Annotated in this window: 55 protein-coding genes and 2 pseudogenes (1 of these 57 cut by a window edge); 25 read left to right on the plus strand and 32 right to left on the minus strand. The window is 60.2% G+C overall.

All coding sequences use genetic code 11. The annotated features are described in order from the left end of the window. The 3 genes from V1293_RS09475 to V1293_RS09485 all read right to left on the minus strand — a co-directional run. A protein-coding gene (locus V1293_RS09475) for a hypothetical protein (RefSeq protein WP_334508776.1) crosses the window boundary here: on the minus strand, positions 1 to 282 show its 5' portion. 255 nt of this gene lie to the left of the window's left edge; only the first 282 of its 537 coding nucleotides appear in the window; the start codon lies at positions 280 to 282; its stop codon lies beyond the left edge, outside the window. A 60-nt stretch (positions 283 to 342) separates the two neighbouring features. Next, complete coding sequence (locus V1293_RS09480) at positions 343 to 981, minus strand: acyl-homoserine-lactone synthase (protein ID WP_334508779.1); 639 nt, start codon at positions 979 to 981, stop codon at positions 343 to 345. A 206-nt stretch (positions 982 to 1187) separates the two neighbouring features. Next, the gene (locus tag V1293_RS09485; RefSeq protein WP_334508781.1) at positions 1188 to 2057 is read right to left on the minus strand and encodes an autoinducer binding domain-containing protein; all 870 of its coding nucleotides are present in this window, start codon (positions 2055 to 2057) and stop codon (positions 1188 to 1190) included. A gap of 255 nt (positions 2058 to 2312) precedes the next feature. On the opposite strand from V1293_RS09485, the gene V1293_RS09490 reads away from it, so the two are divergent. From V1293_RS09490 to V1293_RS09540, 12 genes are all read left to right on the plus strand, one after another. Continuing rightward, positions 2313 to 3575 (plus strand): VOC family protein, encoded by a 1263-nt coding sequence (locus V1293_RS09490; protein ID WP_334508784.1) that lies wholly within the window; start codon positions 2313 to 2315, stop codon positions 3573 to 3575. Between the two features lie 9 nt (positions 3576 to 3584). Beyond that, positions 3585 to 4058, plus strand: a complete 474-nt coding sequence (locus V1293_RS36115; protein WP_442894224.1) for a LysR family transcriptional regulator — start codon at positions 3585 to 3587, stop codon at positions 4056 to 4058. 529 nt (positions 4059 to 4587) lie between these two features. After that, positions 4588 to 5970, plus strand: a complete 1383-nt coding sequence (locus V1293_RS09495) for a carbohydrate porin (RefSeq protein ID WP_334508786.1) — start codon at positions 4588 to 4590, stop codon at positions 5968 to 5970. Positions 5971 to 6015: 45 nt separating this feature from the next. After that, on the plus strand, positions 6016 to 7557 hold the full coding sequence (gene istA, locus V1293_RS09500) for an IS21 family transposase (RefSeq protein WP_334507423.1): 1542 nt from the start codon (positions 6016 to 6018) through the stop codon (positions 7555 to 7557). A gap of 19 nt (positions 7558 to 7576) precedes the next feature. Beyond that, positions 7577 to 8338 (plus strand): IS21-like element helper ATPase IstB, encoded by a 762-nt coding sequence (gene istB / locus V1293_RS09505; RefSeq protein WP_334507425.1) that lies wholly within the window; start codon positions 7577 to 7579, stop codon positions 8336 to 8338. A 305-nt stretch (positions 8339 to 8643) separates the two neighbouring features. Beyond that, on the plus strand, positions 8644 to 10185 hold the full coding sequence (istA, locus tag V1293_RS09510) for an IS21 family transposase (RefSeq protein WP_334507423.1): 1542 nt from the start codon (positions 8644 to 8646) through the stop codon (positions 10183 to 10185). A 19-nt stretch (positions 10186 to 10204) separates the two neighbouring features. Beyond that, positions 10205 to 10966: an IS21-like element helper ATPase IstB gene (istB, locus tag V1293_RS09515; protein WP_334507425.1), complete on the plus strand. Its 762-nt coding sequence runs from the start codon at positions 10205 to 10207 to the stop codon at positions 10964 to 10966. 136 nt (positions 10967 to 11102) lie between these two features. Next, entirely contained in the window at positions 11103 to 11363 is a 261-nt protein-coding gene (locus tag V1293_RS09520) for a hypothetical protein (protein ID WP_334508788.1), read from the plus strand. Between the two features lie 909 nt (positions 11364 to 12272). After that, on the plus strand, positions 12273 to 13208 hold the full coding sequence (locus V1293_RS09525; RefSeq protein ID WP_334508791.1) for an alpha/beta fold hydrolase: 936 nt from the start codon (positions 12273 to 12275) through the stop codon (positions 13206 to 13208). Between the two features lie 50 nt (positions 13209 to 13258). After that, entirely contained in the window at positions 13259 to 14464 is a 1206-nt protein-coding gene (locus V1293_RS09530; protein ID WP_334508793.1) for an acyl-CoA dehydrogenase family protein, read from the plus strand. Positions 14465 to 14489: 25 nt separating this feature from the next. Beyond that, positions 14490 to 15353, plus strand: a complete 864-nt coding sequence (locus tag V1293_RS09535) for a fumarylacetoacetate hydrolase family protein (protein WP_334508795.1) — start codon at positions 14490 to 14492, stop codon at positions 15351 to 15353. After that, the gene (locus V1293_RS09540; RefSeq protein ID WP_334508797.1) at positions 15350 to 15976 is read left to right on the plus strand and encodes a nitroreductase family protein; all 627 of its coding nucleotides are present in this window, start codon (positions 15350 to 15352) and stop codon (positions 15974 to 15976) included. The genes V1293_RS09535 and V1293_RS09540 overlap by 4 nt, the downstream gene beginning before the upstream one ends. 32 nt (positions 15977 to 16008) lie before the next feature. Here V1293_RS09540 and V1293_RS09545 read toward each other — a convergent pair whose 3' ends face one another. Continuing rightward, positions 16009 to 16659 carry a TetR/AcrR family transcriptional regulator gene (locus V1293_RS09545; protein ID WP_334508799.1) on the minus strand — a complete coding sequence of 217 codons (651 nt, stop codon included), beginning with the start codon at positions 16657 to 16659 and terminating at the stop codon, positions 16009 to 16011. A 383-nt stretch (positions 16660 to 17042) separates the two neighbouring features. Here V1293_RS09545 and V1293_RS09550 point away from each other — a divergent pair, with 383 nt between their 5' ends. The 3 genes from V1293_RS09550 (at position 17043) to V1293_RS09560 (ending at position 18486) form a co-directional block, all read left to right on the plus strand. Continuing rightward, complete coding sequence (locus V1293_RS09550; RefSeq protein WP_334508801.1) at positions 17043 to 17765, plus strand: NADPH-dependent FMN reductase; 723 nt, start codon at positions 17043 to 17045, stop codon at positions 17763 to 17765. A gap of 137 nt (positions 17766 to 17902) precedes the next feature. Then, positions 17903 to 18037, plus strand: a complete 135-nt coding sequence (locus V1293_RS09555; RefSeq protein ID WP_334508803.1) for a hypothetical protein — start codon at positions 17903 to 17905, stop codon at positions 18035 to 18037. Between the two features lie 32 nt (positions 18038 to 18069). After that, on the plus strand, positions 18070 to 18486 hold the full coding sequence (locus tag V1293_RS09560) for a hypothetical protein (protein ID WP_334508805.1): 417 nt from the start codon (positions 18070 to 18072) through the stop codon (positions 18484 to 18486). A 771-nt stretch (positions 18487 to 19257) separates the two neighbouring features. Here the strand turns inward: V1293_RS09560 and V1293_RS09565 are convergent. From V1293_RS09565 to V1293_RS09580, 4 genes are all read right to left on the minus strand, one after another. Then, positions 19258 to 20244 carry a SphA family protein gene (locus tag V1293_RS09565; protein ID WP_334508806.1) on the minus strand — a complete coding sequence of 329 codons (987 nt, stop codon included), beginning with the start codon at positions 20242 to 20244 and terminating at the stop codon, positions 19258 to 19260. A 447-nt stretch (positions 20245 to 20691) separates the two neighbouring features. Next, positions 20692 to 21003, minus strand: coding sequence for a nuclear transport factor 2 family protein (locus tag V1293_RS09570; RefSeq protein WP_334508808.1), 312 nt, complete (start codon positions 21001 to 21003; stop codon positions 20692 to 20694). 27 nt (positions 21004 to 21030) lie between these two features. Then, the gene (locus V1293_RS09575) at positions 21031 to 22050 is read right to left on the minus strand and encodes a Rieske 2Fe-2S domain-containing protein (RefSeq protein ID WP_334508809.1); all 1020 of its coding nucleotides are present in this window, start codon (positions 22048 to 22050) and stop codon (positions 21031 to 21033) included. A 12-nt stretch (positions 22051 to 22062) separates the two neighbouring features. Beyond that, on the minus strand, positions 22063 to 22470 hold the full coding sequence (locus V1293_RS09580) for a GlcG/HbpS family heme-binding protein (protein ID WP_334508811.1): 408 nt from the start codon (positions 22468 to 22470) through the stop codon (positions 22063 to 22065). 181 nt (positions 22471 to 22651) lie between these two features. Here V1293_RS09580 and V1293_RS09585 point away from each other — a divergent pair, with 181 nt between their 5' ends. From V1293_RS09585 to V1293_RS09600, 4 genes and pseudogenes are all read left to right on the plus strand, one after another. Continuing rightward, a complete protein-coding gene (locus V1293_RS09585; protein ID WP_334508813.1) occupies positions 22652 to 23566 on the plus strand; it encodes an AraC family transcriptional regulator in 915 nt (304 codons plus the stop codon). A 588-nt stretch (positions 23567 to 24154) separates the two neighbouring features. Beyond that, positions 24155 to 24994, plus strand: a complete 840-nt coding sequence (locus V1293_RS09590) for a hypothetical protein (RefSeq protein WP_334508815.1) — start codon at positions 24155 to 24157, stop codon at positions 24992 to 24994. 94 nt (positions 24995 to 25088) lie between these two features. Then, a pseudogene (locus V1293_RS09595) lies at positions 25089 to 25502 on the plus strand (LysR family transcriptional regulator); the annotation flags it as partial. A gap of 164 nt (positions 25503 to 25666) precedes the next feature. Further along, positions 25667 to 26533: an ABC transporter permease gene (locus V1293_RS09600; RefSeq protein WP_334508817.1), complete on the plus strand. Its 867-nt coding sequence runs from the start codon at positions 25667 to 25669 to the stop codon at positions 26531 to 26533. A 719-nt stretch (positions 26534 to 27252) separates the two neighbouring features. Here the strand turns inward: V1293_RS09600 and V1293_RS09605 are convergent. The 10 genes from V1293_RS09605 to V1293_RS36120 all read right to left on the minus strand — a co-directional run bounded on the left by V1293_RS09605 (position 27253) and on the right by V1293_RS36120 (position 37866). After that, positions 27253 to 28260, minus strand: coding sequence for a glycosyltransferase family 4 protein (locus V1293_RS09605; protein WP_334508819.1), 1008 nt, complete (start codon positions 28258 to 28260; stop codon positions 27253 to 27255). A 23-nt stretch (positions 28261 to 28283) separates the two neighbouring features. Next, a complete protein-coding gene (locus V1293_RS09610; protein WP_334508821.1) occupies positions 28284 to 29897 on the minus strand; it encodes an alpha-amylase family glycosyl hydrolase in 1614 nt (537 codons plus the stop codon). A 1333-nt stretch (positions 29898 to 31230) separates the two neighbouring features. Then, positions 31231 to 31365 carry a hypothetical protein gene (locus tag V1293_RS09615; RefSeq protein WP_256476724.1) on the minus strand — a complete coding sequence of 45 codons (135 nt, stop codon included), beginning with the start codon at positions 31363 to 31365 and terminating at the stop codon, positions 31231 to 31233. 48 nt (positions 31366 to 31413) lie between these two features. Next, positions 31414 to 31662, minus strand: a complete 249-nt coding sequence (locus tag V1293_RS09620) for a hypothetical protein (RefSeq protein ID WP_057852780.1) — start codon at positions 31660 to 31662, stop codon at positions 31414 to 31416. 180 nt (positions 31663 to 31842) lie between these two features. After that, a complete protein-coding gene (locus V1293_RS09625; RefSeq protein WP_334508827.1) occupies positions 31843 to 32043 on the minus strand; it encodes a hypothetical protein in 201 nt (66 codons plus the stop codon). A gap of 48 nt (positions 32044 to 32091) precedes the next feature. Then, positions 32092 to 33390: a glycoside hydrolase family 130 protein gene (locus V1293_RS09630; RefSeq protein ID WP_334516676.1), complete on the minus strand. Its 1299-nt coding sequence runs from the start codon at positions 33388 to 33390 to the stop codon at positions 32092 to 32094. A gap of 33 nt (positions 33391 to 33423) precedes the next feature. Then, positions 33424 to 35709, minus strand: a complete 2286-nt coding sequence (locus V1293_RS09635; protein ID WP_334508829.1) for a glycosyltransferase family 4 protein — start codon at positions 35707 to 35709, stop codon at positions 33424 to 33426. Beyond that, positions 35706 to 36638 carry a class I mannose-6-phosphate isomerase gene (locus V1293_RS09640; RefSeq protein WP_334508831.1) on the minus strand — a complete coding sequence of 311 codons (933 nt, stop codon included), beginning with the start codon at positions 36636 to 36638 and terminating at the stop codon, positions 35706 to 35708. Before V1293_RS09640 ends, V1293_RS09635 begins: the two co-directional genes overlap by 4 nt. Before the next feature lie 173 nt (positions 36639 to 36811). Next, the gene (locus tag V1293_RS09645) at positions 36812 to 37003 is read right to left on the minus strand and encodes a hypothetical protein (protein WP_334508832.1); all 192 of its coding nucleotides are present in this window, start codon (positions 37001 to 37003) and stop codon (positions 36812 to 36814) included. Positions 37004 to 37620: 617 nt separating this feature from the next. After that, on the minus strand, positions 37621 to 37866 hold the full coding sequence (locus V1293_RS36120; protein ID WP_442894225.1) for a DUF6894 family protein: 246 nt from the start codon (positions 37864 to 37866) through the stop codon (positions 37621 to 37623). A 551-nt stretch (positions 37867 to 38417) separates the two neighbouring features. On the opposite strand from V1293_RS36120, the gene V1293_RS09650 reads away from it, so the two are divergent. Further along, positions 38418 to 38735 (plus strand): co-chaperone GroES, encoded by a 318-nt coding sequence (locus V1293_RS09650; protein ID WP_213290762.1) that lies wholly within the window; start codon positions 38418 to 38420, stop codon positions 38733 to 38735. A 138-nt stretch (positions 38736 to 38873) separates the two neighbouring features. Next, positions 38874 to 40529 carry a chaperonin GroEL gene (groL, locus tag V1293_RS09655; RefSeq protein WP_334508836.1) on the plus strand — a complete coding sequence of 552 codons (1656 nt, stop codon included), beginning with the start codon at positions 38874 to 38876 and terminating at the stop codon, positions 40527 to 40529. Between the two features lie 75 nt (positions 40530 to 40604). Here the strand turns inward: groL and V1293_RS36125 are convergent. The 8 genes and pseudogenes from V1293_RS36125 to V1293_RS09695 form a co-directional block, all read right to left on the minus strand. Then, positions 40605 to 40778 (minus strand): annotated as a pseudogene (locus tag V1293_RS36125) (tetratricopeptide repeat protein); the annotation flags it as partial. 181 nt (positions 40779 to 40959) lie between these two features. Continuing rightward, a complete protein-coding gene (locus V1293_RS09665; RefSeq protein WP_334508838.1) occupies positions 40960 to 41193 on the minus strand; it encodes a hypothetical protein in 234 nt (77 codons plus the stop codon). Next, complete coding sequence (locus V1293_RS09670; protein ID WP_334508840.1) at positions 41186 to 41413, minus strand: hypothetical protein; 228 nt, start codon at positions 41411 to 41413, stop codon at positions 41186 to 41188. Before V1293_RS09670 ends, V1293_RS09665 begins: the two co-directional genes overlap by 8 nt. A 117-nt stretch (positions 41414 to 41530) precedes the next feature. Beyond that, positions 41531 to 41902, minus strand: coding sequence for a signal transduction histidine kinase (locus V1293_RS09675; protein ID WP_334516677.1), 372 nt, complete (start codon positions 41900 to 41902; stop codon positions 41531 to 41533). 43 nt (positions 41903 to 41945) lie between these two features. After that, positions 41946 to 42446, minus strand: coding sequence for a hypothetical protein (locus tag V1293_RS09680; RefSeq protein ID WP_334508842.1), 501 nt, complete (start codon positions 42444 to 42446; stop codon positions 41946 to 41948). Between the two features lie 217 nt (positions 42447 to 42663). After that, complete coding sequence (locus tag V1293_RS09685; RefSeq protein WP_334516678.1) at positions 42664 to 43443, minus strand: sensor histidine kinase; 780 nt, start codon at positions 43441 to 43443, stop codon at positions 42664 to 42666. A gap of 104 nt (positions 43444 to 43547) precedes the next feature. Next, a complete protein-coding gene (locus V1293_RS09690) occupies positions 43548 to 43877 on the minus strand; it encodes a response regulator (protein WP_442894226.1) in 330 nt (109 codons plus the stop codon). Positions 43878 to 44094: 217 nt separating this feature from the next. Continuing rightward, a complete protein-coding gene (locus V1293_RS09695; protein WP_334508846.1) occupies positions 44095 to 44355 on the minus strand; it encodes a DUF1488 domain-containing protein in 261 nt (86 codons plus the stop codon). A gap of 420 nt (positions 44356 to 44775) precedes the next feature. On the opposite strand from V1293_RS09695, the gene V1293_RS09700 reads away from it, so the two are divergent. Next, positions 44776 to 45078 carry a hypothetical protein gene (locus tag V1293_RS09700; protein WP_334508848.1) on the plus strand — a complete coding sequence of 101 codons (303 nt, stop codon included), beginning with the start codon at positions 44776 to 44778 and terminating at the stop codon, positions 45076 to 45078. A 354-nt stretch (positions 45079 to 45432) separates the two neighbouring features. On the opposite strand, the gene V1293_RS09705 is transcribed toward V1293_RS09700, so the two are convergent. After that, on the minus strand, positions 45433 to 45750 hold the full coding sequence (locus tag V1293_RS09705; RefSeq protein WP_334508850.1) for a hypothetical protein: 318 nt from the start codon (positions 45748 to 45750) through the stop codon (positions 45433 to 45435). Between the two features lie 760 nt (positions 45751 to 46510). Between V1293_RS09705 and V1293_RS09710 the strand changes: the two genes are divergently transcribed. Further along, the gene (locus V1293_RS09710; protein WP_334508852.1) at positions 46511 to 46882 is read left to right on the plus strand and encodes a hypothetical protein; all 372 of its coding nucleotides are present in this window, start codon (positions 46511 to 46513) and stop codon (positions 46880 to 46882) included. An 811-nt stretch (positions 46883 to 47693) separates the two neighbouring features. On the opposite strand, the gene V1293_RS09715 is transcribed toward V1293_RS09710, so the two are convergent. The 5 genes from V1293_RS09715 to V1293_RS09735 are packed head-to-tail and all read right to left on the minus strand — an operon-like array spanning position 47694 to position 52980. Beyond that, positions 47694 to 47921, minus strand: coding sequence for a hypothetical protein (locus tag V1293_RS09715; protein WP_334508855.1), 228 nt, complete (start codon positions 47919 to 47921; stop codon positions 47694 to 47696). Further along, complete coding sequence (locus V1293_RS09720; RefSeq protein ID WP_334508856.1) at positions 47921 to 49108, minus strand: M24 family metallopeptidase; 1188 nt, start codon at positions 49106 to 49108, stop codon at positions 47921 to 47923. The genes V1293_RS09715 and V1293_RS09720 overlap by 1 nt, the downstream gene beginning before the upstream one ends. A gap of 21 nt (positions 49109 to 49129) precedes the next feature. Then, complete coding sequence (locus V1293_RS09725) at positions 49130 to 50542, minus strand: MFS transporter (protein WP_334508860.1); 1413 nt, start codon at positions 50540 to 50542, stop codon at positions 49130 to 49132. Positions 50543 to 50560: 18 nt separating this feature from the next. Further along, on the minus strand, positions 50561 to 51349 hold the full coding sequence (locus tag V1293_RS09730) for an alpha/beta fold hydrolase (protein WP_334508863.1): 789 nt from the start codon (positions 51347 to 51349) through the stop codon (positions 50561 to 50563). 11 nt (positions 51350 to 51360) lie between these two features. After that, the gene (locus V1293_RS09735; protein ID WP_334508865.1) at positions 51361 to 52980 is read right to left on the minus strand and encodes an FAD-dependent monooxygenase; all 1620 of its coding nucleotides are present in this window, start codon (positions 52978 to 52980) and stop codon (positions 51361 to 51363) included. A 107-nt stretch (positions 52981 to 53087) separates the two neighbouring features. Here V1293_RS09735 and V1293_RS09740 point away from each other — a divergent pair, with 107 nt between their 5' ends. Both V1293_RS09740 and V1293_RS09745 read left to right on the plus strand, forming a co-directional pair. Then, complete coding sequence (locus V1293_RS09740) at positions 53088 to 53990, plus strand: LysR family transcriptional regulator (RefSeq protein WP_334508867.1); 903 nt, start codon at positions 53088 to 53090, stop codon at positions 53988 to 53990. A 1655-nt stretch (positions 53991 to 55645) separates the two neighbouring features. Further along, complete coding sequence (locus V1293_RS09745) at positions 55646 to 56920, plus strand: IS256 family transposase (RefSeq protein WP_334508869.1); 1275 nt, start codon at positions 55646 to 55648, stop codon at positions 56918 to 56920. The last annotated feature ends 751 nt before the right edge of the window (positions 56921 to 57671 follow it).

A 57671-nucleotide genomic window follows, 5' to 3' on the forward strand; every position in this document is an offset into this window, starting at 1 on the left:
GCTGATATCTGACGCCGCCAGTGAGTCCGCAAATCGCTGGTCACGCCATAACGAAAGACCATCAACATCCAGCGGCACAATTGAATGAGCGATCTCCTCCGGCAACTGGCTCGGTTCATATTCCCCGACCGCGGTGTGAGCGACGCCGAGACTTTCACGGGAAAACGGAAGCAAGGCTAGGCTCGCGCGACGACGCGCAGCGAACTCGGCCGCCACATTGGCCGGTTCACCGCGCGCGAGATTGATTAGAACAACTCGACTATGCCTTGGGTCTGCCAGCATATCACATACTTGATATGAGCGGTTGCGCCGTGTGCGCTCAATGCAGGCACGTGACCATCATCACGCAGCGGCCCTAAACGATTCCGGTGCAACAAGGACCGGACCCTCGATACCGGCATTTCGATACATGGCCGCGAGCGCCTCATCGGAAGCATGCAGAAAGCCGGCAAGCGCCGTGGTCTGCCCGATGCGTTGTGGCGGAGCGATCCGTTCCAGCGGCCAGCCGGCGCGGCGCAGGATCCGCTCCATGCGCGTGTCCGTGACGGTGACGATTGAGTCGGCGTTGGCGGCATGCAAGCTTTCGATCATGGCAGCGAACAGGATGAAGGTTCCGCGATTCAGGCCGTTCTCAACGAGTTCAGCCGCGAGCTTGGTGTCTACGCAAAACCGCGAGCTCTCGAGGATTCGTTCGCTCCGCGGCGCGGTGTGCCCGCCGAGCAGGGAGGGAAAGGTCTCGGCAAGCATTGTCGGTCCCGTGGTCGGGAGGAGCCGAACACATCCAACAACCTCGCGCGCGCCCGACATGACCAGAAGATAGGTAGGATTGAGCGCATCGTAGACATCCAGCTCCAGATCGCCCGAGACTGACACCGACCAGTCGAGCCGATCCTTGAAGATGCGCCGGCGCAACCGATACATCGCCGCGAGCAGGTCCAGATGTTGACCAAATTGATGATGGTTGAGTGCGATGGCATGCATAACGACCTCCTTTTCGAGACAGAGAGGTCACAAGATCAGAACGCGGCAATCCCATCGCCTGTCGAATTTTGCAGGCCAAGATTGAACATGCATTGAGAGAGCAAGCATGAGCCAAAATGAGCATGCTCGCAAATCATCCGGCGCGACATCGTTGCCCGATATCGTGCCATTTAATCACTTGCTGATTTCGGTGGATGATCGTCCGATCAGGGCAACTGCCCGCGACGCAAGGCTTCCGCCACGCATTGCGCGATTGAAGCCGCGCCGAGCTTGCGGCGGGCGTTGTCGAGGTGAAAGACCACGGTGCGCGGCGCGATTTCAACCAGTACCGCTATGTCAGCTGCGGTTTTTCCGCGCGCGGCCCAGGCAAGGCATTGGCGTTCTCGTTGGGTCAACGTGGTCTCGCCAGCCGGTGGCATGGGTGGGATGTTTAGCTTGATTGTTACATGGGTGTGAAAGTACAGCGCAGACAACTGAACAATATCCTTGTACTCGACGGCGAGTCGCCCGGTCTGCAGGGTTCTTTCGTCGGTTGCTAGCGTGAATGCGGCAATTCGTCCGAAGCCACCTCTTATCGGTACGGTGATGCCCGATTTGATGCCGAATGTCATTGCCTCCTCAAAAAACCTGCGTTGCTCCTTGGTCCCTGTTGGCGCTGCCGCGTCGCCACCCCATTCGAATAGTTCATGTTCGCGCCGCGTGCGCCAAACGACGGGATCAAGATTCTGATAGCCGAGCTCAAAATACCGGCTGGTCCAGGCTTTTGGATAGGAAGAGATCAATGTCGGCTTATTTTCGGTTAACCGGAGATAAGCGAACCATCGAAAGCCGAGGTGCCTTGTAAGACGAGCCGCCACCGCCTCAAACTCGGCTGGCTCGCCGGCAGTTTGCATCGCGTCGACAAACTCCTGAAAGGTATTTTCGATTGGCTTCATGAGCAGACCTTTAACAGGAGCGACGAAGTCACCGTCGGATTGGCGAGGTTCAGGAGGCTCTCTTCGAAAAGCTGCATAGGAACTGAGATTCGTACGAAAGGTCTCGCCTGTAGAGTCGAGAGTAGAGAACGGTGTCGCCATGTTCTTTGGCCACCTAGCCGCGGCGTCGCATTCCTCAATAGCTCTTCAAAGCGACATTGACCACCAGCGCAATCATTCGGGCGCTCATATGTCTGCGACAGATTCATCGACCCGCGCAGTCGTTCGTAGGTATGCCTCAGATCAACAGTTGTTTTGACAGTTGAATATAAATCAACTTCCCAATAGCCTTGTGGCAACGCCGTCTAGATCAGACGGCTGACCCGCCAGCGCGGAAAGAAAAGCTGGGAGGAACGAATGAAACTATTCGGCAGGCCGCTGTCTGCGTCCGCTACAGCCTCGACGTTTGATGTTGGCGGTGTCCTGATGGATCGCCCTTTCAAGATCCGGCGACTTGGGCATTTCGGCCTGACATTCAGACATCTCGACGAAGCCGTTCGCTTTTATGCTGACCTGCTCGGATTCTGGGTGTCGGAGCAGTGCGATGTCGCCGAGCTCGCACCGACTCTTGTGAAGCCAATGCTCAAGGCTGTGAAGGACCGCACCATCTACATGCTGCGCCACAACAGCGACCATCATACGCTGATCCTTGTAGGTAAGACTATTAATGATATCGGAGAGCGCACGATCCGAGGGCGCAATCCTGTCAAGGGAGTGACGACTAACCAGATCACATGGCAGGTGGGAAGCCTGGCAGAGGTGGTCAACGGGTCAGCATACTTCACCGACAGGGGTTGCCGGGTTTTGAATACAGGTCGGGACATGCCGGGCTCGAACTGGCATTGCTATCTTGAGGATCCAGACCGTCACACCATAGAGATCTATTACGGAATCGAGCAGGTAGGTTGGGATGGACGGAGCAAGCCCGTAGCCCTGTATGACCGCGGATTCAGCAAGGCACCCAAGCTGCCACAGATGGGCGAATGGCAGGAGATCGACAATGCGTTACGCGAGGGGGTCGACCTTGCGGCAGGATTTCGCGCCGAAGATTCCCGCCCGACACCGTACGACGTTGACGGGATTGCAATGGCCCGGCCGTTCAAGATCACACGTATTGGTCCGGTCGCGCTCTTTGTAGAAGACGTCTCCCGCGCACTCCAGTTTTACATCGAAACGATGGGTTTTCTTGAGACGGAGAGGCGCACCCATCAGGGCGAGGAGATGGTCTTCCTGAGAAACAACACAGAGCATCATTCACTGGTTCTGATTCCCATAGGTCTCCGCAAACATCTGGGTCTAAGCGATCAAACGACGCTGGCATGGTTCGGCCTTCAGATGGCCAGCTATCGTCAGCTGCGGGCAGCAATCAGCTTTCTGCGTGAGCACGGCGTCCGGGTGGTGGATGATCTGAATCCCGGTCTTCATCCGGGCATCGACCGGGCAGCCTGGGCCTTCGATCCGGACGGACATTGTCTTCTTCTTTATTGGTCCATGGAGCAGATCGGATGGGATGGAAAACCTCGGCCCACCGACGAGCCCGCAGCTCCAGCGTGGCCTGACAATGTTGAGGAAACTTCAGCCTCCTACCGTGGCGAAGTATTTCTCGGTCCGCACGCGTAAGGTTGTGCCATGACGGTTAGCAAGTCTTCAGTTCGGGGCCGATTCGCCGGCCCCCTCGCCTTCGTGGCCGCATGTTCTCACGGGCCGCCGGCCGGGGAAGCGGAACGGAGGAGCCATATTGTTGCAGTCAACCGCCTCATTCGAAATTTTGAGGATCTCACGCGGCTGAAATCAATTGTTGAACAGGGCAGTATCAATCGCGCCGCAGATCAGCTCAACATTTCTCAGCCCGCCCTCAACAGGCGAGTTGGGCGGCTCGAACAGAGACTTGGACTCCAGTTGCTTGAAAAGAGCAGTCGTGGCACGAGACCGACGCCTCAAGGGACACTGGTGCTATTCTATGTCCAGGCGATCGAACGCCAGCTCGCACATCTGGCAACTGGTCTCCAGAAGTTGGGTGGTGAAACTGAAGTCGCCTGCAGGTGCAGCTGTTCACTTCATCATCACCAGCCCTGCCCGGTGCTTTCCTCCGAATGCATTTAAGGCCGCGGCTGGCCTCGCACTGGCTGATCATGAGCGCTGCTGCACCCGAGGCAGCAGCGCCGCCACCAGCTATCGACATGCGGGCGCCATCTTCCTGCCCAATCCCGATCCGTTACATGAAAGCTTGGCCTGGCAAACATCGGGGCTTAGCCCGACTTCCAGCGCCGAAGCTGTTGCGCTCGAAATCGTTTGCGCCTCAAGCGCTGCGATCTGCTTCCAACGACAAGCACCATCCTTGTGTGAGCTTCCCCCGTCTCGATAGTGAGCTGCCGCACCGACTATGTCTGATTGGCATATCGAAAACGGCGGTTGCATAACTCGAGCTGAGAAGCGGGTGCTACTCCCGTCACAATTCGTGCGCTTCGCTACAAGCCAGGCGCTCGCAAAAAATGGGAGGACTAAAGATATGCAACCTGCGAAGGACATTGCGTGCGCCGATTGGCCCTGCCAGTCTCCGGACGCGGAACCCTTGTCTAAGCCAGAGGCTCGATCTAGAGTCCGATCAGATATCACCCGCAAGTCGGGCGCAATGCTAAGCCTTGCCTGCTGCATATCGCTTCTGGGTCCAAACGCCGTTGCGCAGCCTGCCGGCGATAGCAGCAACATGGGGGGCGGGATCAGGGAGCAAGCTCAGCCGAAGCAGACGGTCGGCGCGGCCAGGAAGCCGAAGGGAAAGTCCGACGCCGGCGCGGCGCGATCAACTGCTCCGGCCCCTGTTGGCAATGGCGACGCTGCCGCCCCTGCTGCTTCGCCTGCGCGTTTCGACAGGCAGTACGGATTCAAGGGCTGGAACATCATGTTTCCGAGCTACGCTGACACCCTGCTGCAGGACTATGGCAGCTTCCGATCTACGCTGGCTGAATATGGTTTTGGCTTTGCAATGATTCAGGGCCCCGTTGCTGCCGGAAACATGCTGGACGCACTGAGGTCGGGTCCGGGGCCATCGAATGGCCCCGGCAAAAGCCCGAGCTCGCAGCAGTATTTTGGCCAGCAGCCCAGCCTGACCTACGGCAACTCGTTCTTTCTCACCTATGATACCAGCCGCTACGGCATTCCGGACGGTCAACTTGCGGTCGCCGGCGTAGCGAGTTGGTCCTCGTGGGATCACTTCGCGCCGAACCGCTTTGGGCTCTACAATCTGTCCTGGTACCAGACACTCCTGGACAGAAAGCTCGAGCTGAAGATCGGTTACATGTCGAATGCCCAGGAATGGATCGGGCCAAACATCGGTGGCAGCTTCGCCAGTCCCTTCGGCGCAAGTGCCTCGATTCCGTATCTGATGGGCATGAGCCCGAACGCCATCACCCAGCCGACCGCGCGGGTTACGTGGCACATCACCGACAGCCTCTACGACCAGTTTGGCGTGATGCGCAGCCTTGGAATAAACGGTCCTTCAGGTGACATCGTCTACGACGACAGTCGGTTCTACAATCCTACGGGATTCCGCTTCAGCGTCCCCAATGGTGGACTGCTTGCGGTCAATGAACTCGGATGGAAGACCGGTCCTGCCTTTGGTCCACCGCAAACATGGGTTCGGGCTGGTCTCATGTACAATACCTCTCCGTTCCAGAATTACGAGACCGGCGCTAAGGACTCTGGCGTTGGTGCCGCTTACTTCCTGGCTGACAGACAGCTCTGGCAAAATGCGCCGGGGTCGCCGCTGACAGCATATCGCGGCGTCTACGCGGGTATTTCTGCGATGTACGCACCACCTGAGTATGCAGCCTACAGCCAATATTATGAGGCACGCGTCTATTCCGTCGGCCTGTTCGATTTGCGGAATCCGAGGCAAGGCGGCCACCGATTCCGACGGAAAGCGGTCACCGATTCCGATCGAAAGCGGCCAGCCAATCCGAACGAAGGCGGCCACCCTGTTGATAGGGTGAGACGGGGCGCGTTGTCGGCAATCTGAACGGGGCAAGGTCCTCCTTTTGCGGTCCACGCAATGGGAGGTCTGATGCCCGCCGAGAGATTGCCGATGCGGAAGATTCGAGAAGTTCTGCGCCTGAAGTATGCCTGTGGGGCGAGCGATCGGGTGATCTCCCGATCGGTCGGGATCGGCCGCACGGCGATCGCGGAGTATGTCCGCCGCGCCGCGGTGATCGGCATCACCTGGCCGATACCGGAGGAGCTCGACGACACCGCGCTGGAGCGCAAGCTGTTTGCGCCGGCTGGCTATAACCCACCGCGATCGAAGCCGCTTCCGGAGTGGGGACAGATCCATGCCGAGCTGCGCCGCCGCGGCGTGACGCTGGCGCTGCTGTGGGAGGAATACCGCGGTCATCATCCCGACGGCTACGGATACAGCCGGTTCTGCGACCTCTACGTCGAATGGCGCCACGGGGTCACGGCGACCATGCGACAGACCCACGCGGCCGGCGAAAAGCTGTTCGTGGACTTCGCCGGCGATACCATGCCGGTGTTCGACGGGCTCACCGGGGAGGTGCGCGCCGCCAAGATCTTCGTCGCGGTCATGGGAGCGTCGAATTACACCTTTGCCCAAGCCCGGTTCAGCGAGACGCTGCCCGACTGGATCGGCGCCCATGTGGATGCGCTTAGCTTCCTGGGCGGGGTGCCGAAGGCGCTCGTCTGCGACAATCTGAAGGCCGGGGTGACGGTGGTGAGCCGCTACGAGCCGGGCGTCAACCGGACCTACCAGGATCTCGCCGCCCATTACGGCACCACCATTATGCCGGCCCGGCCGCGCAAGCCGCGCGATAAGGCCAAGGTCGAGGCGGCGGTTCTTATCGTCCAGCGATGGATTTTGGCCCGGCTGCGCAACCGGCGCTTCTTCTCGCTCGCCGAGTTGAACGTCGCGATCCGCATCCTGGTCGACGAACTCAACGCCCGCCTGATGCGCAAGCTCGGTGCCAGCCGCCGCGAGTTCTTCAACACCATCGATCGTCCGGCGCTGATGCCGCTGCCGGCCGAGCCCTATCAGTACGCCGAATGGCGTCGTGCCCGCGTGGCACCGGATTACCACGTCGAAGTTCAGGGACACTTCTACTCGGTGCCATCCCGCCTGATCCGCCAGGTCGTCGAGGTGCGGGCCACCGAGGCTACCATCGAGGTGTTCCATCGCGGCACCCGCATCGCCAGCCACGCCCGCTCGGGCGTGAAGCGCCGCCACACCACGATCCCCGAGCACATGCCGAGCGCGCATCGCCGATACGCCTTCTGGACGCCGGCGCGTCTGCTGGCCGCCGCCGAGCAGATCGGTCCGTCCACGATCGCGCTGTGCGAGGCGATCATGCGGACAAAGCCGCATCCCGAGCAGGGCTTCCGATCCTGTCTCGGCATCCTGCGGTTGGAAAAGACCTATGGGACGCAACGTCTCGAAGCCGCATGCCGCCGTGGGATCAGCATCGGCTCAGCGAGCTATCGGTCGATCGCCTCGATCCTCAAGACCGGCCTGGACAAGGCCTTCCTTCCCGACACCACCCCCGACGCCGATCCCATCCAGCACGGCAACATCCGTGGCCGCGGCTACTACCACTGACCAGCAACAAGGAGACCTTATGCTCAGCAACCACACCCACGAACGTCTCGCCGCTCTCGGGCTCGCCGGCATGGCCAAGGCCTTCGATGATCAGCAACGCCAACCGGACGTCACCGCGCTGACCTTCGAGCAGCGCCTCGGCCTGATGATCGATCGCGAAGCAACCGAGCGAGAGAACAAAAGGCTCATCGTGCGCCTGAAGTTCGCCTCGCTACGGCAGACCGCAATCGTCGAAGATGTCGATCTGCGCGCTCCGCGCGGCATCGACCGCGCCTTCTTTGCCAAGCTCGTCGATGGCGATTGGATCGGCCGCAAGCAAAATTTGCTCATCACCGGGCCGACCGGCGTCGGCAAGAGCTGGATCGCCTGCGCGCTCGGCCACAAGGCATGCCGCGATAATCGATCGGTCTTATACCATCGCCTGCCAAGGCTGTTCGAAGCTCTGGCCCTTGCCCGCGGCGACGGACGCTACGCGCGGCTCCTTAAGACGCTATCGAGGGTCGATTTACTCATCCTGGATGATTGGGGCCTTGCCCCGCTTACTGGCGAGCAGCGCCGCGATCTCCTCGAAGTCGTCGACGATCGCCACCAGCGTGGATCGACCATCATCACCAGCCAGGTGCCGATCGAGCATTGGCACGAGGTCATCGCCGACCCGACCATCGCCGATGCCGTCCTCGATCGCCTCGTCCACAACGCTCACCGCCTCATCCTCAAAGGAGACAGCATGCGAAAAATAGCTGCCCAACGTGCCAATCTTGACGCCGCCAAGAAAAGCTGACCCAACTCCTCACGCCGGCAACGACACCCCGGCCGCCTTCGTCGGAACAGGTGGCCGCATTCGATCGGACCGCATGGTCGCGTTCAATCGGAATCCCTGGCCGCAATCCCCGGAATCCGCAGCTGCGGAATCCGAGGCAAGGCGGCCACCGATTCCGACGGAAAGCGGTCACCGATTCCGATCGAAAGCGGCCAGCCAATCCGAACGAAGGCGGCCACCCTGTTGATAGGGTGAGACGGGGCGCGTTGTCGGCAATCTGAACGGGGCAAGGTCCTCCTTTTGCGGTCCACGCAATGGGAGGTCTGATGCCCGCCGAGAGATTGCCGATGCGGAAGATTCGAGAAGTTCTGCGCCTGAAGTATGCCTGTGGGGCGAGCGATCGGGTGATCTCCCGATCGGTCGGGATCGGCCGCACGGCGATCGCGGAGTATGTCCGCCGCGCCGCGGTGATCGGCATCACCTGGCCGATACCGGAGGAGCTCGACGACACCGCGCTGGAGCGCAAGCTGTTTGCGCCGGCTGGCTATAACCCACCGCGATCGAAGCCGCTTCCGGAGTGGGGACAGATCCATGCCGAGCTGCGCCGCCGCGGCGTGACGCTGGCGCTGCTGTGGGAGGAATACCGCGGTCATCATCCCGACGGCTACGGATACAGCCGGTTCTGCGACCTCTACGTCGAATGGCGCCACGGGGTCACGGCGACCATGCGACAGACCCACGCGGCCGGCGAAAAGCTGTTCGTGGACTTCGCCGGCGATACCATGCCGGTGTTCGACGGGCTCACCGGGGAGGTGCGCGCCGCCAAGATCTTCGTCGCGGTCATGGGAGCGTCGAATTACACCTTTGCCCAAGCCCGGTTCAGCGAGACGCTGCCCGACTGGATCGGCGCCCATGTGGATGCGCTTAGCTTCCTGGGCGGGGTGCCGAAGGCGCTCGTCTGCGACAATCTGAAGGCCGGGGTGACGGTGGTGAGCCGCTACGAGCCGGGCGTCAACCGGACCTACCAGGATCTCGCCGCCCATTACGGCACCACCATTATGCCGGCCCGGCCGCGCAAGCCGCGCGATAAGGCCAAGGTCGAGGCGGCGGTTCTTATCGTCCAGCGATGGATTTTGGCCCGGCTGCGCAACCGGCGCTTCTTCTCGCTCGCCGAGTTGAACGTCGCGATCCGCATCCTGGTCGACGAACTCAACGCCCGCCTGATGCGCAAGCTCGGTGCCAGCCGCCGCGAGTTCTTCAACACCATCGATCGTCCGGCGCTGATGCCGCTGCCGGCCGAGCCCTATCAGTACGCCGAATGGCGTCGTGCCCGCGTGGCACCGGATTACCACGTCGAAGTTCAGGGACACTTCTACTCGGTGCCATCCCGCCTGATCCGCCAGGTCGTCGAGGTGCGGGCCACCGAGGCTACCATCGAGGTGTTCCATCGCGGCACCCGCATCGCCAGCCACGCCCGCTCGGGCGTGAAGCGCCGCCACACCACGATCCCCGAGCACATGCCGAGCGCGCATCGCCGATACGCCTTCTGGACGCCGGCGCGTCTGCTGGCCGCCGCCGAGCAGATCGGTCCGTCCACGATCGCGCTGTGCGAGGCGATCATGCGGACAAAGCCGCATCCCGAGCAGGGCTTCCGATCCTGTCTCGGCATCCTGCGGTTGGAAAAGACCTATGGGACGCAACGTCTCGAAGCCGCATGCCGCCGTGGGATCAGCATCGGCTCAGCGAGCTATCGGTCGATCGCCTCGATCCTCAAGACCGGCCTGGACAAGGCCTTCCTTCCCGACACCACCCCCGACGCCGATCCCATCCAGCACGGCAACATCCGTGGCCGCGGCTACTACCACTGACCAGCAACAAGGAGACCTTATGCTCAGCAACCACACCCACGAACGTCTCGCCGCTCTCGGGCTCGCCGGCATGGCCAAGGCCTTCGATGATCAGCAACGCCAACCGGACGTCACCGCGCTGACCTTCGAGCAGCGCCTCGGCCTGATGATCGATCGCGAAGCAACCGAGCGAGAGAACAAAAGGCTCATCGTGCGCCTGAAGTTCGCCTCGCTACGGCAGACCGCAATCGTCGAAGATGTCGATCTGCGCGCTCCGCGCGGCATCGACCGCGCCTTCTTTGCCAAGCTCGTCGATGGCGATTGGATCGGCCGCAAGCAAAATTTGCTCATCACCGGGCCGACCGGCGTCGGCAAGAGCTGGATCGCCTGCGCGCTCGGCCACAAGGCATGCCGCGATAATCGATCGGTCTTATACCATCGCCTGCCAAGGCTGTTCGAAGCTCTGGCCCTTGCCCGCGGCGACGGACGCTACGCGCGGCTCCTTAAGACGCTATCGAGGGTCGATTTACTCATCCTGGATGATTGGGGCCTTGCCCCGCTTACTGGCGAGCAGCGCCGCGATCTCCTCGAAGTCGTCGACGATCGCCACCAGCGTGGATCGACCATCATCACCAGCCAGGTGCCGATCGAGCATTGGCACGAGGTCATCGCCGACCCGACCATCGCCGATGCCGTCCTCGATCGCCTCGTCCACAACGCTCACCGCCTCATCCTCAAAGGAGACAGCATGCGAAAAATAGCTGCCCAACGTGCCAATCTTGACGCCGCCAAGAAAAGCTGACCCAACTCCTCACGCCGGCAACGACACCCCGGCCGCCTTCGTCGGAACAGGTGGCCGCATTCGATCGGACCGCATGGTCGCGTTCAATCGGAATCCCTGGCCGCAATCCCCGGAATCCGCATTCGATTCTCGCCCAATGGATCTGATGGTCCTCTCCTATAACCGCAACATCTTCAGCCGTTATCTCGTATCCTCCGTAAACATGGCGGCTCCGCTGACAGGACTCTTCGCGCACAGGGATGGGAGCAATTCAGTCACGTTTGCCTATACGGCCCGTGTCCGACCGGGACTCTATGTGACGACGGGTCTGAGTTACACGGATCACCCAAGCCTTACCTACGTGAAGAACCAGGGCAGCGACCTGAATTGGCTGATCAATCTCGTCACGGTGCTCTGAAGCCAAACAGCGCGAGCGCGTTGGGTCAGGAGTCTGGCGGGTCCGGATGATCGATGATCCAGGCCAGCTCCCCGTGATGCGGCGAGCCGATCGATCTTTCAGCACGCCCTGAGCACGGTCTGCGACAGGGCGTACTACCTTGCGCGGCCCGATTCCGTGGCCCGGCCAACAAGGGAATGCCCGAATTATAGTTCGCGTGCTTCAGCCAATATTAGTCTGCATCATTTGCGATTTGCGGTCGCGGCAGCTTAGTCCCGACTCTTTCGGCGGGCCGCAGAACTGCTCACAATTCGGCATTCGAGATTGAGCCGGCCGACCCGCCCAGTTTGAGCGTCTGGTCGGCGTTACATTATCTGAACGATCGCGCGCAGGAGTTGTCCCGGCGGCTGCAGGCCGGAAGATAGCCCGCAGTGCCAGCGAAGGAAAGCGACAAGCTTGTTTTTGACTTCCTGCGAGGAATGCCGCCCGCCGGCGCGGAAAAAAGAGTAGGCACAGCCGTTGCGGGAGACAATTGAGGCTTTAGCCGGTCCCACGGGCCATGATCAGCTCATTCGCGTCTCACACCTGCGCGTTAAACGGAGTTGAGCAGGTACGGCCCCAACGATCTGCAGCAAATGTCGCGTCTGTTCGTTCGCGATCGAAGTTAACGAGCTCCCGATCTCAGGAATCCGTCCCTCAAGCAGTGCAGAGCGATCATGAGCCGGCGGGCAGCACCGCAGAGATGGGGCGCGTCCTCGGCATTCAACGGGCGCGACACGACCTCGCCTGAAAACATTATGCCCGATTGGCATATCGACGATCGTCCTTGCATACCCCTAGCCCATGCGCGGGTGATTTAGTCTGGCTCAGAATTGACGGCCTAGCTAGGCGCACAACGATGCTTCGGCACTTTTTGGGAGGACTACCAACATGAATGGCAGCGTCGCAAAGGAAGTCGTTCGGGCCGAGGAGCCGGGAACGGATTTTCGCAGCATCTGGACCGACCTTCGTCACGTCCCGTTTCAACAGGGCTGGCTTGACGTCAAGGGCTGCCGGATCCGTTACCTGCGTTCCGGACCTTCTGAGGCGCCGAAGGTGATCATGTTGGCGGGTACGGGGGGACACGCCGAGACTTTCGTCGCCAATCTCGGCGCTCTTGGTAAACGGTACGACTGTTGGGCCGTCGACATCCCGGGCTGCGGCTACAGCGACAAGCCGGAGGGCTCATATGACAGCTTCCACACCGCGAGATTTGTGAAGGATCTGGCGCAGGTCATCGACGCGACGACGATCGATCTGATCGGATGTTCTGTAGGCTCCTGGAATGCGCTGCGGTGCGCGTTCGAATATCCCGAGTTGGTCCGCCGTCTTGTTCTCGTCTCACCGGCTGGCGGGCCGCTGCCTGAGCCAACAGACTCCTGGCACAGCATGTGGACTGACCGCAACATGCTGGGCGACCTTAGAAAGCTGCGCATGGAATTCGCGCGCACGCCAACCTTGGAGGCCGCGAGGGCTGTCCTCACTGACCTCATTCCCGATCAGCGTCGGCTTCCGGAAGACATGATCGCGGCACGATTCGATGTGACCCGGCAGCCGGGCGCAGTCGATGTCGCCGACAAGGTCTACTGGTGGTGGGACTACGAGGTGCGGCAGCAGAACACATTTTCACGTGCGCAACTACGCTCGATCCGGCATCCGGTCCTGGGGATCTGCGAGGCGCAGGACCGCACGATCGCGATCGTTGAGGCAATGTTTGAAGCCCTACCAAATGGTCGACTTATCCGCTTGGATGGTGTCGGGCACTGGCCCCACTATGAAGCGCCGCACCAGTTTAACGGGTGGACGCTTGAGTTTCTGAGCGCGTGATCCAGCTGCACAGGCGTGCTCCCACCGAGGCATCTTCCGGAACAAGAAAAATGACCAGCGACGACAATTGTGCCCCCGATGATGAAACCACCACGAAGAATGCGATCGCCCTGGCAGCGGCCTTGAGACCACTACTCACCGAGCACGCTGCCAGGTGCGAGCGTGAGCGGCAGATTCCAGGTGAGGTGCTGAAAGCACTCAGGGAAAGCGGTCTGTTCAACCTTGCGAAGCCAATGCGCTGCGGCGGGCCCGGCGCCCCACTGATGACCCTGATCGAGGTCGCAGCCGAACTCGGCAAGGGCTGCGTCGGAACAGCCTGGTCATATAACATATTGTGTGCGACCACAGGAGCAGCGGCGGCATTGCCACCCTGGATCTCAAAAGCAATCTTTACCACCGGCGAAGAGCTCGTGTGTGGCGTTCTCACCCCCTCAGGCAAGGCTGTTCAGGTTGAGGGAGGCTATCGCGTAAGCGGCAGCTGGACTTTCGCGTCTGGCTGCATGCACGCCGACTGGGCTCTCTGCGGGGTGCAGGTGCTTGATGCTGAGGCGACGGTCATCGACAGTGGAATGGTGCCGATGCCCATCGGTCCGGAAGGCGTCAGCATCAGGGATAGCTGGAACGTCGCAGGAGTTTGCGGCTCGGGAAGCCATACTCTCCTGGCCAACGACGTATTCGTTCCGCAGGAATGTGCAGCACTGAAGTCACAGGCTCCGACGGAGGCGCAATTGCTCGGCATTCCGGAGCTCGAACCGAGGGACCGCTGGCCCTTTTCCGCCGTACTGCCGCTAGCGATCATAGGACCATTGCTTGGTGCTGCGGAAGCGATCCTCGATACCGTCGTCTCCAATGCCGGCCGGCGCGGACTTACCTATTGGCTGTATCCGACGCAATCCGCATCTGAGGTGGTGCTGGAGCAGATTGGCGAGGCCGCAACGGTGATCGGAGCAGCTTGGCAGCTGGTGAGACGCTCCGCGCATGACGTCGACAGCCTGGCGCAAACGCGTGTGCTGACATTCCAGGAGCGCGCCCGAATTCAGGCCGACTGCGGTTATGCTGCTCACCTGCTGCGTTCCGCGGCCGAGACCCTTATGAACATAGCTGGCGCATCCGCGTTCGCCAATGACAATGCACTTCAGCGGCTCTGGCGCGACCTGAACGTCGGTAGTCGGCACGCATTCCTGAACACACGGCCCTCAATGGAATTGCTTGGCCGGGCGCTCACTGGTCGCGAACCCAACAATCAATTCTATTGAGAATACTCGCGCCTGGAGATCGAGCATGAAGCTCGCCCGTTTTTCGACCGGTGGTGAACTTGAGCTTGGCCTGGTTGAAGGCAACGGGATCGTCTCGATCACTGCTACCTTGCCCTTTATCGGCGCTGACATGCGGCAGCTCATTCAGCGGTGGCCAGAACTGCGCGACGAAATCGCGGAACTGCCCCGCCGCAAGGAAAGCTGGATTCCTTTAAGCGACGCCAGGCTGCATGCACCAATAGCCCGCCCGGGCAAGATCTTCGCGATAGGGCTGAACTATCGGGAGCACGCCGAGGAAAGCAGCCAGAGCGCGCCACAGCAACAGATCTGGCTGCTCAAGGCTGCGACCGCCACGAACGGTCCTTTCGACAAAATTGATCTGCCGAAGATCTCGGCAGCCGTTGATTATGAGGGCGAGCTCGTGGCGGTGATGGCTCCCGCGCCTCGTTTCCTGCAAAGACAGAACGCGCGAACTGCTGTGTTTGGTTATTGCGTGGGGAATGATGTTACAGCCCGCGACTGGCAGTTCCGCTCACAACAGTGGAGCCTGTCCAAGTCCTTTGACACTCATGCGCCATTTGGCCCCTGGATCGTCACAGCAGATGAGATCGAAGACCCTCATTCCCTGAGCCTGAAAACCTATGTCAATGGTGAGCTCAGGCAGTCGGCCAATACCGGCCAGCAGATCTACAGCCTTTGGGAGCAGATCGAGCACCTCTCGCAGGCCGTGACACTTGAGCCGGGCGACCTTGTCTTCACGGGTACGCCGGCCGGCGTCGGTGCCGCCATGAAGCCTCGTACGTTCTTGAAGGCAGGCGACATCGTCAGGGTCGAGCTCGATCGGATCGGAATGATTGAGGCTCGGTGCGACCCGCTGAACGACGCATGACCGCGGAACTACCACCCATTCTGCGACCGGGGATAACGGAGCATCCAATTCACCCGCTGATCGCGGGACGTTGGAGTTCGCGGGCCATTGACCCATCGCAAGACGTTACGCATGAGGCTCTCGCAACCGTGGTCGAAGCGGCGCGATGGTCGGCCTCCAGCATGAACAATCAACCATGGGCCTACGTCGTAGTGACGCGGCGCAACGAGATTCTCCTCAAGGCGGCACAGGCGACACTATTCAGTGGAAATCACTGGGCCCGCAATGCTCCTGTCCTGCTCTTTGTCCTGGGCAGACGGTTTTACCGCGGGAAATACTGGTACATTCCCAATCGCCTGCACAAGTACGAGGTGGGAATGGCTACGGCGCAGATGGCACTTCAGGCTGCGAATGACGGATTGGTATTTCACCAGCTGCAGGGTTTCAACCCGTTGCGGGCGCGTCGCGTGCTGCGCGTCCCGGCATGCTATTCCATGCTGACCGCAATTGCGGTCGGCCATCCGGGCCCACTCTGCACAGTCCCGGAAGCCAAGAGACCTGCGGAATCGGCATTGAGATCGCGACGGTCCACTGTCGACTTTTCCGTGTTCGACCAATTCGTCAATGGCCGAAGGGATCTTTGAGGCTAGTGGTCGAACGCGAATGCCGGCGCGAGCTAGGAAACACTCAAATCCGGCATGGCGCGACGGGCTGTCGCGGACGCCTCGGAGGCACGAAGACCAAGACCTCTCAGAATCATGGTTGCAGCCTGCTCCGCATAGTCCTCGGGCCGGGGAAGCGAGATAACGGCCCGAACAGCCTCGATAGCCGCCCCCATCACAAAATCCACGGCCGTTTCGACGTCTTGCCGAGGTAGCCGGCCGCTCCCCACAGCGTTGGCAATGTCCCGCCTGGGTCCTGCGCGAAACGCAGCCTCAACCTTGTTGATCTTTGGGCGAATGTGCAGAAGGAGCAATGCCCAGCGCGGGTCGGCCTGACTGCGATGTATGATATGGCGAACACCGCACGCAAGCCGCTCCGCAGGATCCTTGATGCTCAACTTGGATATTTCGAACGAATGAACAAGGTCCTGGCGGAGCTGATCACTGATGGCTGTAAGCAATTCGTCCTTTGTCCTGAAATGATTATAGAAGGAGCCCCGGGACACTGCTGCCCTTGCGATAAAATCATCGATGACCGGAAGCTCAAGTCCTCGTTCTGAAATCACCTCGATGGCAGCTTCAAGCAGACGCGCGCGTGTCTTTAGGCGCCGCTCGCGGCCGCTACGTCGGTTGCGTTCGGTGGGGGTCGACAGGCTCACGCCCATGCAAAGAGAGCTCCCATAATGCCGGCCATGCGCCTGTGCTGGATTCAAATTAGCGTAGACGCCCAGCTTCGACCAGTGGACGCGAAATGTGGTTATGCCTGATGGGCATATCACCGATCGCGATCGCATAACGTGCCCCGGTTAGGGTGGTGTACCTGAGGCGACCACATTGTGTGGCGCCATGCGAAGTGTAGTGTCTTGACTGACGAAATTCAGAAGCAACCGGTGGCGAAATCCGAGCCTGGCCCTGAGGCTCGTGGCACGGACGGCACAGTGCACGCCAGAACGGCCGGACAATCCAGGCGATCCAGACTCGGCACCTCCAAGCACCAGGAGACCTGTCCCATTCCCTGCAAAAGCTGTCCTTGGGGAAGAAGAATTCCATGATAGCCAAGATAAGGCGCCCTTCCGATTCCGCCGGCAGCAAAAAGGCGGACGACTCGTCACGCAGTCCGCCTTCAACCAGGCGACCTTACAATGAAGCTACGGACGCTAGCCGGGATGAAGGCTTCGTCGTCGGGCGTCCCTTCCTCGTTGGGATTGGTGGCACCACCCGCGAAAACTCCGGCACTGAACGGGCCCTCTTCGACGTGCTGAACGCCGCCGAAGCACTGGGCGCCAAAACACAGGCCTTTGGCAGCGTCGATCTGATGGGACTCGGCCACTATTCGCCGGGAAATCTTCAGGCTTCGGGTATTCGACTGCTCGATGCCGTACGCGTTTGTGATGGTCTTATCATTGCCAGCCCATGCTATCACGGGTCTGTGTCCGGTCTGGTAAAAAACGCCCTTGATCATCTTGAGGAGTTGCGAACGGCCGAGAGACCATACCTCGAGGGTCGTCCGGTCGGCTGCATAGTGATTGCGGATGGGGTCCAGGCAGTGGGAACCACACTGTCATCACTCCGATCGATCGTGCATGCCCTCCGTGGCTGGCCGACCCCGTTTGGCCTGGCCATGGACAGTCGTGCACTTCAGGCGGAGCCTTCCGATCGCTCCGAGCGGGAGTCCCAAGGGGTTCGCCTTCTTGCGACCGAACTTGTACGATTCGCAACCATGCAGATCTCGATGAGATCCGCTCGCTTGGAATCGACCGCGGCAGAATAACAAAACGCGCGGCGACGTTCGCCGCCCTTAAGATCTCCCGGGAGATCAACCCCGGACGGTTCTGCTCCGCGACGGCGCTGTCTGTACCGAAAACCTTATCCGAGTTGATGGCGTGACGGAATCGCCTAGCTGGCCGAATGATCGGGCTGTTCTGTTTCGTTCTGGCCGTGCTGGCCTTGCCATTCAAGTCGAAGTTGCGGCTTGAGGCTGAGAATGCGGGCTTCACCAGCATCGCGATATCGCCTTTAGCTATTTTCTCGACGGTGGCCTGACAGACTACCAGGGCGGAGCGACCATTGGAGACATGGGGATCAATCTGGCGGGCGCGACCCACGACGCGATCGCCTATCGGCGCACGCTGGCCGCTTCGCGCCTCGAAGGACCCGTGATTTACGAGGGCCCGGGAAAAGCGGGTGCGCCGACGTTCCACTCTGGCGCGCAAGTCGCTCGCATCGTCAACGAAAATCCGGAGGTCATGCCGGACATCAACATACCGGTCGACCGGATCTCCTCGGTATCGACGAGCGTGGCTGGTGTGGCCAGGCGCCTGATCTACGATTACCAGAAGGTTGAACGTGACGGCCGTTCAGTCCAACTGCAGTTCCTTGAAGCAGCCTCACACTTCCGGATCGAAAGCAGGTTCGGAGCACTCGTGCTTGCCTGGGCTGAGGCTCCGACGACATGGGACGATCGCTCGGGGCCCGACCTCTTTAGCTTCTAGATTGACAAGAAGCTATCGGCGTTTTGACAGCAAGCGGGAGCAGATTTCTGAAAAAGGACGACGACTACCGCATACCGCGCGCCATCAACGCGCCCTTGATGCATGAGAAGTTTGCAAGGCTACGACCCCGATGCTACGGACCGAGAGCTTCATCGGCGGAATAGATTTGGAGGCGCATTCGAAGCCAAAATCCTCGGATTCGTGCCCGCGCTCATCTGGCTCTGACGAAGAACTCGAAACCTCAGGGACCGGCGCCTGCGGCCTGCGCCTCAGCGCCCGTCTCCTTATGATAGATGTTATCCTGGAGGGGAAAAAAGGGCCGCTGCTGGATCTCTGGCAGTGGCCTAGTCAATCTCGGGAGGAATAGCAGACGATCCGGCCTGCCAGCGGATCCTGGAAACTCAACAAGACTTGGCCGGACCAAAACCGCGGACTTCGTAGGAGCCCTCACGTGACTCCAATGGCGACGCAGACAAAAGATTTAAAACCTCACGGCTCGGTGCCTGCGGCCTCCGCCTCAGCGCCCGTCTCTTCATGTTAGCCGTCAAGCACTGCTTCCCGATTCGTCTTCTCGATGTCTCCTGTAGGTTGCGGTCAGAATTCGCGTTTGCATCAACCGCGAGCTGCGAAGGGCAGGATCCTTCCTACACTTACCTGCTTCGCTGGTATATTCCTTTCCCAATTGCTTGTTGCGCACACATCGAGCCGCGCACGCCAGTACTCGTTTTCCCCTACGATTTGACTGGCAGTATGTCGCGGCAACTCGGAACGCTAGAACAACTTGGCACCGATGCTTAGGACGCCAATGTTGGCGCCAACTGTGTTCTCACCCCTGACTCCGAGCAGTGTCTTCGCCTTGATATAGTAGGGGCGCCCCTCTAACGTGAAGTCATAGGACAATACCGGACCGAGTTGCAGACCGGCGGCACGCTTGCCATTGGGGTAGACCGGTTGACCGTATTGAATATCGTCGCCAACTTGCTGATAGAAGGTTCCTGCAATCCCGGCCTGGAAAGGACCGAACCTTTCGGTCAGAGCAAAGTCCACATTGATTATGTCGCCGGAACGGTAGTCTGTCGCAGGGTTCTTGAACTGAGCATTGTAAAATAGTCTGGCGCTAAGCTCCGTCGCATCGCCAATGAGACCTCTCGCCGTATAGGTAACCGCGATATTGGGCGCAACGATCCAGTGGTTTCCGCCGGGGTTCACCGCTCGGTCCATGTCGTAATTCCCGATGGGTAGAAAAAGACCCAAACCAGGGGCTATCGCCAGACCGAAGGGGATCGGAGGCCCTCGCTTCGGATCCTGTTCGGAATACGCTGCGCTCGGAAAAAATTTGCTCCAAATGAGGGCATCAACATAGGGGTCGGCGAGGCCGGATGCGCACACCTTGGTACTGCCCGTCAAGCCCGCGCAATCACGCTCGATATCGGCGAATCCTCCGGAGGCAAGTCGGCCGCCAAATAGGTCGAGATCGTAAACATGGAGCGCACCGACACCGCCGAGTAGGCCAGAACTCTTGAAATCCGGAAACTGTTGCTGGGAGCCCGGACCATAAAGCGAATACCCGTCAAGGTTGGAGCCTATAACTCCCGCGTAAAGCCCCGGTGGTGGCAGCAGCGCTGAGCGAATATCACTTCCGCCGATCGGACCACCAAGTCTAATGGAGTCGGCTGCATTTGCTTGCGGTCCGGAGACCATTGCAATGCCAAAGACGACTGCGATCGCTGTCGAGAACCCTCGTACTGCGCGCTTCATTTACTTCTCCCCCTTCCTATATTTTTGATTCTCCGGCAATGGCCGGATCATTTCTCAATTGCAGAATCTTTGGACTACGCGCACGAGTTACGTGCCTCTCGCTGTCCCAGCTTAGAGCGACGTGTCCCCCACAACCTTAGTCAGCCCAATGGAATCCCAGACGCTATCGACTTGGTCTCAAGCGGAAGTTGCCACGCGGTCATGCGGATCCGCACGACGCCGCAGTATTCTAAGACTGAGGTCGAACTGCACGGAGAACCCGCCGACTTCAGCTCAGATATCGAACAGCTGCCCGATCGACAGATGGCCATCCACATGCGACTGCCCCAAAAAAGCTCAAGCACGCACAGCCTCAACTGTCTTCTTCCCTATCGACCGAGCGGCGGCTTGATCCCGCCCTCCGCCTTGGCGCCGTCAACGGCGCTCGACGAGTTAACCCAACGCGGTTCAGCCCAACGTGACGACGATGTGCGACACCAAGTCTCCCGTGAAATGCATCGTCATCACAGACTTCGTCATCGCCGAGTCCACGCGAGCATGGATTGCGTCGCTGTCAATTTTTGGCGCAGACGGCTTGCCGCCCATCGCCGTCACCATGCTAAACATGCCACGAGTCTGGGCTTGTCCTTTCTTGGGCCCCATCGGGGTATCCATTGTGACCGTTTCGGTCACGCAGGCCATTACGCCGTCCAAGTCTTTTGCGGCGAGGGCCTCAAGCAACTTCGTAGCGATGATCAAGCGTGAATCAGAACCGGTCATGCTGATGTCCGTGTTGCGCGATAGAGGTTAGATGATCAGGTCGCCCGCGGGGTTCGCCCGCGGATATTTGCGGACGTGGTTCAGGTAGATCGATAGCCCGCGGTCGGATGCGTTCAGCACATCCTGGCTGAACCGAATGCGCTCGAAGATCGGCGTATCCTCCGTGATGAGTTGGCGGCCGAACGCCTGCCCCATTGCAATCAACTGCTCGATTGCTTCGTCCTCACCTGCTTCGCCCTTGCTCTTTGGCGTGCCTGTAACGGTGAAGTTGGCAGTACGGCCACCCGGCAACGCACAACCGAATGACATCTGCAGCAGCATGCGCCCGTTGATGTCGGCGACCAATGTGATCCCGTTGGTGCCCCACAGCGTCACGTGCTGGTTCATCGGTCCGAATCCCGGCACCACGATCGGCGCGCGATACTCGATCCGGTACGGCGTGATGATGACTTTGTCGGGATCGAAATCCACGGTCATGCCATGCACGGACCGCAGATGCTGAATATCCATCGTGTTGGAGAAGATGACAAACGGATCGACTGGCAGGACGTCCTCCCGCGAGGGCCGATATGTCAGTTCTTCCTCGGCATGCTCAGAAAAGTGAGGCACCTCGTACAACGGCTCCTCGCCGTTGAAGACCCAAACCAACCCCCACTTTTCCTCGACCGGAAACTTGAACAGCCGAGCCGATGCAGATGGCTTGTCGCCGGTTGCGGTCTTCACGCACGCGCCGGATTTGGCATAAGACCAGTGATGGTATGGACAACGGATATCGTCGCCGATCACATCACCGCCGCTGAGATCGGCGCCCAGGTGGCGGCAATACGCACTGGTAACGGCCAACGCTCCGCTCTCTCCGCGGAATGCGATGACGCGACCATTAAGGAAGTCGTACCCCTTAACGCTACCGGCCGGCACGTCCGACGAAAGGCACAGCGGATACCAATTCTGGTCGTACCCACCGACGCCCTGGGGCGGGACGCGACGGCCCCGTTGTGATACCGCGCCGTCGGAGGCTGCATGCGATGCGTTCTGGTCCATGCTCATGCTCCAAATCTCCTATTTGTGTACGCTGGCATCGGCGAGCGCGGCCTCGGCGACGGCCTGATCCTGGGCGTAGTGTCCACCGGCCACGCCAAGCGCGCCAACGCAGATACCGTCAGCGATGATCGGCAGGCCGCCGGGAAGAATATTGATGGCGGATTCCGCATGCAGCGCGGCCACGAGGGCGGGGTCGCCGGATGCAAAACTGGCGACCGCATGCGTAGGGGCACCAAATGTGGCGCTGGCGACCGCCTTGCGGATTGCCTGAAGGCCGCTCATAAAGCCCACGTCATCCATGCGCGCGGCAGCCACCACATGCCCGCCTTGATCGACGACCACGGCAGCGATCTTGACGCTATCGCGTTCCCCGGCCGCGATCGCGCGCGAGACGATGCCCCAAGCTTGCTTGAACAATAACGCCACGAATGCCCCTTCCCTCTGTATCGGCACCTACCGTAAGGCCCTCCCCCAAGAGCGCGTTAGCGCGAGCGTTCAGAAAAGTTTAGCGAGCGTCCGCTTGACAAAGCCCGACGTGCGTTGCCGGATACGGCGAAAGGCGCCCGGCCTCGTCCGAGGACGTCGGAATCAGGGGAGAGATAGCGTCATGCAAGGCGTGTCGGCGATAAGTTCGACTCACTTCTCGCGATCCCAGGTCGGCTACATCGATCTGGCCGGAAGCACCGGCGGGTTCATTCCCGATGCCGAGGCGGCCGCGATCTATGTGATCACCGCCGGAACGGCTTGGCTGCAATTGGGTGGAGCTTCGCAACCCGCCGAACTGGTGACCGGCGACGTAGCGATCGTACCCTGTGGTGACGCGCATTCGCTCTGCTCCGAACCGGGGCGGTGGGAATTCGAGCCTGTTCGCCTGATCGCCGAACAGCGCATCCGCGAGTTCAAGCGATTTCGCCACGGCGCGGGCCCGGTGCGAGTGCAATTCATGGCCGCCCGCTGCACCTGGGAGGATTTCCGTGTCCAGCGCGCGCTGCATGCCTTGCCAAGCCAAATTATTCTGCGCGGAGCGCTTGACCCCGGCGGCTCGTCGGTCGCTAGCCTGGTATCACTGATCGATGTGGAAGCGACGCTCAATCGTCCAGCATCGCCCTACGTCATCAATCGGCTATGCGATGCGCTGATGATGCAGGCCGTCGCGGGCCTACCAGATTATTGCGTGCGCCCGGCCGGCCATCCGGGCATCGCGCGGGCGCTGCGCGCCATCGACGCCGCCCTCGGCGACGAATGGACCAGCGCAGATCTGGCGCGAATCGCCGGGATGTCACGCACCGCGTTTGTGCAGCGATTTACACGTGTGATCGGTCAGGCCCCGGCGCAATACGTGACAGAGCGCAGGCTACAATATGCAGCAAAGCTGCTGCGGGTCGACGGAGTCAGCGTGGCCGAGGTCGCCGACCGTGTCGGATATGGCTCCCTCACATCCTTCGCAACTGCATTCCGAAGGCGCTTCAAGGCGCCCCCGGCACGTTGGCGGCGCAGCGCGCGCGCCCTGAATCCCGGTTAATCAGGCGCGAACAGCGGCGCCGGTAACGCCGCGATATGGACACGACAGACGGATGTTACCGCGCGTCACCCGTTCGGCATTTTTCGACTCGCGCGCCACGATGGTGGTTGCGATGGCTGCGTGACCGGCTGGCCCGCGACCCAAGTGGCCTGAGTAGGCAGCAGCCGAAATTGAAGCTCGATCAACGGCAGGCTGGAGATGCAAGGTCAGATGGTACAGCCAGGCGGATTTGTTAAGCGAACGCTTGCGAAGCTTTTACGAACGCTCGCGCTAACCCACCCTCCTAGCCGCCCCTAGCTTAGGCGCCAAACAGGGGAGGCAATTCGTGGCGGCGCGCGGTGTTGGTTGGCGCGCAACGTTCCATCGGCAGCAAGCGCTGCGTCGCCATGCGCACAGCATTGCAGCCAACGTCCGGGATGTCGACTAGCTCCGCCCCGACCAATAGCGAAATATCGATGCCGTCCGCACTGTTTGCACGACTGACTGAACTTGTGTCGCCGACTTGCGATCGGATTGACATCCCGATCGCAAGGCAAATCGAGCAGTCCGACTAATATGGTTAATATCGTCCGCCACAGGAGTTCGTCCATGAGAATAAGCCACTTCGCCACGGCGCCGCGCGTCGGCGGCAGTCCGCACCGGCCCGGAGGGATCCGTTTCGTTAACTTGCTCGAGGGGACGCCGTTCGCGCGAGACAACTACCTGTTGACGATCGTGGACATCGAGGACGAGTTCTTTACTCCGCGCCACCGCCACAATTTCGAGCAAGTACGGATCATGTTGAACGGCAGCATGAGCTTCGGCGCGGATCAGGTGCAGCAAGCCGGATCAGTCGGGTATTTCTGCGAAGGCACATATTACACGCAGAAGGGGGTGGGAGCCTCCCGCACACTGCTGCTACAGGTTGGCGGCCCCAGCGGGAGCGGCTATATGAACCGCGCTCAGATGGATGCCGGCATAGCGAACCTGCAGAACAAGGGGCACTTCGAACAGGGCGTCTTCAGCTGGATAGACGAGGCGGGACAGAAGCAGAATCGCGACGGTTACGAAGCAGCGTGGGAGCAGGTGTTCGGCCGTCCGATCAGCTACGAGCCGCCACGCTACGACGCGCCGCTGATCATGTGGCCGGACCGCTTTGCCTATGTCCCCGACCTGGGCGAGGATGGGGTCGCGAGCAAGCCGCTGGGGCGCTTCAACGAGCGGGGATTGGACATTGCGCAGCTCCGGCTCGCGGCTGACGCGCGCTATGTGGCGGCGGACGCGGGACAGCACCGGCTGTTCTTCGTGATCGACGGAAACGGCGACGCCAACGGGCAGTCCTTCGAACGTTACGCCGCGATCGAGGTACCGCGCGACGCGGCGGTGACGCTGACAGCCGCGAGCGAATTAGAGTTATACGTCATCGGGCTGCCCCGGTTCGAGACGTAAGCAAGGACGCCACCCGGATATCGATGTTTCCATCACCAACGCAGGGTTGATGGTCCTTTTCGCACGGTCCTGATGCTCCGACAAACTTCGGCACGCGGTGACCGCGGCCGACTACGGAAGCGTGCGTCGAGCCGCAGAACTCCTTCGAATTCGTCACTCGATTTTTAGTCGCTCGATTCGGGAGCTCGAACATTCGCTTGAAGTGATCATGTTTGTCCGGTCTGGAAGCGGCGTAAAGCCGACACTTGCTGGACGAAGTGTAATCCGGATGGCGAGGATAACCCTGGAACAGATCGATGCACTCGTCACAACAGCGCGATCAATAAGTCGGGGAGAACATGGCCGACTTTCCATCGGCTTCTACACCTCGATTTCGTCCGGAAACTTGCGAGCAACTCTGCTTGAGTTCAAAACACGATTTCCAGAGGTGGAGCTTGTAACATTTGAGCGGTCCCGCGCACGCCTCATGACCTCGATGCAAAACGGGGCAATTGGGTCGTCGTCATGAGCCGACGCCCGGGCCGAATCAAGTCGGTGCACAGCATTGCCTATCCCAGTTTTGGGCTGGACCGGCCGACTCCTTTTCAAGCGCGCAAGTGTCCTGAATTCAGTGGGTACTTTCAGCTAATTTGGGACGAACTCGACGTCCACCAAATGCAGTAGGAGCCCGGGATGGCCATTGAAACAATCGCGACAGCGGCCGCGCAGACGGCTCCATCACCGGCGGCTATCACGCAAAGCGCGTCCTACCGAAAATATTTGCGCGGGCTGCGCCGTCGCGCGCTTATTATTCAAGCATGGCAGATCGGCCTCGTTACACTCTTCCTTGGCGTGTGGGAGATCGCGCGCGCCGGGTGGATAAATCCGATGCTCACCAGTTATCCCTCAGCGGTGGCGAGGACGCTCTTCGTCATGCTGCAGGACGGGAGTCTTGTCCAGCATGTCTGGACGACGCTCAGCGAGATCATGATCGGATTTTGCGGTGGCATGGCGCTTGGTCTGGTGTGCGCCATCGCCCTATGGTCTTCGCCATTCCTGTATCGCGTGCTTGACCCATTCATCGTTGTGCTCAACGGCGTTCCCAAGATCGCACTGGTGCCAATCTTCTACATCTGGCTTGGCGATATGGCTTCCATCTATGCCATGGCGATCGCGGTGAGTGTTTTTGTCACCATCATCATGCTCTACACGGGCTTCAACGCCGTCGATCCGGACAAGATCAAGCTGGTTCGATTGTTCGGTGCATCGTATCGGCAGGTTTTGTGGAAGATCGTGCTTCCCGCCAGCATTCCGACCATGATTTCGACCCTTAAAGTCAATGTGGGATTGGCGCTTGTCGGCGTCATCGTTGGTGAGTTCCAAGCCGCGAAAGCAGGTCTTGGATACCTGATCACCTACGGTAGCCAGATTCTCCAGATGAACCTCGTGATGACAGCAATCGTGGTCCTCGCAGCGATTTCCTCGGTGCTGTTTATCGCGATCCAGGCACTTGAGACAATCGTACTTCGACGCAGCGGTTCACTCCGCTCGTCGAGCTGACAAGGTCACGGCCGCTCGTTTCACGACGTATCCTGCACTAGCGAACGTGAACAGATTCCGGTTTTCATTTGAGACACCGGACGATCGTCCCGTACATTTGATGGCGCGGAAGCCACCGATGGCCGCTGGACGTCCAGGCAAGTATCCCTGCATCTCGTCACAAAGTTCGCTCCGCGAGAATAGACCTTGCCGAAGGTATTAACCGCGGAGGGAGCGGGTCCCTTTCTATCGAGCTCGCTTGTCGGGTTCGAGTCACTAGAACGCCCAACATTACCATTCTTCGCTGTTACGCTGAAGAGCAGCGCCCTACCCCACCGGCGAAACCAACGCCGGTCTGCTCGCCATGCCGACAAACGAGATCAGTTTCTCGGTCGCAGGTGGCTGCACTTCCCTCGCCAATTCGATCGCGTCGAGCACTGACTGCTCAAGTTTGCCATCATTAGATTTTTCTGGATCTCCCGGTGCACACGTCGTGCACACAGCGCCTTCTAACTGATTGAAAAACTTAAACTCTCGCTCCAATCCATCATGGGGAAATTTGAGCTAGGTCCATCCAGCCAGAGACGGCCAAATCTAGCATGGGGCACGAACGAGTGGGGTTTGGCTGCGAACTGCCGACTTCCGGTCTGGCCCCGTCAACGGACATCGCCAAAGCCGTCCGGCATTTCTCAAAAAGTGCGACAAGCAGACGAAGCTAGGCAATGAAGCCGAGAAGGTCCTCAGCCAAGAAGCGATCGGTACAAGTCCAGATACCGATCAGCCATCCGGTCGACCGTAAAACGCTCAGACACCGTTGCTCGGCATACGGCGCGATCAATTTCGCCGACACGGCTGATCGCATCTACGGCTTCATCGACGTTGTTGACTAAGAAACCAGTCACGCCATCGTCGATCAACTCGGGCATCGATCCGCGGTTGCAGGCGATCACCGGCGTGCCGCAGGCGAGCGCCTCCACGACCGATAGTCCGAACGGCTCGTCGAAATTGATAAGATGGAGCAGCGCGCGGGCTGAGCCCAGGCCTTTCGTGCGGGCCGCTCCGCCCACCGGGCCGCGATAGACCACGGAACGCTCGTTTAGCGCGGGCACGACCTGCTCGTTATGATAGTCCTGATCCTGGACGATACCGGCCATGATCAGCCGCCGCCCCGCTCGACCTGCCGCCGCAATCGCCTCGGCCGCCCCCTTGTCCGGGTGGATACGGCCGAAGAAGAGCAGGTCTTCGCTGCCGTGCGGGTCGAAGGGAAAGTCCTCCAGCCGAATACCGTGGTGGATTGTTGCTGCATAGCGCAGGTCCGGATGGCGATCGGCATCGCTGATCGCGACATAATGGACGCGATCCTCGTATGCCTTGAAGGCGGGCAGGATGCGCTCCGAGGAGAAGCCGTGGATCGTCGTCACCACCGGTGTCTCCACCAACCGCGAGAATGCGAGCGGCACGAAATCGGCATGGTTGTGAATGAGGTCGAACTCACCCGCGCGCTCGAATACATGGGCGACGTGGAGCATCTCCCATACCTTGGCGTCGATGGTGGGGTGCTCAGAATAGGGCGCCGGGCAGACACCGGCCAGTTTACCCGCCGTCCGGCTATCCTTCGTGGCGAACAAGGTGACGTCGATGCCGCGCGCCACCAGCGCCTCGGTCAACAGGCTCGTCACCAACTCCCATGGACCATAATGGCGCGGCGGCGTGCGCCAGGAGATTGGAGCTAGCATGGCAATACGCACGCGGTTGTCCTTCGTTGCTTTCGTTAGTCGGCCGTCAGAATCACGCCCTCGTCCGCCCGTAGCAGCACGGCACCGTCTCCGGCCAGCGCTGCGTCGGCGACAGTGGACAACAGCACCCGGCAATCGCTCGCCCAGTCCGGCAGCTCCAGGCGATGCGAATGTTCCCCGAGATTGAGTGCTACGATCAATCGCTCGGCACCGTGCCGACGCTCATAGGCGAGTACATCGCCCTCCGCGTCCAGTAGCGCAAAGTCGCCGATCGCCAACGCTGGATGCGCGCGCCTGGCGGCCAGCAATTGGTGATAAAGCGCCAGGATCGAATGAGGCTCCTGCGCCATCCGCGCAACGTTGCGAATAGGCCAGTCGTCATTGAGCGGCAGCCAAGGCTTAGCCGTGGTGAAGCCAGCATTCACGCTCCCGTTCCACGGCATCGGCGTGCGGACCGGATCGCGGCCCAAGGCGAGCCCGGGTTCGCGCAGCCCTCGCGCATCCTGAACCTGGGCAGACGGGATTGCGACATCGCTCAAGCCCAACTCGTCTCCGTAGTAGAGGGTGGGCGTGCCGCGGAGCGTCAGCAGCAGCATCGCCGCGACGCGGGCCTGGGCCTGCCCACGCTTGGCTGCGACGCGCGGCCGGTCATGGTTGCCGAGCACCCAATTCGGCCAAGCGCCTGGCGGAAGCGCCGCCTCATAGTGGGCGATCAGCGTTGCGAGGGAGCGCGCCTCCCATGGGGCATCGATGAGCTGGAAGTTGAAGGGCAGGTGCACCTCTGCCCGTTCCCGGCCGTAATAGCGCAGCAGCCGATCGACCGGCAGGTAGATCTCGCCGATCAGTACGCGTTCGCCCCGTCCACTGGCGCCATAACTATCAGCGATGGCGCGCATGTCGGCGGCGATCTCGTGCACCTCGGGCTGGTCGGTCGAATGGAGCTGGAGCACGCGGTGCAAGTCGCCCATCGCCGGCTGATAGGCAAGGTTGGGCGGATTGTCCGGGAAGTCTGCCGCCTTGACCAGGTGCCACAGCACGTCGATGCGGAGGCCATCCGCGCCTCGGTCGAACCAGAAGCGCATCACGTCGTACATCGCCGCTTTCACAGCCGGATTACGCCAATTGAGGTCCGCCTGCTCCTTCAGGAAGGCGTGGTAGTAATATTGGCTGGTGGCCTGGTCCCACTCCCATGCCGAGCCGCCGAAATCGCTGATCCAGTTGTTGGGCGGCCCGCCATCCGGCGCGGGATCGCGCCAGATGTACCAGTCCCGTTTCGGATTGTCGCGCGAGGCGCGGCTCTCGACGAACCAGGGATGCCGGTCGGATGTGTGGTTGGGCACGAAGTCGAGCAGAATCTTGAGCCCGCGCGCATGGGCCTGTGAAAGCAGACTGTCAAAATCGGCAAGCACGCCGAAGCGCGAATCGACGTCGCAATAATCGGCGACGTCATAGCCGAAATCAGCCATCGGCGAGGGGTAGATGGGTGAGATCCAGATGGTGTCGACGCCAAGGCCGGCAAGATAGTCGAGCCGCCGCTCGATCCCCTTGAGATCGCCGATGCCGTCGGCGTTCGTATCTTGAAAGGAGCGCGGGTAGATCTGGTAGATCACACCCGTCCGCCACCAGAGTGCTCCGAACGAGGCCGCCAACTGAGGCGACCCTACTGCGGCGCTTGCAGGCCGGGCGACGAGAGCCACTCATTCACACGGCAAGCGGTTACAGCTTGGCGAGCTTTTCTGATCCTGGCGTCGCGCAACGAACCCGGCGGGAGTTCCTTCGTCTCGTCCTTGAGGCGCATGGCCTCCGGCATCAGACGGTCTTGTAACGGCGCTGTGAGTTGATTGCGTTGGATGCGGGGCATGGTGGCTCTCCGAAACGGGCGGGAGCACAACACTCTCAGTCACCGATGGAAGCCGAAGGCGGGGCGGTGATCGGACGAGTAGATTCCCTTTATGTCCGGTTGCCAACTTAAGAGATTTTAACACTCCGAACCCTTGTCCAAGACGGATCAGGACACTGCCCGCAGGGACAATTTCGGGTCAAAGTACCGAGCTACCGGTGCCGACCGAAATCGGCCTTTCGCTGGACCAAACTAGGCTACTAATGCAGACAGCGCCCCCAAGCCGAATAATGCTTGGTGGCGCTGTGTTGAATCCGGACAGTGCAATCCCCCGGCAATTATCTGTCTGCGGAGGCGCAATAAGGTTCAACGACCCGGGGCAATCAAAGCGGCCTTACTCGTCGATCTCTCGGAGCTTCTGCTCAAGTTCCGCGATCTGAGTCCTGATGCGCCTCAGGAGTTCCTCGTCCGCGGTCCGGTCCGCCAACTGGCGGTACCTCACGATCTCCATTTCGAGTTCAACACTTTGCAGCGCACGGCCGGACCATACATTCAGGTCGTAGCGGAGGGAAGCGCGGCCCGTGGCGGATCGGTAGACGTGCGCGACTCCAAATCGGGTTCTGCAAGGACTACCGGTTCGTTCCGGCAGAGGCACCAAGAAGCGTCGCTATCCGTTCAGTCCCTCGATACCGGGCCTGCTGCAACGCCCGGGCATGGCCAGGAAGCAACAATCAACAGCCGCGGCAGATACCCTTTAGCTTGGCGGTGGTTCGGGCGTCTTCGGCGATGAAGGGGTCTTTGTAGGGCGGCCGCGACGTGTCGCTTTCAACCGCCGCAGGCTTTTGAATTCTCGGCGGAGACGCCGCATCGTAGCAGGCAAGTCGCCCGCTCGTGCTTTCGATTGTGCGACATTCCGGTCCAGCGGCGAGAGCGCCTTGCGCGCAGGCGCAGAGCGTCAATACGGCGAACGTAATTTTCATCCGATTTCCTTTGCGGGTGGTATCGCCATTAGAACAGGCCGCGCCCACGAAGCAATGGGCCAATCAGCGCCACCCGATCGCGCAGCCCTGCGGGAACGCGCTTTTGCGCGCGCGCTCGAACGCGTCAGTCCAGCGCATCGCTTTACGTCGACGCTTGCGTTGCTATTTCTTCTTGCCGGACGCGAAACCCGGTTGCCATCCCGCGGCCTTTTGGCTTGGCGCCGCAGCTATTGTCTTGATCTTCTCTTTCTTGGGCTTCTTGGCTTCCCGGTTACCTTTTTGCTCGCCCTTGGCCATCTCGATCTCCTTTGGTTTGATGATGACGCCGTCATTGCACGCCGAATTTCACATTGTCGCGTAGCGCGTCGCAATTTTCATCGCGCCGTCGATCTCTTCGGCCAGTTCGACTTCCCCGATCTCATGCAGACGGGAAACCATGATCGATGCCTGGGTCGCAGCCATGGAGAACGGCTCGCCCGTTTCATAGCTGAATTTGATGCGCCAGATCCCCCTGTGGTTACGATGCGGCTCGATCAGCAACACCGGAAGATCGGGTAACCCATTCTCAAGCAGGAGTTTCGACAGCGTAGGCATCACCTCGTCCCTTCAGGTCTGGCCGACGCCTGAAAGGACATGGCGCCAAGCCTGCTTCATCGGCTGCCGTGGGATTTGGGGCTTGAACCAGGAAGTTCGTTCGGCGCAACCCGAAGACTCGCATTTAGCAACTGTGCGCCCATTGTCCGCGAATAGCCATGCATTAATTGATGCTGCGGCTCAGCCCCTTCGCGAAATGACTTCCTCTCCACTGATGGCGCGATCCAGCGCGTCGATCAGCATCTGAATCTCGATGAACTTGTTGCGTGCCCGCTCAGCCTTATCCCGGTCAAAAGGAGCGGCCAGCACCTTCGCATGCCCGTCCCTGTCCTCGATCATGCGCGCACGGGCTTTCTTCAGCGTTTCAAGTCGCTCGCTCATTCAGACTCCCTGACCTTTCAACGGGCGATGGCGCTGCACAAGCGGCGGTCAACTTTTCATCGCCTGCATCAGCGCCGAAATCTTGATGGTCGCGAAATTGGAGAAGGTATCCGACACCGCGTATGGCAGAATGATGTGGTCGTTGTGCCGCATTGCCCCGCAGGTATAGACGACGTTGGGGACGTATCCCTCGCGCTCCGACGGCTCGGGCCGCAGCAACGGCTCGCGGGAGCGGGCTAGCACCTTCGAGGGGTCGTTCTTGTCGAGCAACGCCGCCCCGATCGAGTATTTGCGCACCGGGCCGACGCCATGCGTCAGCAGCAGCCACCCTTCATCGAGCTCGATAGGCGATCCGCAATTGCCGATCTGAACGAACTCCCAGGGAAATTCCGGCTTCAGAATGGCCTGGCCGTCGCCCCAAGTGTACAGGTCGTCCGAATAGATCAGGTACAGGTTCTCATTGTCCTGTCGCGCGATCATGGCGTATTTGCCACCGATCTTGCGCGGGAACAGCGCCATGCCCTTGTTGCGTGCCGCAGGACCCCCCAAGGGCGCCAACCGGAACGACATGAAATCGCGGGTCTCGATCAGTTCGGAACGGATCGCCCGCCCGCTATAGGCGGTATAGGTGGCGTAGTAGGTTTTCCCGCCACCATCGCTGAACTCGACAAAGCGGGCGTCCTCGATGCCGTTCGATTGGGATTCGGTAACCGGAAAGATGACACGCTCGCTGAGCTCTTCCTCGGGCTTGAAGATCAGTTCGACATGATCGCCGTCCGGTCCGGATACGCGATTGCAAATCCGGGGACTCGAGGCAAGCCGCGCTGTCGGATCAACGGTCAGACTGCCGTCGGCTGCGAATGTGCCGCCCCGAAACGTCAGTGACGACACGTGCCCTTCACCGATCGCACGGAGGCTGAGAATGAAGCGCAGGCCGCCCTTCGGCGCGTCCGATTGGTCGGGGTGCGGCACGATGCTGGGGTTGAACAAAGCAGAGGCTTCGAACGAATACTCATTGAGAAAATAGGCCCCGATCAACTGGCGCTGGATTTTTGAAAAGCTTCCATGCGCTGCGAAAGCCTCCTCCATTTCGTTCGCGCGGGCCTCGAACCTCTCCAGCAGGTTCCGATGCCGACCGAGGAAATTTTCAAGAACATCCGCGAGCTGGGAGGCAACGGCTTCGGTGTCGAGGGCAAGAACCCGGTCGACGATATGATTTGCACGCGTCTTGTCGGTCGGGTTGAGATCGCGGGGTTCAGTCGCCGGCTTGAACGGGCGCACGATCACCCGCGCGGGATCGGGACGCAAATAAAGTGCCTGTCGGTTCAGGAAGATGCCCTGTGACACGGTGTCCTCGATCGCTTGAGCAGGAGGCAAGATTCAGGCGCCCATGGCGCGCAGTGCCGCGGGTTTGGTCAGGCCGGCGTTGACGCGCGCAAGCTGGCGAATCTCCGCAAGCCCAAGCAGATAGCACACCACCGACTCGCCGCCGCGATTTTCATTGGCACGATCGGGGTGCAGTCCATCGCGGCAACTGCCGGTGTGCGGATCGACCAGCGCCACCGACAGGTCGTTGCTGCCGAGAAACCAGGTGAAGGCACGGGTCGCAAGCGCTTTCCACTCGGCATCGCCATCCGCCCGCCATGCCGCAAGGCAGGCAGCGATCGTCGCCGTCGCTTCCACGGGCTGCTGATCAAATGCGCGGGGAAGTTGCCGCAATTCGCCGAAGCCGGCGGTGCCGACGGGGCGGAAATGCCCTGCCGGCGTCGTTTGTCGCGTCATCAGCCAGCGCAGAGACCTCAATCCGGCCTGCACGTATTCAGGCGTTTGCGTCGCCGCGCCTGTCATCATCAGCGCCTGCGGCAGGCGGGCGTTGTCGTAAGCCAACCCTTCCTCGAACCACACCCAGTCCGGCGTTTCGACCGAAGCCAGACAGGACATCAACCTGTCGGCAAGAGAATGCCGGATCTCCTGGGCGTGAAGATCATCGGGAGCCACGCCGCAATAGGCGCCCAAACCCAGCAGGGTGAACGCCCACGCCCGCGGAGAGCGAAAGGTCTCTACAGTCGACAGAGCCTCGGCGAACAAGGCAGCCGCCCACCGGCGCCGCGACGGAGTTGCGTCGCTGCGCGCGGTTTCGCCGAGCGCCCAAAGCGTTCGCGCGTGACTGTCTTCGGACCCGCTGGCTTCGAGCCAGGTTCGATTGAAGCCCATGAAGTTGCGAAACCGCCCGGTGTCAGGATTCCATGCATGCTGCACGAAAGCGGCGAAGCGAGCCGTCAAGACTTCCGACAGCGGCTGTTCGCCTGGACTATTGAGGGCGCAGGCCAAAAGCATCGCGCGGGCGTTGTCATCAACGCAATAGCCGTGCGAGCGATCGGGCACCGAATGCACGGCGTGCTGGAACAGGCCGGTATCGTCGCACATCGACAGGAAATAGCCGATTTGCATGTCCGGCGCCGCAGGGCCACCTGGCTCCGGAACGCCCGTGTTGGAGGGCGCAATGACCTTGAGCCAGTGACCCTGAGACGCGCTCTCGAAAACCGACATGTAGTGCTCGGCGGTGCGTTCCCACGTCATGGTTCTGCTGACCGCATAGGCGCGCCGGCACATCGCCTGCCGGCGAACGTCATCGGTGAGCAATTCCGCGATCTTGCTACCGATCGCCGTCGCATCACCAAACGGCACCAGGACGCCGCGTCCATTGGCCAACAGTTCGCGAGCATGCCAGTAAGGCGTCGAAACGACGGGCTTCCCCAGTCCGAAGCTGTAGGCCAACGTTCCCGACGTCATCTGCGCCTCGTTGAGATAGGGCGTGACATAGACGTCGCACATCGAGATGAATTCGAGCAGCGTGGGCAGATCGACGAAGCGGTCGAGGAACACAACGTGGTCCTCCACGCCAAGTTCGCGGACCCGCCTCATCAGTCTGTTGCGATACGCCTCGCCCTGGTCTCGAACTAGATTCGGATGCGTTGCGCCAAGGACGACATACAACGCATCGGCGCGACGCTTCAGAATCGACGGCATGGCGTCGATCATGACTTCGATGCCCTTGTTGGGGGACAGCAGGCCGAATGTCAGAATGATCGACTTTCCGTCAAATCCGAGCCTTGCCTTTGCCGCATCGGGCGCGACAAGCGCGACGTCGGGAATGCCGTGGGCTATGACCTCGATCTTGTCGTCCGGCACCTGATAGACGCTGCGCAGCAATTCGCGGCCCTTGTTGGCCATCACAACGACCTTCGACGACGCATCGACGATGCGCTCCATGACCGCGCGTTGCGCGGCGGTCGGATTTGCCAGCACGGTGTGGAACGTCGTCACAACAGGCATGGTGAGGCGCGACAGCAGTTCGAGGACGTGGCCGCCGGCTTCGCCACCGAAAATTCCGAATTCGTGCTGCAGGCACACGGTGTCGAACCGGCCGGCATTCAGGAAGTCTGCTGCACGGATGTATTCTTCGATCTTGTTATCCTGGATCTGAAAAGCGACCGCCTTGGGATAATCATAGGTTTGGCCATGATCGGTCATCGCCACGATGCAGGTCTCCAGATTTGGGCGTGACGTCGATATCGCCTGCTGCAGGTCCGTCGTGAAGGTTGCGATCCCGCAGCGGCGGGGTAGCGAATTGCCGATAACGGCGATGCGGCGGAGCGGTGTCATGCTTGTACCTCGACAGTCTCGCTTGATTTCGGCGAATGGCCGGCGGACATGCCGGCAGATTTGGTCAGTTCGCCGGCGTCCTCCAGCAGGGCGGCAACGGGGTCAGGTCCCGGATAAGCCATCAGGCCGCTCATGCCGCTCGCGCCGACCTCGATGTCGGTTCGATCGCCCTCGATGAAGACGGCGTCACCGACCGACATGCTCGTCAACCCGATCCGCGCCCGGCCCTCGATTGCAAGGATCCAGGTTTCCCGATCGGCATTGAGTGCCCAATTCGAGTTCGCCGGCAGGTCGATCAACTCAACGACGAAATGCTGGCTTGTGATCAGGGCTGTTCGAGCCGTGGTGATGCGTCGTGGACCAGATTGGGGCTGAACCGGCCCGGCGTCGGAAACAGCGACGGCGCGTTCTTCATGCAGTTCGCGCTGCCTGCCATAGTCAAACAGGCGGAATGTCGTGTCGCCGCGCTGCTGAATCTCGGCGAGCACGATACCGGCGCCAATGGCGTGGATCGTGCCAGCGGGGACGAAGATGATGTCGCCTTTCGCGACGGGACGCCATTGCGTGAGATCGGCAATCGAGCCGTCCCTGATCGCTGCGCGCAATGCCTGTGGCGTGAGTCGCCGCTTCAGTCCCAGCGCAACCCGCGCGCCTGGGGCTGCTGCGAGAATGTACCAGGCTTCAGTCTTGCCGTTCGGCAAGCCGATTGAGCGGGCAAATTCATCGTCCGGATGAACCTGAATCGACAGGGGCTCGCTGGTGAACAGCAATTTGAGCAGCAGGGCCGGGATGGCTGCATGCTTATGCGTGCGCTGGAACCACAACTCTCCAACCGGGTCACCGGCAACGTCGATGCTGCTCCATGGATGGAGATCGCCTACCCCCCACGGTTTGCGCGCAACCTGCACGGCGGCATGCTCGATGGCCATAGATTGTCCTGACCCGTAACGCGCATATCGAGGCGATATGCCGTTGGTCGATACCGTTGATATGATTTGGCGTGGCTAAGGCGTCGCGACGGGATGTGCGCGTTTGTCGCGATCCCGCTGGGCTCCTGATCAGATGGGTACTCCGGCGTCAGATAGCAACCTTCCTGGGTCCATTAGCGTTTGGTCGCCCAGGACGGACGCGCGCCAGTCCAGGCGGGAAGCGAATCCCATTCGGCCCACCGCATCCGGCGCTCCTCATCGCCGACCCTGATAAAAACAAAGGCCGCGTCATCCTTGCCGGTTTTCGAATCAACAAAGATTGCCGGAACACCGTATGCGTCTCTGACGATCGCCGTATTTGCCATTCCGACTCCTGCTTTCTGTTAAGCGCTCGGATTCCCATTGCCGGCATATCACTCGAGGCGAACTACCACTGAATAATCACGGCAGCAGCGATCAGCAGCGCAAAAAAGATCGGCAACAGCACCGGAGGCACCAGCCAATCACGAAGATCGAATTTGAGGGTATCTGACATGTGACCGCCTTTTTTTGGTTAAGGCGGGAGCGCAACGCTCTCAGTCACCGATAATAGCCCGGGGCGCGCGGTGATGCGTTAAGTATAGTGACTATCTGCCGAATAGCGAGGAGAATCGCAATTTGTTTTGGGGCAGATCGTTATGAAGATGGTGGGTTCAAAAGCTTCGCGCTTCCCCTGCCCGCGCTTCTCGAATGTATGTTGAGCGCGCGTTGTGAAAAATATTCGGCAGCTTCTCGATCGCGATAATCCGGCGGACTCGTTCGTAATTACTGACGACTTTGGGTCATCTGGCTGTATCAGCGGCGCGAAAAGCATTCCGATTTCTCGGCTCAAGATCGGCAGTTTCCACATGAGTGGAGGGCAAGCGGTTGCAGGTGAACTCATCAGCAGAGCGGTATCAGCGCGAACTGGCTTACCTCCTCAGCATCCTCTAGCGAGGACGCCTTAGTGCTTGAGCCGTTCTATCTGGAACGTGAATTTGGCTTGTAACACCGGTCCGGTGTCGTCCCTGACTTCGATAGCCATCCGGTGTCCCGCTCCATTGTGGGGCCTGCGGGACGCGTCCCTCGCCACGTCTGCCAGCGAACGCGCGGCCTCTTCTTGCACAGCCTCCATGGTAGAGAGTTCCAGACCCTCATCGTCGCGGGTCAGTTCGTCACCGTCTCGCAAGTCGAAAAAGTATCGCTTCATAACAACGTCGAACGTCAGGAAACCAAAAGCGTTCCTAGCTGATCTGGAGCGGCCTAACAGGACCCGCGATTAGGCGGTAGGAAGGCACCCAGGCCGTGTTCCAGCTTTCCATGGTCTGGTCGCAGACCGAACACTCGAAGCTGCTGATCTGGCGTTCGGGAGCCATAGACTCGGTGCGGTTGTAGACCGCTCCGCAAATACAGGCTCTGTGACGGGTCTCTTCCATTTGCTCATTATGCGCCGCGAATCGGAATTAGGACACTTCCAAATTCAACTTAGGACACCGGGGCTTAAATACGGACAGTACCGCCGGGCTATAAGAACAGGTCCGAAATCTAGGACATTTCCTGAACACGTTAGACGGCACACGACGGCTTCCGAGCCCTGCTAACCGCTCCGGGTCCACTTTGGGAATTGAATTAGCAACCTCGTGGGCCAAAGCCCTTGCGCCCCAGTGTTACAAGCTTATGTGAAGAGCGGCTAGCACTCGCTCGTTGCGACTGCCAATCCAGAAATAATCACAAATAATCACAAAAGCCATGGAGGATCGCATGAAGTTCCGTCCGCTCCACGATCGCGTCGTGGTCAAACGCATAGACGCCGAAGACAAAACCGCAGGCGGCATCCTCATTCCGGACAGTGCCAAGGAAAAGCCCTCGCAGGGCGAGATCATCGCCGTTGGTCCGGGCGGCCGTGACGAATCCGGCAAGCTGATCCCGATCGACCTCAAGGTGGGTGACCGCGTGTTGTTCGGCAAGTGGTCGGGCACCGAGGTCAAGCTCGATGGTCAGGAACTTCTGATCATGAAGGAAAGCGACATCATGGGCGTCCTCACCGACGTTCCTGCCGCCAAGAAGAAGGCCGCTTAAGCGCTTTAGCCCGTTCCCTCATCCTGAGGAGCCGGCGCAGCCGGCGTCTCGAAGGAAGAGGCCCTGCAATCCAGATCTCATCCCTGAGGAATCCGCCCAATCGCGTGGACCTTGGGATCTGGAAATACGGAGATCATTATGTCAGCCAAGGAAGTCAAATTCGGCGTTGATGCCCGCGACAGGATGCTGCGCGGCGTCGAAATTCTCAACAACGCGGTGAAGGTCACGCTCGGTCCGAAGGGCCGCAACGTCGTGCTCGACAAATCGTTCGGCGCCCCCCGCATCACCAAGGACGGCGTCACCGTCGCCAAGGAAATCGAGCTTGACGAAAAGTTCGAGAACATGGGCGCGCAGATGGTGCGCGAAGTCGCCTCCAAGGCGGCGGACGCTGCCGGCGACGGCACCACCACCGCGACCGTGCTGGCCGCGGCCATCGTGCGCGAAGGCGCCAAGGCGGTTGCCGCCGGCATGAACCCGATGGATCTGAAGCGCGGTATCGACCTGGCGGTGGAAGCCGTGGTCGCCGACCTCGTCAAGAACTCCAAGAAGGTCACCTCGAACGAGGAAATCGCCCAGGTCGGCACCATCTCCGCCAACGGCGACGCCGAAATCGGCAAGTTCCTCTCCGACGCCATGAAGAAGGTCGGCAATGAGGGCGTCATCACGGTTGAAGAAGCCAAGTCGCTTGAGACCGAACTCGAAGTCGTCGAAGGCATGCAGTTCGACCGCGGCTATATCTCGCCCTACTTCGTCACCAACGCCGACAAGATGCGCGTTGAAATGGATGATGTCTATCTTCTCGTCTACGAGAAGAAGCTCTCCAGCCTGAACGAACTGCTTCCGCTTCTGGAAGCTATCGTGCAGACCGGCAAGCCACTCGTCATCATCGCGGAAGACGTTGAAGGCGAAGCGCTCGCCACCCTGGTCGTCAACCGTCTGCGCGGCGGCCTCAAGGTCGCTGCCGTCAAGGCTCCGGGCTTCGGCGATCGCCGCAAGGCCATGCTGCAGGACATCGCCGTTCTGACCGGTGGTCAGGCGATCTCGGAAGATCTCGGCATCAAGCTCGAGAACGTCACCCTGCAGATGCTCGGCCGCGCCAAGAAGGTGATGATCGACAAGGAGAACACCACCATCGTCAACGGCGCCGGCAAGAAGGCCGACATCGAGGCGCGCGTTCAGCAGATCAAGGCGCAGATCGAGGAAACCACCTCGGACTACGACCGTGAGAAGCTGCAGGAGCGTCTGGCCAAGCTCGCGGGCGGCGTCGCGGTGATCCGCGTCGGCGGCGCGACCGAAGTCGAGGTGAGGGAGCGCAAGGATCGCGTGGATGACGCGATGCATGCGACCCGTGCGGCGGTTGAAGAAGGCATCGTGCCGGGCGGCGGCGTCGCCTTGCTCCGTGCCTCCCAGCATCTCAAGGGCCTGCGCACCAAGAACGACGACCAGAAGACCGGCGTCGAGATCGTCCGCAAGGCGCTGTCCGCGCCGGCCCGCCAGATCGCGATCAATGCCGGTGAAGACGGTTCCGTGATTGTCGGCAAGATCCTGGAAAAGGAGCAGTACTCCTATGGCTTCGACTCGCAGACCGGCGAGTACGGCAACCTGGTCGCCAAGGGCATCATCGACCCAACCAAGGTAGTTCGCGTGGCGATCCAGAATGCGGCCTCGGTCGCGGCTCTGCTGATCACCACCGAAGCCATGGTGGCCGAACTGCCGAAGAAGAACGCCGGCGCAGGCGGCGGCATGCCTGCGGGTGGCGGCGGCATGGGCGGCATGGGTGGTATGGATTTCTAAGTCCAACCGTTCAGCGCTCAAAAAGAAAAAGAAAGGCCCGGCAGCGATGCCCGGCCTTTCTGCATTCTCGTGCCTTTGATCGCGGTTGCCCTGCTCAATTTGCCTCAGTCCGTAATACTGACGTCAATACATAGTTCGGATCGGCTTTCAGCGCGCGTGCGAGAATTTGTAGTCGCCGGGCTTGCGATAGGAATAGCCAATCAGATTGCCCACGTTCGGGTAATCGTCCTGGCCAAGTGCCTTTAACTGCTTGCCTGCGTCTGGGACTGAGTCGAATTGCAGTAACGCTGCTTCCTTCGTGTCGGCCGGCGCCAGGTGCCATCGTCCCGCGGTTTCGGAGCGGCTCACGAGGGCCAAGAAACGATCCGAATTCGGCAGGATGCAAGCGTCACGACGGCCGAACCAGCGATAGCGGTTGCGCGCGACCAAGTCACAGATCGCGTCGCGGATCATCCGTGGGATGAATTGGAAGATCCAAGTCCACTGTAGAGTCAGGAACGAAAGTATCGGCTACATAGCTTTTATCGACCGAACCAAACCGGATAATAGTGTGCGTATAAATCCAGCCACCCGGCACTCTGAAACGAAATATGGTTTCGTCATACTGACCGGAGACATGATCTTTAAAGACTTCTTCGTGGGTATGAAGCTTTTGCTTAGGCATGAACATCTTTCGAGTGCCGCTGCCAATAGCCACCAAAATCAACTGACTCGCCACGCTTCAAAGACAAAGCTGCGAGGCGGTTGACTTGCTCGGGGTTCGACAGACGGCCGTTGTCCCTCTCCAAGACAGCTCTTGAGCGTACCGCACCGGCGATGTGGTGATGGATGCCTTCCAGTTGATCCATCCAGGTCGTCCATGGCAGCGGAGCTGAATTGCGCATGCCACTTCCAAACCACCATCCGGTCATAGTCGTAGTGCCGAAATCCTCCTCGCGTGAGCGGCATGTCACAAGGCCTTCTTCTTACGAAACATCCGCCATCTGTTCGCGGCGCAGATCTCAAGCCAGCCTATGAAATGCCGGCGGCAAAGGCTCGCGCACGAGTTCACTTAGATTTAGTGCCTCGCCGCTTTCCGTGATGTCCGAGAACAGCACTTCGACATAGGGATGCTGGCGGTTGATTGCGGCGCCGCGCTGGTATTTCGCGTTCACGATCCGCTCGATCACCGCAAGATTGCGCTTGCCCAACGCGTTGTACTGATCGCGGAACAGACTCTGGCGTCCTCTCCGATGCTCGATGGATTCGACCCAGACATCCATCACCTTGCGGCCTATGAACGCTTCGACCCGTTCAGATCCGTCCCGCGCGAGAAGCCGCAGCCCGTCCATGTTGTGCGGGCCGTCATCGATGCCGAATTTTGTCAGTGACATGTTTTTACGCGACATGGGGAATCCTCCTGTTGCCGACGTTGGTTCACCTCGGCAGTCCGTCGGGGACTGCGCCTCCCTCATCGTCCCATCGGGACAGAGCAGCTGCACGCGATTTCGCGTCGCGATGCGCATCCTCCGTCGAGGCCTTTTTGCGACCGGCATCATTCTTATGCTTGTGCAGAAAGCGGGCGATCTGCCCGCGAAGCGCCGCCGTCTCCAATAATTCTCCGACCGATGCGGCGGTGTCGAAGATCTCCCGTTGCATGGCCTTCGGCAGCGCGCTCCATTGCATGATGATGGCTGCGCCGAGACATCGCAAGACGTGCTCCTCTTCGGCCGCAAGGACCAGGCCGCGAGCGCGATCCTGTTCCGCTGCGTTCACGGCGCTGTCGTAGTTATCAGCCAGTCCCTGCTCGTTATCGGCGAGCGCGGAGTGGCGATCCCTTAGTTTCTGAAATTTGTCGCTTTCGCCCTGACCGCTCGAACGCTTGATCAGTTCGCCGTATGCGGCGGCCTTTTCGCGGTGCTGTTGAGATCTAAACATGCGGCGTCCTTTCGTTGGAGGTCTCCGCGCGTTCCGACCGATCCCGATGGTTGACGAGGATGGAGTTATATATGGGGATCAAAGGGCCGAATAACGAGCTCCAGTGACAAATCACCACGTCATCAATCGCTGCGTAAGAAAAGCCGTTTCTGACAGATCGTAGCAGCCCGAACGAATGCAGGTTGCGATTTGGCTTCCGCAATACCCGAATACGGGCTTATGACGCCGCCGAAGTCAGAGAAGCCATCGGCACGTCGAATTCGCAGACGAAACCGGTCGGCGCATAGGTCAGCCGCACGTCGCCCCGGAGCTGCCTGCCGAGCGTCTCGATCAGCCGTGTGCCGAAGCTGCGCTTTTCGGGCGGGCGAACTGCCGCGCCATTCCTCTCGGTCCATGTAAGGTGCAGGCGCTGCGCCTGTTGATCCAACGTCCAGTTGATGTCGACGCGCCCTTCCGGGATCGACAGGGCACCAAACTTCGTGGTGTTGGTGCAAAGCTCGTTGAACGTCATCGCGATGGCGATGACGGCGCCAGATGTTATCCGGAGATCTGGTCCCGAAATCGAGAATCTCGGCTGATCGGGATTATCGAAGGCTTCGGTGGCGCTTCGGACAATCGTGCCAAGGTTCGCGCTGCTCCATCTTGCCTGTAGAAGAAGATCGTGCGCCCGCCCGAGCGCCAGCAGCCGGCCCTCGATCGCGTGTTGCGCGTGTTTGGCTTCGGGCAAGTCGCGCAGGCTCTGCGAGACGATGGCGCCGACGGTTGCCAGCGTATTCTTGATGCGGTGGTGCAGTTCCTCGAGGATCAGCTTCTGCAGCTTGTCAGCCGCCTCGCGTTCCCTGGCGTCGATTCCGGCCGCGGCCAGCAAACTCTGCGCATTGATCTCGGCCTGCGCGAGCAGAAGCCGCAGGCTGACATTTTCTGCCGCCAGTTCGTCTTGGTATGGGGAAGTGCTGCTTGCGGGACGCGGTTCCATCCGAAGATCGCCTTCAGACATCATTGATCGTATCATCATGAATTGGGTACCGCACTGATCTTCGGTGGCCGGTTTGTGTGCAATCACGCGATTTGGGCTGTATTTGGCCTCAAACTGTTGATGTCTCAGGCATGGCCGATCATGTCGCGCATTTCGGCTATCATTTCCCCGGCATTGAGCGGCTTGCCGAGAAACCTACTGCGGGGAGGAAGATCGACGTTCTGCAGCTTCAATTGTCCAGATACCACGATGATCCCAATAGTCGGCCAACGCTCATGCACGGCATACGCAAGTCCGACGCCGTCCATTTGGCCAGGCATCTGGATATCGGTGCATATCAACGCGACGTCGGATCGTGACTCCAGGATGGCGACGGCTTCGGCGGCATCCAGCGCCTCGAGTGGTGTGTATCCGGCGTCTTCCACCATGTCGACCGCGCGCATGCGCAGCACCATCTCGTCCTCGACAATGAGAACGACGGCGGGAATGCATGAATGATCAGGCGTCATAATCGAGCGCTCGCGGGGGAACGGCTATCGACTGAACAGGCGTTCGATCTGGGACAAGCATCTCGCTGTCCATATGATCCCCCGCTGGATCAACAATGGCACAATAAAGTCGCCGCCAATAGATTAGGCTCGCAGCAAGCGGAATGCCTACGCCAACGTCGTTTCAAAAATCTGTGGCGGCCAGATTGTAGGAGCCTCTGCTCCCACGGACGTAAACCTTCGCAGCCGCCGCGCATATCACATCACGGTTGCAATCGAACGCGCTCAGGAGGCCGGACTCGTCGGGGCGGGCATCCGGTTGAATTCGCCTCAATGCGTCTTCGTCTATGAAGAATGACGCTTCCAGCGCGCTGTCGTGCCCCCAGAACCGCACGGCTCGCCGGGTTTGGTCATATGAACGGCTGTGATTTGGAAACTCAATCATGGATTGGCACCATCAAGTTCTCGCCGGCGAACCACGCGCGTGCCGGCTTTCGCACGAGCCGCACCGAGGCATACGCGATGCCCATGGGCTGTCCCGACCGGTGACGCACATCGAAGCGATGTGCGGCTGGTCAATGGTCAATGTCAAGGTTTGGCGTGGCTAAGCTTCGCGCTGCCGTAAAGGCGATGCTGAAGCATTACGAGGGCGCAGTGATTCAGATGGCTACTCAATGCCGCATTACAAGCCTTGCCAGGGCAACCCCAAAACAAATTGCGATTCTCCTCGCTATTCGGTCGATAGCCACTATACTCAAAATATCACCGCGCGCCCCGGGCTGTTATCGGTGACTGAGAGTGTTGCGCTCCCGCCTCAACCAAAGGGCGGTCATATGCCAAAATTCCCTACATTCAGTTTTCGTGATTGGCTGGTACCCTCGGTATTGATGCCGATCTTTCTTGTGCTCCTGGTCGCCGCTGCGATGATTATTCAATGGTAATCCAGCGTAGCGCGGTTACACCGCAGTACGGGCTATCTCCAAATAAACAAACCCACTCGGCGCTTGCGCACGATCTGGACGCTAGGGCGGTGATCGCCCTGGACGAGGCTCGCGAGATGCCGCCGGGGGATGAACGCACCGAGGCGCTTCACAACGCAATAGCGCTTCGGAATGCCGTCGAGATTCACGCACTTCTCTCCGGCAAGCCCGACGCACCGGCCGCATGACGACGGCACTTTGATTACCCCGGGACGACGCAACACGCGGGTGGACGCTTGGTTGCGAAAGGCAATTGCAAGTGATCAACCTCTTGGAGGACGTCATGGAAATGAATGCAGCGTCGACTCTTCTGGCCTGCGGGGGATTTTTCGTCCTCTCGTTCGTTACGATCTGGGCTTTCTGGTTCGTGGAAAGTTTGCGCGGAGCAAATGCTCCTCACGTGTGAAGGCCGTAAGGTTGCGAGCGGGATGTCGGAGCGCCGGCTCGATGCCGGCTGACCCGCCCGCGCCGAGCCGTTTGAGTGTGCATCAAAAAACCGCGGATTTCTCCGCGGCTTTTTCGTAGGCCTTTGCTGGTATCGCTCAGTAGCGATCGGTACCGATTCCGACGCTGACGCCGGGGGCGCGGATGCCGATACCGCCACGCTCCTCATGACCGCGACGCTCGATATAGCGCTCGCGGCGGAGGGCGTATCCGTATGAATCGCGGTGCTCATGGATGATGACACGGCGCTCGCCGCGTTCGCGCCAGCAACGGCCGGACTCATTGCAAACCATGCGGACGCTTTGAATGTCGCTCTCCGGAGCGACCGATGCGTTCGGGGAAAGTGGCGCGGCGGAAGCTGCCGTCATGAGAAGGGCACTTGCGCCGGCCGCGAGATAGGTCACGAAATTCTTCATAATGTCTCTTCCAAAAGTAGTTATGTCAGCGGGTCAAGGTGCTGGCGGGACAATGGTTCCAATAGCCGTCCGTGATTGTGGGATTCGCGTGTAATGCAGTCTCGTTGATGCTCTGCAGCTTTCCACCGCGAGCCTATGAGGATGGTGGAATCCGCCCGCCGGGCAACCACCCGAAGTTGGACTCAAATCAAAACAGGCCGATGCGGTTTTCAATCAGGCCGTTGCGGGTCGAGCGGTGCTGTCCTAACCCGACACCCACTCTGGCAAATCAGGACAACCAAACGCACAACGCCGCCAAGCCAAATAATGCTTGGTGGCGTTGCGGGACATCCGGCCGGAGCAATCCCCGGCTTCCTGCTGTAGCGCTCAGAGATGCCAAATGTAGAAAGTCGCTCTCACGGTGAGGCTTTTCTCATTGTGCCAGCAGTAGACGGAAGAGTTTCGGTTGAGCCGCTGATAGCTGCGATCACGGCCTGAGACCGTTCTCCAGAGACGATGGCGCTGCGACCATTGGACTGGAGACCAAGATCGTGCTGTACAGCATCAGGACAAAAGCCTACCGTTGAACGACAAGGTGGCAGTTGTTCGCCTTGAAGCTGTCCATGAAGCGGTGACTTCCGAAGTCGCTGCTCGTCGTCGTAGCGGCAGCTAGCGTGCCATCGGAAGGCGCAATCTCACAGAGCTGGATGTTTTGCCAAGCACAGACGCAAGCGGCGTCTGCGGCTGCGAACCCGCTTGTGCGCAAAAAAAGGAGACCATCATGAGAATGCCCGAAATTTTGCAAGGTGAGGCGCGGACCCGCTTCCTCCAGGGAATCGCTTTCGGCGCTGTTGCGGCGATAACGATCGGATTTTTCTGGGGCGGCTGGGTCACCGGCGGCACCGCCAAAACCATGACCGCAATGGCAGAGACCAACGGTCGGATGTCTGTCCTGGTCCCGATATGCGTCGCGCAGTTCACAGCGGCCGACGGCGCCGTCGCCAAGTTCAAGGCGGCGGGCTCCTATTCAAGGGACAACGTCATCAGCGAATACGTGAAGACCGTTGCCGCCACGAGTATGGACTATTCATTCGCCAGGGCGTGCGCAGTCGGCGTAGAAGCTGAACTCTCAAAGACGGCCACAAAGAGCTGAGCGGTCGGTTCGCCAAGAAAGGATCCAGCGAAATGAGCGCTCTCAGGTCCGGACGGCCTTCCTACCTTGTATATGGCTTGTTGGCCGTCATCCTATTCGGCGGTTATGTGCTGCTCAATAGCTTTCAAAATGACAACTCCGCAACCATGGCCCCGACCCTGACACTCAATCGCTGACGCCTCGCGCGCTTCTTCATTGGGAACCCACACGGCACGTCCACGCCGGCAAAGTGGATCCGCCGCCTCTTTTGTCTGGAAGGTCACGCGGGCGGCGACGCATCGGCTTGCTTCCGATAGCGTACGTCGGTGCCGCTCCGAGAATGTTCGCTCCGGGGTCATAAGCTGACATAGAGGGTCGTCCGAGGCATGTCAGCCCTTCCCCAGAGAGCGGACATTCCAAAATCGCTCAATTCCGCGAAAAGACGCTCATTGCAACGTCACCCGCGACTACAGCGTGCGAATTTCAACCACCTCTCCTGCTCAACAAGCCCATCTCTCGGCAAGCGACACACGTTCGGCCCGCGCCTGTGCATGTTAGCCGTGCTGAGACCTTCTTTGATCTCTCGGTGCACACATCGTGCACACGCTGCTCTTTAACCATTTGAAAAACTTGAATTCTCGTTCCAATCCATCATGGGGAAGTTTAGGCTAGCTCCAGCAATCGAGGTCTAACGAAACTCCGATCCGGGTCTCATCATCAAGGGGAATGGCTTTTTGCGTCCCTCGCGAGCACTGGTCCTAGCCGGGAGGTCTTTCGGCCTTATTCGACGACGAGGTTCATGCGTTTTATCAGGAGACCAAGCTGCGCCATCTCATCCAAATAGAGCTTCTTGAAATCGTGTGGGCTCATCGGCTCGACGGGTATTCGCGGCGCCCAGGGCGATCAGGATCCAGCCGATGGCGTGCGGAACGAAACCCGGTCCCATCCGGGCCGCCGTTCCAACACGCAGATCGTTCCCAAGGATGAGCGCAGTGGCACCCATGCCCATAAACAACAGGCCCGACCAGAAATCCTTCGACGTCAGAACCGTCTTGGGCATTAGTTCTGGCCTGCGACGTTCCAGCCTCGTGCGCCGTCGCCTGCCGCTTCCCAGCCGTTTTCAGTCACGATCAGCGTATCCTCGAGCTTGATGTAACCGCGGGTGGGATGCGGCAGCGCCGTCTCGATCGAGACGACCATTCCTGGCTGCAACGGACGATCAGCATCGTAAGCCGCGTACGGCACCGGGCCGTGATCGGAGAGACGCGGCGCTTCGTGACTGATCAGGCCGATGCCATGCGCGGTGAAATCCAGGATGTCGCGATGCGGCGAGGACTTCACCGCCGCTTCGCCGGCCGTGACGATCTCGCCACCCGCCGTACCTGGCCGGATGACCTTGCGCGCCACCTGCTGGATTTCCTCGACCTCCTGCAACAATTCCTTCAGCTGGGCGTCGGGTTGCCCCAGGATACCCATACGGCAGAGGTCACCGATGTAACCGTGAAAATTGCCGCCGGAGTCGAGCGAAATCACGTCGCCCTGCCCTAGCCGTTGGTTCGACGGCGCGCGGTTGCGGCTGGTTCCAGCGGTGATCAGGCAATATTCAAACGCGAGATCGCGCGCCTGCTCTTCCCTTCTCAACCGGTCTACGACGTCGTTCTTGCTCATTCCGGGCTCGCAGACCTTGAAGGTTGCCTGCATGGCGCTGACGACGCGCCCGGAGGCCTGCCGTACAAGCTCGATCTCCGCCGCCGTCTTGACCGCACGCAACCGCTCGAGGAAGAATTGCGCATCGCAAAGTTCAACATTGCCTAGCTGGGCGCCGAGAAGTTGTCTGGCATCGGCGGGCAGAAAGCTTGGTTCAATGCCAACCCTCCTCACGCCGTCGCCGAGCTGTTTAATATGCTTGACCGCGGTTTCGGTGGCGTCGAGCGTTCCCCAGGACGACGTCTTGACGATCGGCGCCGGAATGGTTTCCAGCTCGCGCTCGAAACCCTCCATCCGATTTCCGACATAAAGCGTATTTTCGGGCCGGCCCCTTTGATAAACGACGACCGGCAAATAACGGCTGACGCCGATCGCATCCATCACGTCGAAAAAAAAGAAGCGATAACCGCCCAACAGGTACTGAACGTTATGCCGCGACGTGGCGATGACAACATCGAGGTCGGCCTCCCCCATCAACCTGTCGAGCTTCGCCGTGTCGAAGGGCACGTTTGGTGCAGTTTCGCTTCGCGCATTTTTCATATTATCGAATTCCTCTCCAGGTTACGCCGCCGTCTTTGCCGTCAAAGGCTTCGACACCGCATTCCCGCTCCGCGTGCCGCCGAACAACGAGACCGGGCGGCCGTGCGGCTCGACGCCAAGGAAGGTAAAGGCAAGGCCCACCAGAAGGCCTGCTCCAGCCAAAAAGATGAACGCCGGCATCACCGCCGACGCGGTGGCGTGCGGATGCACGTAATTGTCCGCACCTGCGATCACGGCAAGACACAGCGGTCCCACGATCTTGCCGACGCCATTGGCGAATTGGGCCAATCCGACCGCGCGCCCGCTGAGCTGGACCGGGAATATCTCCGCAGGATACGGACCGAGGTTCGAAAACCCACCATCGAAGAACAACGCGCCAACAATCAGGAAGATCAGGAACAGCGGCACGGAGCCCACGAAATCGTTATGGAAGTACGCGGCCAGCCCCAGCGAAATTGCGATGCCATATCCCATCAACTGACCGCAGGGTTTACGGCCGATCCGATGGGCAAGGAAGGCAAAGCCGGTCCGACCGAACACGCCGGCAAGACTGACATAGATGAACATTTTGGCCGCATCCTGGGGTGCGACCCCAAGCAATAGCGCGACGATCGTCGGGCCCCACAGGAAGACGCCATAATTGGCGGTGCTGGCGCCAAACCAGATCAGCACCATCAGCCAGAAGCGCCGCTGTTCGGCAAACAAATCGGCAAACCGCGCGCTACTTGCGGCCGGAAGTGCTGGCAACGCAAAGGATTGATCACCAACCCGGTAGAGCTTGCGGATGCTTGTCTGCGCTTCCCGCACCCGGCCCTTGCTGATCAGCCAACGCGGCGACTCCGGCATGACAATGGCGGTCAAGACCGCGAGGATGATCGGCAGAAAACCGACCGCGGCAAGTCCGCGCCAGCCGACCAGCGGCAACAGATAGCTTGCGGTGATCGATGCCGACAACACGCCAAAGGCGACGGGAACGACCACGAGGCTGGTGATCAGCGTCCTGTGACGGGTCGGTGCGAATTCCACGATGGCCGGCACTGCCGCCGCTGCGCCCGCCGCGAGCCCAAAGCCAACGAAGAACCGCAGTATCGCAAAGAAAATCCAGCCGTCCTCCGGAATCAGCGCGATGGCTCCGGAACTGAGGCCACAGATCAGGACGCCCGCAATGGCGAGCGGCTTGCGACCGAAACGATCGGCGAGGAATCCCGACGTCAGCGCGCCGAGCATGGCGCCGATGCCGGCGCTCATCAGCATGATCGAGGTCTGCCCGAAGGTCAGGTGCCATTTCGGCGCCAGCACCGACACCAGAAAGCCCACCACGAAGAAATCGAAAAAATCCACCACGCCGGTCACGGCGAAAAGGATGATCGATAGCCAGTAGCGCTTCGTCACCGGCGCTTCGTCGAAGGGTACTGCGCTCGCCTGGTCAGCCATGGTCTTCTCCCCGTGTTATCAACCCGCCTTTTTTGAATTCAGAAATGCAATCACCGCCTCCGCCACCCGTTCTGGCGCCTGGATCGACGACACATGTCCGGCCTGCTCGATCACGCGTGTTTCGACGCGCTTGAGATCGCGCGCGATGGCAAATGTCTCCGCGTTCGGAATCAGGCGGTCTTCGCTGCCAGCCAGCAGAAGCGTCGGGCGATCGAAAATTGCGAGATCGGCTGCGACCGGCTGCGCCAGGATGGCGCCCCGCCGCGCCTTTTGGCCGTCGTCACGGCTGTTGCCGCGGAAGATTTCGATCAGTTCCGGCCGGTCGCGCAAGCAATCCAATGGAAAGAAGAATTCCGCAATCTTTGGTGCATTGGCGGCGGTATCGGCGCGATAGGCGGCGAGTGTGCGGAAAACATCGGCATTCACCTCCAGCGGACTTTTGTGGACTTTCCATGTGCTACTGAGGATCAACCGGTCGATGTGATCCGGATGCCGCGCCGCCAGCACTTGCGCGATCAAACCGCCCAGCGAGGTTCCCATCACGTGGGCGCGGTCATAGCCGAGGCCACGGATCAGGGCGGCCGCATCGTCGGCGAGATCAGCCAGCGAATAAGGCGCGGCGGGATTGCGCGTCGCGCCGGAGTCGCGCTGATCGTAGGCGACTACGGTAAAATGGCCGTCCAGCGCACGCACCAGGCCATCGAACATCGCATGATCGGCCTCGCCGCCGTGCAGCAGCACGAGCGGGGCTCCGCGGCCTGTTTTATGATAGGCGGTGACGACACCATTGGCTTCGAGCGACTGCATCGGAGCCTCCGCTAATGCAGCAGCGTCGAGAGCGCGCCGGCGAGTTCCTTTGCCGGATCCGACGGTAGCCACGGCATTCGCCACGCCACATGCCCGTCGGGACGCACCAGCACGGCACCGCGCATACCCAATTGAAAACCTTCTGCTGGATCAGCCGTGGGCAATTGCTCGAGCGACAGCGTCACGCCGGTCTTTTCGGAAACCTGCCGGCCAGCCTCGAGCCACTCGTTGCCGAGCGGGCCGGTGACGACGGCGAATTCCTTGTCGAACCAGTCAAGCGTCGAGTGCTTTCGCGCGGAGTCGAGCCACATGTGCGGAAAGCGCGCGCCGGGGCGATCAGATGGCGTGTAGTAGCGCGAGTTCAGCGCCTTCGCGACGGTGCCGTCCGGGATCACGGCGCCTTCTTCGTAATTGTGTCCGAGATTCTGGCCGATGCTATGAAGATGATTGTCCATATCGTTGATCCAGAACCGGATCCGATCCGGATTCCGGGATCGCACCGCATCGTCAGTAAGGCCGAACCGCAGGCGATTGCCGAAACTGAAATTGGCGTTGGACTGCGCGACAGGCCGGCGCTCGCTGGAGTAACTGTCGAGCAGGTGGTCGTCGGCCCACCCCTTGAGGACGAACGCCAGCTTCCAGGCGAGATTGTGCGCGTCCTGCACCCCGGAATTCAGACCGAAGCCGCCGGTCGGTGGAAAGCGATGCGCGCAGTCGCCGACCAGGAACACCCGTCCCTTCCGGAACGTTTCCGCGACCTGCATGCTGACGCGCCAGATCGAACGGTTGAGCAGCGTCACATCGAGGTCCGGAATGCCGACATGCCCACGCGCGATTTCGATAAACTCCTGATCGGTCCACGGTCGCTCGCGATCGTCCTTGGTGAGACCTATCTGCGTCACCGTCAGCCACCGGTCACGACCATTGGTATTGAGGATACCGGCGCGCGGCAGGCCGGGCTTATCCGGGATGACGATGAAACCCGCCGCCTCGCGTGCGATCGGCAGGCACGATAGATCGGCCCGCCAATACTCGTTCGACATCACGGCCAACGTCGCCGGCCCGACCATTTCGATGCCCGCACTTCGGCGGGTTCGGCTCCCGGCGCCATCGGCGGCGATGAGGTAGGTCGCGCTCCATTCGGTGATTTCGCCCGTCGTTTCAGAACGCGTCCTGACGCGGACGCCGCTGTTGGTTTCCTCGAATGATTCACATTCCGTGCTGAACAGCGCCGTCGCATGCTTCGATCGCTCGACGACGCGCAGGATCTCTTCCTCGACGGCATCCTGGGCGACCAGGCTCTTCCACGCCGGGGTGTGTCCGACATTCGGCTCGGGCCGGGTGCGGCCGAACTCATGTCCCGCGATGCTGTCGAGGAACACGAACATGTCGGAGTTGTCCTGCAGGCCACGGTCGCGGATCGCGGTTTCGATCCCCCATTGCCGGAAGATTTCCATGGTACGTACCCAGCAGCCACGCGACTTCGGATGATCGGTGGTGGCCGGGCTCTTCTCGGCCACGACGCAATCGATACCGAACCTGTCGAGCAGCAGCGACATCGCGAGCCCTACCGGGCCGCCGCCGGCGATGAACACTGTCGTCTGGCGTGCTGCGTCCGCGGCGATGCCCATGCCCGTTCTCTCCCTGTATCGATTTTGGGCAGAGACTGCCCTAATTTTGCTATCTCGCAAGAATATGTTTGATATGGTTGCCATCTCGATTTGAGAAGGAGCTTCAATTGGACCTGCGGCAGCTTCGTTATTTCGTCGCGGTCGCCGAGCGCGGCGGCTTCGCGGCTGCGGCCAGCGCGCTCAACGTCGCGCAATCGGCGCTCAGCCGTCACGTCAAGGAACTCGAGCGCGAGCTCGGCGGCGCGCTGCTCGAACGCGGCGCGCGCGGCGTAACGGTGACCGAGTCTGGAAAGGTACTGCTGGCGCGCGGACGCTGGCTGTTCGGCGCTATCGATGACATCAAGGCCGAAGTGCGGACGGAAAACCGCGAGCCCAGCGGCACGGTGCGGCTGGGCGCGCCATCCAGTCTTGCCGATATCTTCTACGCGCCGCTGGCGCAATTATTCGTGAAGCGCTTTCCGCGAGTGCGACTCGAATTAAGCGAGGGCCTGACCGAAGGAATGTGCGACCGCCTGCTGCGCGGCGAACTCGATCTCGCGGTCGTCACCGCGCCACAACCTAACGATCATCTCGACTACGAAACGCTGGTGGTCGAGCAGGTGTTCCTGATCGGCCCGCCGCGCGATCCCTTGCTCAAACGCGGCAAGCTGACCCGCAAGGAGTTCGACGGCCTGCCGGCCGCGATTGTACCGCTCAGCCGCAATCCGTTCCCGTCGACGGTGCCGTTCTCGCTGCGGGTCGAAAGCAGCGTCCCGCTGAAAAGGATAGTAGCCTCTGGCCTCGGCTATGGCCTACTACCCTTCTCCGGCATTCACGAAGAGGTGGCGGCAGGCACGTTGTCGGCCGCACTCATGCCATGGATGCGCGCCGATCGCTTGCTGGCGCTACCACGCGGACGCCCGATCAGCCGCGCCACGCGTGAAGCGTTCACGGGGCTAAGGCAGGTTTGCCAAGACCTAATTGATGAAGGAAAAATCCTGGTTGCCAAGCCGCGCAGGAGGTCTCGCTGACGGATTAAAACCTTAGGACAAATTCGCGGATTGCTAAACGAGTTCTCTCCCGAGACGATTGCCTTCCGCAAACTATTCTCACTGGTTGTCTACAGATCATCTTCTAAACTCTCACCCCAGACCTTCGTGAGAGGGAGCTTGATCTAGGTTCCCGCTAACGCGAGCCAGCTAAATCCCCATCCACAGGCCAACGACCGACGCGCCAAGAGCTTTCCATAACCGCTCGTTCCGCGAATCTTCCACGAGTTCGCTGCGCCCCGGTTGTCGCATAGCGTGGACTTCAGCGCCTCGTCATCATTGATCACGCCGACGTCCGGATGATTGCCGAACAGCTTTGGGAGATAAGACGCTGTGCGCGCCCTCTCAATCTTGGTTGCTGCGCTGAAATCGCGTGCCGTCGTCTTTGTATTAACCGACGGCGATCGGCGCTCATTGCGCAAGAACGGAAGGAAAAGAGCGGTAGAGGTTGGTGCCATGAAATGATCGCTGGCATCACGACGACAACGTCGTTCCCGGGACTGATAACACTGGCAAAAATTGGAACGGTGTTCAGCCTGATTGTCGGAATGATTGTCAGAATGAGATTGAAAAATTCGCGCTAAGCCATTGAAATTGTTTTGGAGCGGGTGAAGGGAATCGAACCCTCGTATTCAGCTTGGAAGTCTCCGGATTTTCGCAGTGTTTTCAAAGGCCGTTCTGACATTTCGCAGATTTTTGGGCGATTGAGATCACTACGGAATTTCTCTTTGTCAGAATGGGGATTGCGCGCCCCATTCGCCTCCTTTTCAAGCCGCTAGACGGCGGCTACGATCCTACTCCATGTGTTACTGAAAATGGATTTGGCATCTGATTCTAGGTCAAGGGCGTTTGGTCTGACATGGTCCTTGCCTGGATTCCATGGTCCACGGCTTCAAAACCTAGACCAGAGAGCCGTCGGCGAGTTTTTCGCCATCTCTTGGCGTCTATGGAAATCCGTGAAGTATTGGGGGCAATGCCTGTATCAACAACACGGCACTTCCGCCCAATACACTGGCACCCACCACAAGCAGGGACAGGACACGCTCCAAAAGGATCTCGACGCTGGCGACGTCGTTAGAATTTGGCATCTGTGCACCCGCTTCGTTCGTGCGACTAGGACGTCATAGACTGAGTCGCTGGGTTGCCGAGCGGCGAAATTTGCCGGAAAATTAACTCATGATTCACCGACTCGGGCGCCCTGCCCGATGGGCGTTGGTGTCGGTTTCGACCGCGTGCGATTCGCTCCTGATTCCGGTCTCGTAAGAACGCTATCGATCGGGAGACGAGATAGAGAAGATCAGAACTTCAGATCCCTAGTCCGAGGTCGGCTGCCGAGCCAGCCGCATAGGCTCACGACCGAACGCGGATATCATTTGGGCTTCATGGAAGTTGGATTTCCTCTTCGATCCTTTCTCTGCGTCATACTTTGACCTCGAGCATGGGAACACAGCACGTCGGTTAGCAGCACAGCGATTCTGGCAATCGTTGAATGGATTCGCGGCGACCTACAGTGACTTGGTGTGTTGAACCCACGCCCTGGGTGCCGTAGCGGGAGTGGTTGGAAAATGAAGGCGGCGTAATCTCCAGCTTGGACCAACAAGCGATTCCGGCGTTTCAGCGCCGGTGGAGATCACGCCATGACGAAGATTATCACGACGCCTTGCCTGCCGCAGTCCGAAATCGAGACGACTGAGCAGCTTTTCGACAACTGGTTCGACCCGATCGAAGCTGGCCTTCGCGAGCGAACCCGGGAATTCCTGCAAGCGATGTTCGAAGCTGAGCTCGACGAGGTGCTGGCGCGCTCGCGCTACGCCCGACGGGCGAGGCCGGCGAGCGGCGATTCGGGGGCGACGCCCGCCGCCACTGGTCACCGCCACGGGCATCGGCCGCGCTCGCTGCTGGGCACATTCGGGAAAGTGGAGATCGCAGTGCCGCGCGCCCGCTTGAATACGTCCGATGGCAAGACGACCGAGTGGAAAAGCGGCGCACTGCGGGCCTACCAACGCCGCACGCTGGCCGCCGACGCGCTGATCGCCGGCTGCTACCTGGCGGGCACCAACACGCGCCGTGTGCGCCGCGCGCTCTCTGCCCTGTTCGGCGGCGCGGTTGGCAAGGACACGGTGAGCCGGGTGTGGCGCAAAGTGAAGAGCGACTGGGATGCGTGGAATGGCCGCTCACTGGCCGAGGAGCCGATCGTGCGGTTGATCCTCGACGGCACCGTGGTGCGGGTGCGGCTCGACCGCAAGGCCACATCGATCTCGCTGCTGGTTGTCATCGGCGTGCGCGCGGACGGCCAGAAAATCTTGCTCGCAGTCAAGGCCATGGGCAGCGAGAGCACCGAAGCCTGGCGGGCGGTGCTCGACGATCTCATCCGGCGCGGCCTGCGGCGGCCCGAGTTCCTCATCGTGGACGGCGCGCCCGGGCTCGATAGCGCGATCGCCGCTGTGTGGGACGGCGTACCGGTGCAGCGCTGCACGGTTCACAAGCACCGCAACCTCTTGGCGCATGCGCCCGAGCGCCTGCACGAGGAGATCACCGCCGACTACAACGACATGATCTATGCGGCGACGCGCGAGGAGATCGAGGCGCGCCGCAAGGCCTTCATCCGCAAATGGCGGCTCAAGCATCGAGCAGTGGCCGACAGCCTGCAGGAAGCTGGCGGCCGGCTCTTCACCTTCACCCGGTTGCCGCCAAGTCAGTGGAAGAGCGCGCGTACCACCAATGCCATCGAGCGGCTGCACGAGGAGTTCAAGCGGCGGATCAAGACGCAGACCGTGCTGCCATCGGCTGACACGGCAGCGATGTTGTTCTGGGCGCTGCTCGCCTCCGGTCAGATCAACATGCGCAAAGTCGACGGCTGGAAAACGCTCGCCACAAAACCTATCGATCAGCCGATTGACCTCGCCGCATGATCAGATAGCTTCACGTCGCTGGAGATCGCGCCACGAATCCCAACCACATTCCGGGCGGCACCACGCCCTGCGTCCCGAACGCAGTGAATATCTTCTAAGTTGTTGATTTTTCTTGCTGCGGCAGGTGTTTCCGCCACGTTCACAGTCGTTTCACCCAATTCGTTGCGATTTCGTTGCGGCGTTCTCAGGGAGAACGGCAGCAGTCACCTTGGTCCAAATGGGTCATGCTCCAACGGACTCTAGCTAGATAAACTGGCCCATCGGAAGCAATTGCCCCATTCTTCCGGTCGGGGGTCCACAATTCGATCCAGAAATAGCAACGGCTACTGGGCTTAATTGCCAACGAGGTCGCCAGAGAACGTGCGGCCTCGGGAAAGATGGCGGAGGGAGAGGAACTGGGATCGAACCTTCTCCGCGTAGCCAAGAGTGGTCTATGGGTCCGGGCGGTCCCCCTAGAGGTACACGACCCCGGTCAGAACGGGAGACGGCTGTCCCAAACGGCAGTGCCGGGCGACCATCCGGCTAGTACATCCCGGCATTGGGACCCTTGCCAAACCCATATCGAGCCCCCTGATTGACCGAATTGGCTGGTCCGGCCTTGGGTGGGCTCCCCTGGAGAGCCGATCCTGCCGATCCGCCATGGCATTTACTCCCCTCGGTGATGGTCGCCAACTCAAATACGCAAGTAATTTCATCGCTTTCGCTTATCCGAGCATTTGGGTTTCGCGGCTGATCTTCCTCGACAACGGCT

It is taken from the genome of Bradyrhizobium sp. AZCC 1693 (genome assembly GCF_036924745.1).
In the GTDB taxonomy this organism is placed as follows: Bacteria; Pseudomonadota; Alphaproteobacteria; order Rhizobiales; family Xanthobacteraceae; genus Bradyrhizobium.

Coding starts and splice junctions, on each gene's coding strand:
- V1293_RS09480 (WP_334508779.1), bottom strand. CDS start 981: ATGCATGCCATCGCACTCAACCATCATCAATTTGGTCAACATCTGGAC.
- V1293_RS09485 (WP_334508781.1), bottom strand. CDS start 2,057: ATGGCGACACCGTTCTCTACTCTCGACTCTACAGGCGAGACCTTTCGT.
- V1293_RS09490 (WP_334508784.1), top strand. CDS start 2,313: ATGAAACTATTCGGCAGGCCGCTGTCTGCGTCCGCTACAGCCTCGACG.
- V1293_RS36115 (WP_442894224.1), top strand. CDS start 3,585: ATGACGGTTAGCAAGTCTTCAGTTCGGGGCCGATTCGCCGGCCCCCTC.
- V1293_RS09495 (WP_334508786.1), top strand. CDS start 4,588: ATGCTAAGCCTTGCCTGCTGCATATCGCTTCTGGGTCCAAACGCCGTT.
- istA (WP_334507423.1), top strand. CDS start 6,016: ATGCCCGCCGAGAGATTGCCGATGCGGAAGATTCGAGAAGTTCTGCGC.
- istB (WP_334507425.1), top strand. CDS start 7,577: ATGCTCAGCAACCACACCCACGAACGTCTCGCCGCTCTCGGGCTCGCC.
- istA (WP_334507423.1), top strand. CDS start 8,644: ATGCCCGCCGAGAGATTGCCGATGCGGAAGATTCGAGAAGTTCTGCGC.
- istB (WP_334507425.1), top strand. CDS start 10,205: ATGCTCAGCAACCACACCCACGAACGTCTCGCCGCTCTCGGGCTCGCC.
- V1293_RS09520 (WP_334508788.1), top strand. CDS start 11,103: ATGGATCTGATGGTCCTCTCCTATAACCGCAACATCTTCAGCCGTTAT.
- V1293_RS09525 (WP_334508791.1), top strand. CDS start 12,273: ATGAATGGCAGCGTCGCAAAGGAAGTCGTTCGGGCCGAGGAGCCGGGA.
- V1293_RS09530 (WP_334508793.1), top strand. CDS start 13,259: ATGACCAGCGACGACAATTGTGCCCCCGATGATGAAACCACCACGAAG.
- V1293_RS09535 (WP_334508795.1), top strand. CDS start 14,490: ATGAAGCTCGCCCGTTTTTCGACCGGTGGTGAACTTGAGCTTGGCCTG.
- V1293_RS09540 (WP_334508797.1), top strand. CDS start 15,350: ATGACCGCGGAACTACCACCCATTCTGCGACCGGGGATAACGGAGCAT.
- V1293_RS09545 (WP_334508799.1), bottom strand. CDS start 16,659: ATGGGCGTGAGCCTGTCGACCCCCACCGAACGCAACCGACGTAGCGGC.
- V1293_RS09550 (WP_334508801.1), top strand. CDS start 17,043: ATGATAGCCAAGATAAGGCGCCCTTCCGATTCCGCCGGCAGCAAAAAG.
- V1293_RS09555 (WP_334508803.1), top strand. CDS start 17,903: ATGATCGGGCTGTTCTGTTTCGTTCTGGCCGTGCTGGCCTTGCCATTC.
- V1293_RS09560 (WP_334508805.1), top strand. CDS start 18,070: ATGGGGATCAATCTGGCGGGCGCGACCCACGACGCGATCGCCTATCGG.
- V1293_RS09565 (WP_334508806.1), bottom strand. CDS start 20,244: ATGAAGCGCGCAGTACGAGGGTTCTCGACAGCGATCGCAGTCGTCTTT.
- V1293_RS09570 (WP_334508808.1), bottom strand. CDS start 21,003: ATGACCGGTTCTGATTCACGCTTGATCATCGCTACGAAGTTGCTTGAG.
- V1293_RS09575 (WP_334508809.1), bottom strand. CDS start 22,050: ATGAGCATGGACCAGAACGCATCGCATGCAGCCTCCGACGGCGCGGTA.
- V1293_RS09585 (WP_334508813.1), top strand. CDS start 22,652: ATGCAAGGCGTGTCGGCGATAAGTTCGACTCACTTCTCGCGATCCCAG.
- V1293_RS09590 (WP_334508815.1), top strand. CDS start 24,155: ATGAGAATAAGCCACTTCGCCACGGCGCCGCGCGTCGGCGGCAGTCCG.
- V1293_RS09600 (WP_334508817.1), top strand. CDS start 25,667: ATGGCCATTGAAACAATCGCGACAGCGGCCGCGCAGACGGCTCCATCA.
- V1293_RS09615 (WP_256476724.1), bottom strand. CDS start 31,365: ATGGCCAAGGGCGAGCAAAAAGGTAACCGGGAAGCCAAGAAGCCCAAG.
- V1293_RS09620 (WP_057852780.1), bottom strand. CDS start 31,662: ATGCCTACGCTGTCGAAACTCCTGCTTGAGAATGGGTTACCCGATCTT.
- V1293_RS09625 (WP_334508827.1), bottom strand. CDS start 32,043: ATGAGCGAGCGACTTGAAACGCTGAAGAAAGCCCGTGCGCGCATGATC.
- V1293_RS09635 (WP_334508829.1), bottom strand. CDS start 35,709: ATGACACCGCTCCGCCGCATCGCCGTTATCGGCAATTCGCTACCCCGC.
- V1293_RS09640 (WP_334508831.1), bottom strand. CDS start 36,638: ATGGCCATCGAGCATGCCGCCGTGCAGGTTGCGCGCAAACCGTGGGGG.
- V1293_RS09645 (WP_334508832.1), bottom strand. CDS start 37,003: ATGGCAAATACGGCGATCGTCAGAGACGCATACGGTGTTCCGGCAATC.
- V1293_RS36120 (WP_442894225.1), bottom strand. CDS start 37,866: ATGAAGCGATACTTTTTCGACTTGCGAGACGGTGACGAACTGACCCGC.
- V1293_RS09650 (WP_213290762.1), top strand. CDS start 38,418: ATGAAGTTCCGTCCGCTCCACGATCGCGTCGTGGTCAAACGCATAGAC.
- groL (WP_334508836.1), top strand. CDS start 38,874: ATGTCAGCCAAGGAAGTCAAATTCGGCGTTGATGCCCGCGACAGGATG.
- V1293_RS09665 (WP_334508838.1), bottom strand. CDS start 41,193: ATGCCTAAGCAAAAGCTTCATACCCACGAAGAAGTCTTTAAAGATCAT.
- V1293_RS09670 (WP_334508840.1), bottom strand. CDS start 41,413: ATGCGCAATTCAGCTCCGCTGCCATGGACGACCTGGATGGATCAACTG.
- V1293_RS09675 (WP_334516677.1), bottom strand. CDS start 41,902: ATGTCACTGACAAAATTCGGCATCGATGACGGCCCGCACAACATGGAC.
- V1293_RS09680 (WP_334508842.1), bottom strand. CDS start 42,446: ATGTTTAGATCTCAACAGCACCGCGAAAAGGCCGCCGCATACGGCGAA.
- V1293_RS09685 (WP_334516678.1), bottom strand. CDS start 43,443: ATGTCTGAAGGCGATCTTCGGATGGAACCGCGTCCCGCAAGCAGCACT.
- V1293_RS09690 (WP_442894226.1), bottom strand. CDS start 43,877: ATGGTGCTGCGCATGCGCGCGGTCGACATGGTGGAAGACGCCGGATAC.
- V1293_RS09695 (WP_334508846.1), bottom strand. CDS start 44,355: ATGATTGAGTTTCCAAATCACAGCCGTTCATATGACCAAACCCGGCGA.
- V1293_RS09705 (WP_334508850.1), bottom strand. CDS start 45,750: ATGAAGAATTTCGTGACCTATCTCGCGGCCGGCGCAAGTGCCCTTCTC.
- V1293_RS09710 (WP_334508852.1), top strand. CDS start 46,511: ATGAGAATGCCCGAAATTTTGCAAGGTGAGGCGCGGACCCGCTTCCTC.
- V1293_RS09715 (WP_334508855.1), bottom strand. CDS start 47,921: ATGCCCAAGACGGTTCTGACGTCGAAGGATTTCTGGTCGGGCCTGTTG.
- V1293_RS09720 (WP_334508856.1), bottom strand. CDS start 49,108: ATGAAAAATGCGCGAAGCGAAACTGCACCAAACGTGCCCTTCGACACG.
- V1293_RS09725 (WP_334508860.1), bottom strand. CDS start 50,542: ATGGCTGACCAGGCGAGCGCAGTACCCTTCGACGAAGCGCCGGTGACG.
- V1293_RS09730 (WP_334508863.1), bottom strand. CDS start 51,349: ATGCAGTCGCTCGAAGCCAATGGTGTCGTCACCGCCTATCATAAAACA.
- V1293_RS09735 (WP_334508865.1), bottom strand. CDS start 52,980: ATGGGCATCGCCGCGGACGCAGCACGCCAGACGACAGTGTTCATCGCC.
- V1293_RS09745 (WP_334508869.1), top strand. CDS start 55,646: ATGACGAAGATTATCACGACGCCTTGCCTGCCGCAGTCCGAAATCGAG.